The sequence below is a fragment of the Burkholderia sp. LK4 genome, from assembly GCF_001043615.1.
GTDB classification, from domain to species: Bacteria; Pseudomonadota; Gammaproteobacteria; order Burkholderiales; family Burkholderiaceae; genus Burkholderia; species Burkholderia cepacia.
Map to the genome: position 1 here is coordinate 170,442 of NZ_LDUL01000018.1, position 49,533 is coordinate 219,974.

Here is a 49,533-nt window from a genome sequence, read left to right on the forward strand (position 1 = left end):
CAGACGGTGCATGTGAATGTTTCCACTGTTGATGAGCCTGGTCACTGCGCGAAACACGTGCCCCACGGCGTCGCTTCACGAATGTCTTTCGGGCATCCCGCGCCACGCTGCGACGAAAGCGCCACCCTTCCGTTTCCGGTATCTCGTATTCGCTGATGAGCGGTATTCACGCACGGGCTTTTCCTTCATGCGGCGCGGTGCCCCCACGATTCCAGTTCGCCACGCCGCCATCCCGCTGCACGGTCGACCAGGGGATCACACTCGTCGGCGGCTCGACGCAAGTCATTAAACAGCGTCTCCAGACAGCGGTTTATCCAGAAATGGCAACTCCATACGGAACCGGGGGAATACCCTCGCGAAAGGAAACCGCCAACGGCAACGGCTCGATTGCGCCGCCACGTTTCGCATCGCCGCCTGCACCCGACCCTCGTACTTTGTGCTGATTTGGGCTACCACCTCACGGCATCGCGACTGAACACTCGAACCCGCGATTCGCGGTGCTCGTGACGACTTCAATGACGCGCCATCTCCCGTCGACAGCGCGCGCTGCGCAGGGCACACCGTGTGCAGAAAAACTCCAGCGCGCCGCACATTTCAGGACAATTCCATGTATTCCGTTATCCGAATTTTGTTTTCGGCGCTGATCGTCATCGGCACATTTCCGTCGCCTGCAAGCGCATACGAGTTCTACAACGACGGGAGCACGAACATCGACGCGAATCTGAGCGTGGGCTACGGGTTCTTCAGTGTCCAGCGCAGTTATATCGACCGTCCGGGCGCAACCCGATGGCAGGAAGGCTATCTGAAGTATGGCTTGAGCGGCGGCACGGCGATCCCCGGCGCAGGGTCGATCTACGGGGCCGTGAGTCTTCTCGGCTCCGCCACGTGGGGCGACGGCGACCCCGGCGGCTTTACGACCGGCCGCGAACGCCGCAACGCGCTCGAGGACGCCTACCTCGGCTGGAAATCCGGCGACTCGATTCCTGCATTGGGAAAGGACGGCATCGATATTTCCGCCGGCAGCCAGTACGTCAACGTGGGCTCCGGTTTCCTGATCAAAGGAGACAAAGTCAGTGCCGGCAGAGCTGTGGACGACGGCCGCTACGATCGCGGCGGCGCTTACTATCTGGCATCGCGCGTGGCTTTCTCGCGAACCGCAGTGCTGCGACTGGGCGGCGACACCGGATGGCATGGAAGCGCAATCTGGCTCAAATCGAACAATCATCTGCAAGCCGATACCGAGCTGGCCGTAGGCACCCTGGACTATACGGCCCAGCCGGGAACGCTCGGGCTCACCTTTGTCCATGGCATCAGCATCGACAAGCGATATGTCAGTACCCCAAGCCGCCTCGATCGCCCGGGGATGAACACGTACAGCATTCGAGGCGACGGTGACGCCGGGATCCCCAATACGCACTTCGCGTTCGAATATGCATACCAAACCAAACGATCCGGCAACGACAACGGGTGGTATGCCGAAGCCGGATATACGTTCCGGAATGTCCGGTGGCAGCCGTCGTTGAGCTATCGCTACACGCGTTATTCGAAGGATTTCGACTCGCTGTTCCAGGGTGGATTCGGCGATCGCTACCAGGGTGAAATCGCATCCAACTATTCGTTTTCATACAACTTCAATACGCGCATCCATGACGTCGGGCTCACAGTCCACCCGTCCGAAAAATTTACCGTGACCCTGATGTATTTCAACTTCCGGACGTTGTCCAATCGCTCGACCCTCGATCTCGACGCGTCCGAGCTGACACTCTATCTGGATTGGGCTCTGACCAAGCATCTCCAGTTTTCCCCGAACTTCGGTGTCTACAAACCGCGAAAATACGCTGCAAACGGCGGAAACCAGACCGGCAGCGCGGCCGCAAACTTCTATGCCAACCTGATGATCGTCGCGAATTTCTAGCGCAATCTTCGATCACCCCGCCGCACATCGCATCGCCGACATCGGACTTCGTAGCAGTCGCAACCGCTTACGGCGCCTCGACACGCCGAACTTGACGGAGTCATCGGACCGGCGGACGGGCTCGCGCGTCCCGGCTCGACATCCGCGGGTTTCCCCCGCTGGGATAACACACGATTTGTTCGCAGAATTTCTCCTGCCCAAAAAACGATCAGTCGCCCTACGCACGTCCTTCGCCGCCCCGTCGAGGTTTCCTGTCATGAAGAGCATCGACCGATTTGATGACGTGAATGCCCACGCCGCGTCGATCAAGCACTGGAATCAAACCTACAGCCAGATATCGGCGGGTTCGCTCGAAAGCTCGCTGATGCAACTTGCGAGCGCGCGCTGCCACCTTTTCCGGGAACGGATAAACCAGCGCGTCGTTCAACACGGCGAAGCTCCGTCGGGAAAGATTTGCTTCGCCATACCGATTTCGGCGTCCGGACCGGTCGTCATGCAAGGCCGCAAGGCAGACTGCAACAGCGTTCTCTTCCTGCGTAGCGGCGAGGAGTTCATGTTTCATATGCCAACGGGCATGGACATGCTCTCGATCAACTTCGATCGCGATATGTTCGAATCGGCACTATCGACCGTTGCGAACGCCCACGCGATCAACACGCTCCTCAAGCAACCCGTCATCACGTTGCCCAGACAGCGCCTTAACGCGTGCCGCCGTCGCCTGCTTGCGATATTTTCCGAGGCGTTCGTCGACGACGAAGGCGGCACCATCCAGCATGACGAAGGCGCGTTCGAGCAATTCGTTCTTCATGAAATGATTCGACTGATCAGCAGCCCGGATTGCAATCTACGCCAACGCAACGGCAGTTCCACCCAAAGTTTCATCGTCGAGAAATGTCATCACCTGACCATGTCCGAGAGCGTCAAGGTTCCCAGCGTGATGGAGCTGTGCCGGCAACTGCAGGTCAGCCGGCGTACCGTGCAGAACAGCTTTCGATCCGTGACCGGAACGACGCCGTTGAATTACCTTCGGTCCGTGCGGCTCAACGGCGTGCGTCGGAGCCTGATGTCGACGCATCCATCCAAACTCCTGATCGGTGACGCCGCCGCCCGATGGGGATTCTTCCACTTGAGCCATTTCGCCGAGGACTACCTGGCACTCTTCGGCGAGTTGCCTTCGCATACCAAAAGACCGGTTCGGAACGACGGATAGAAGCCGGACGAGCCGGCGCGGTCCGATCACCGAGCCCGACCGCGATGCAGGGTGCCTCGCACCCATTCCGACGGCTGCGGCCACCACCCTGCTCGTCATCTTCCGCGACCGAATCCGCTGCCGGAGCGCACGCGGATTCACGTGATGGCCGACATACGACCGGTGACTCGCGTGCGCGAGGCGCTTGGTGTACCCCGAAAATGACGGTCAATTCACCTGTCCGGCGTCGATCATGGATCTGAGATCCGCGGTCGGGTCGGCCAGCGTCGCAGCGGGAATACGCGATCGCTGGGCGATCAGCTTGCGCGCCAGCACGTGGTCCGACGGCCGGTTCACGGAATGCGCAGCCGCCATCGCACCGTCGTGCAGGTAGAACACCGTAAAGCGATCGCTGGCGGGTGCACCGCGCAACACCACCTGGTCTCCGGACGATGGCAGACCGGCCATCTGGAATCTCAGGTCGTGCTGCTCGCTCCAGAACCATGGTACGGCCGAAAGCGGTTGAGGCCGACCGACCAGCACCGATGCCGCGGCGCGCGCGCCGTCGCTGGCGGCCTGGATAGATTCAAACCGCATTCTGGCTGGACTACCCGGGAAAGGCGGCTGCGTCATGTTGGCCACGTCGCCGACGGCCAGTACGTTCCGCACCGAGGTGCGGCCCAACGCATCGACAAGGATGCCGTCGTCGCAGGCGATGCCGGCGGCATCGGCAAGCTCCGTGTTCGGTAATACGCCGATCCCTGTTACGACCAAGTCGCAATCCAACGTGCGGCCATCGTCGAACTGGACTGCCTCGACGCTACCCTGACGGCCCAGAAACGCCCGTACGCTGCGGCCCAGTTCCAGCGAGACGCCGCGCCGGCGATGCGCATGCGCGACATAGTCCGACATGAACGCCGGAAAGGCGCGCGCGAGGAGGCGAGTCTGGCTCTCGACCACGGTAACCCGCGTTCCAGCCGAGCTCAGCGCGGCCGCGACCTCCAGACCAATAAACCCGCCGCCAACGATGCACGCGCTCGAGCAACGGCCAAGCCTGCGCTGCACCGCCAGCGCATCGTCGAGCGTGCGCAGTTGATGCACGCCCTGAAGCTCAGCACCGGGAACCGGAAGCGGACGGCAGCGCGCGCCCGTCGCGAGTGCAAGCCAGCCGTATTCGAGATGCTCGCCGTCCGCCAGCCGCACGCGGCGCGCGGCCAGATCCAGCGCTGTAGCGCGCTGCCCCACGCGCAGATCGATGCATTGTTCAGTATAGAAATCCGGGCTGCGCAGTGCGAGCTGGCCGATGCCGGTCTTGCCCGTGAGCAGGCCCTTGGAAAGAGGCGGGCGCTGGTAGGGTGCGTGCGGCTCGTCTCCGATCAGGACGATAGGTCCATCGAATCCCAGTTCGCGCGCAGCCGCGGCGAGATGAGTTCCGGCATACGAGGCACCGACGATAACGAGCGGCGCTTTTTGTGAGGATGTCAAAGTTGTCTCCCGAGGAAACGCCCTGGCAATCCACGGGTTTGAACCGGATCGGCGTGCGGCGTGCGTACCGGAACCGGCTGTCGAGGACGACGTTCGCCGGCAAACCGTCGCTTCGACAATCGCGCAGCCGGAACGATGTTCGACGAGGTGGATCACTTGCCGGGCAGTACGGACTCCGAATGCGTTGAAGAGGATGACGAGCGTGTCTCGCCGACAGGCAATCGGATACGCCCACACGAGCGCGTCTCCGATCGCCGAACCGGCCGCGGCACCCGTCGATGCACAACGCGCACGAACGGGCACGAAACACGAAGATTCGCATTCGCACCCCGGTTCATCGCCGTCGTACTCCGTCGAAGTACGCGCGCCGAGCCGTCAGGAACAGGCTCGGGATAGCCGCCTAGCCTTGCTTCTCGGGCATTCTCAGCACCAGGCCGTGCAATTCTCGTGTCAACTTGATCTGACAAGCGAGCCTGCTGTTCTCCTGCGTCGCACCCAACGGCTCGAGGAGGGCAAGCTCGATCGCCGGATCGGCTTTGCCGGTCACGCCGAGCCAGGGTTCGTCGACATAGACATGGCAAGTCGCACACGAGGCCTGTCCGCCGCAAAAGCCGTCGATACCCGGCACTCCATTTTCCAGTGCGGTCTCCATTGCATTGGCGCCGTCCGGCGCGACCACGACGTGCTCGTCGCCATTCGCTTCGATATAGGTAACTTTTGGCATATTCAAGAAAGGTGATTTTTTAACGAGCACGCGCGACTCTGTTCGATATCGAGTCGTGCGTGCGGCCTGGATATCCGCCCGTCGGCGAAAACTCACTCGTGGGTCGGCGTCACGGTATCCTGGCGAGCGCCGATTTGAAGCAAACCCTGCCAGAACGAAACGAATGGCTCGAGATAGAAGCCTCGCAGGGTTTTGTGAGGATTTTTTTCCCCAAACTCCACTTCATTCAGCCCCCAGCGCCATGTTTCGTTCTTTTTCGGCAGATAAAGGGTTCCGAACATCCAGTCCCATACCGTCAAAATCACCCCGTAGTTTTTATCTCGATGCGGCAGCTCGATGCTGTGATGGAGGTTATGCATGACAGGCGCGAGCACGATACGATTCACCCAGTTTCCGTACGAAACGTGCACGTGTACGTGAGACATCGTGTCGACGACAAAAAAGGAAACGTACACCTGAATTCCGATCACGGTCACGGTTCCCGGATTGACAGCGGTTCCGGTGGCGTAAAGCAGCAAGCCCAGCATCACGCCGGCGAAAAACGACGGAATCGTGTTCAGAAAAAAGAATTCAACCGGGTGTTGACGAAAGAGCGTCCATGGCGTCAGCGTTTCGGCCGTATGGTGCGGCTTGTGCAGTGGCCACAGGACGGGAACCTCGTGACACCAGCGGTGCACCCAGTAGCCGGAAAAATCCAGAGCCAGAAAATAGATAGCGAACTGAACCGCAACCATTTTCCAGTCGGTGTGCATCAGAGGCGCTCTCGCCCCGAAATACGTCGCCAGAAAACCCGCCAGATTGTCCGCCACCGATATCGCATTGATTGCGACGAATACAGAAAGTGGAAAACCGATCGCCAGAAGAATGATGCCGTTCCATCGGTCGACGCGAGCCGACGCGTGATCGTACTGGTCCTTCGGAAATACGGACCTCACCACCGCCCGTAACGTCACCGGCTCTCGTTCTTTTCTTGCCAGGAACGCGACCCATGCAACTACCACGAAATAAATCGGAAGGCCCCATGCCCACTGCCGCAGCATTCCGATGGTCGGGTCATAAAAGTCAGCAACCGAGCTCCATATCTCATTTAGCATCTTCGTCTCCGGGATTGCATATTGTCACGAGCCAGGGCAGGGCCGCGAGTCGCGCACGCCGCGCTTGCCAGGTACCGTCTATGCCCGCGGCCTGTTCGACGCAGAAGGAAGACGCGGCCGTCGGGATAGTGCGTTCATGGTGGTCTGCCGCCCTCCCACGGGCCAGTAACGAACGGTGGACGAACGGTTAACGAACGTTTTTTTGGTGTTTTCGCTTGACCGGACATCTGCAATTCCGGGGGTAAACCCGATTTCATCGCATCGCGGATGCCTGCGTATCGCGGGCATATCGACTCCGGCGTGCATTCCGCCCGCTCATCTGCTCCGCTCGCTTGCGGCGCGCACCGGTTCGGCCCAGCCGAAATAACGACGTCTTGAAACGGGAGGAACGGGTAGAGAAACAGAAGACGGCGCGGTATCGGGCATTCAATCTCGATGCGGCATCGAGAGCACATCCGGATCGCCGTCGAAACAGGTGCGTCCCGCATGCTCACCACGATCTCGAGCCCGGACCGGCTCCATGGATCACCGTACGCAACGCAACTTTTTATTTTGGTTTTGCGGGTTCGCCGGCTCCGGCTTTCTTGGGCGCAAGCTCGCTTTCTCTTACAGGCCACATCTGGCCGACCTTCAGATGGCGAACAATGACCGGCTTATTACCGACGTTCGACGGTCCGAATGTACGGACTTCATACAGTGCCTCGAACGTGTTATCGGAGCCGAGACTCTTCTTCAGCTTGTCCAGTTCGGATTTACTCGACGCAACATGTATCGCCTCCATGAGCGCAGGATCCCTGGTGCCAGCAATAACGACGATATGATTTCCCGATGAGCCCGGAAAGCTGGCTATATATGCATAGTCGCGGCGCATAATCCCCTCGGTCGAAGGGTTGTCCCAGTCGGATTGAAACTGGTTCCCGCTCGCCCGATCGACAAGCGTATCGCCGTCGTCCGACAGAGAGAAACCCGAGATATCGCAAAGCGGTTCTTTCAGGTCCGCCAGATTCCTCAGCAAACCGACATAGACGAGATCGTGAGTCCGCAACATGTTGTTGGTGAAGCGCGACATCGCGATGGATTGCAGCGACGGCAGCTCACCGGCTCGCGCGGTCGCAATGATGGGAGTAATGGCAGCCATAGCCGGCGCCACACCTTCAGGAAGGGTGTAGGTATTCAAGTCGATATATTTTTGATTCGCGCCCGAGGTCCGCAACCGGTACTGACCCAACTCATCCGCAGAGTGAATTCGGGGGTCGAGTATCAGGCGGGAAACCTCGTTGTCGGAATCCAGCTCGCCGAAAACATAATCGCCGCCATAAACGACAAGAGTCGGAATATGGCTCCCCGCCAGCGCACTCCAGAGATTGGTCTCGAGGCGAGCGTCTCTGGCGGGATTGCCTGCGAACCAGTTCCAGCAAATCAGATTGAGCCCGACGAGAAGCACGGCGCCCCCTGCGAACCACATCCAGGCGCCGCGTCGCAGGCGGCGGCGCGGTGCGGCACGTTCGTCTGCCTCGGCCGCAGCCGGCGGAACGACGACGAGCCGATATTCCCCGCGCGGAAGGGCCAGGCGTTCACCATGCTCGTCCGGTGGCAGTTCCTCGAGTTTCTTCCGTAGCCGGTGGACATGCACCCTCACGGTCGCATCGGCGGCAAGATCCACGTCGATGGATTTGCCGAAGACCGTTTGCGCAATCTCGATTTCCTTCGGTGCGGCGTCGGCCAGCGAACGTTCGAGCAGTAATTCGAAAAGACGATTGATCTGCGACGATTTTCCGAGCACGCCACTTTTTTGAATGCGTTCCCCGTGAGCAACGAGCCGCCTTGCGTCTTTGTCCTCTAGCACGCTCGACCTCCCCGGCTTGTACGGAGACACGCCCGTTCGCTCGCCGCGCGGCGCGGCGGCAGAGTGCGCGGCACCAGGCTCGTCACCAGCACCGAACCGACCACCAGCAGCCCCGCGACCACCCCGAGCCCGGCATGCGGCGTCCCCGTACGCGCAAACAGGAGGCCGACCAGCCACGAACTGAAGGCGCCGCCGAGCGAACCCAGCATGCTGATCACCGCGATGCCCGCCGCCGCCGCGCGACCCGTCAGTTGTGCAGCCGGAATCGTCCAGAAAACGATCGGCACGGTGAACGCGCACAGCTGCGCGATCGCCAGCAAGGCCACGGTGATCCATACGTGGCCGACCGAGAAGCGCAGGAGCAGTAGACTGCACGCGGTGACGAGCATGCAGACCACCGTATGCCACCGGCGCTCACCAAATCTATCGGAACTCCATGCGATCGCCACGTTTCCGATCATCGTGAACACCGATATCAGCCCGGATAACCAGCCGATTCCGGAGACGCTCGACACCCCGGCCGACTTCAGCACCGTGGGCGACCAGAACGTCACCGTCCCCATTCCGACGTAGATGCAGAAATAGATCGCGGCAAGCCCCAGCACGCGACCGTTGCCAACGATGTCGACAACGCCGACCCGGTCATGGCCGACCACGGCCGAGGCCCGCTCGGCGTCCAGATCGCGCAAGAGCGCCTGCCGGTCCAAAGACGACAGCCATGCCGCCTGTTCCGGCCGGTCGCTCAGCATCAGCGGCGCAACCAGCCCGAGCGCGATGGCCGGCAATCCCTCGATCAGAAACAGCCATTGCCATCCGCGCAACCCCATCACGCCCTGCATGTGCGCCATGATCCAGCCGGACAGCGGTCCGCCGATCATTCCAGCAACCGGAACGGCGAGCAGCAGCATGCTGTTGACACGGGCGCGCACCGCGTCCGGAAACCAGTACGACAGGTACAGGATCAGGCCCGGAAAGAAGCCGGCCTCGGCGGCGCCGAGCAGAAACCGCACCACGTACAGCGACACGCTGCCGGTCACGAACATCTGCGCCACCGTGCAAAGGCCCCACAGCACCATGATGCGCATCAGCGTGCGGCTCGCGCCGATGCGCGCCAGCACCAGATTGCTCGGCACCTCGAAGGCGGCGTAACTGATGAAGAAAATGGCCGTCGCGGAGCCGAACACGGCTTCGCTCAAGCCGAGATCCTGCAGGAACTGCAGCTTGGCGAACCCGATGTTGACGCGATCGACGAAGTTGATGACGTAGCAGACGAACAGAAACGGAATCACGCGCAGCGCGATCCGGCGGTACAAGACGGCAGGGGGTGACTCGGACATGAACCGCTCCCGGTAGGTGGACATGCATCGGCAGTCGCGTGCGTTGCTCGCGGCTGTAATCGGCGGCGCCATGCATGCGCACGGCCAGTCGAAGCGACACGGGATAATTATACGAATCTCACAATTCGGGATTCATTGGTAGTTAACACGAGAAAATCCGCCGGGCGCCGCCTGCACCGCATCGCCAACCTTCATTCGTCAGTTTTGTAAGAAAACATCGAGATCCTGCGGATATCACGGTCATTTCGCCTACACTGCAAGGTATCGCGCCATATCGCACGTAAACCCCCATCATAAAAATAAATTAAATCTCATATAATGAGATTTACAAAAACAAACGGCCGCGAGCGTCAACGGGATTTTCGATCGCGTCACCCGTTGTTTTTTTCTGGATATGATCGTCGGCGGGACCGGCCGCATGGCACGGCATCTTCGGAAGCCATCCATCCGGGCGAATCCAGGCGAACCGCGCGCATCGCGCGCTGCCCGCGCCCGGGCAACCTGCGTCGGCCTCGGCCGGCATCGAATTTCAGACGGTATGCATCAGCCACGCCATGAATCTGCACGCTGAAACACTGTGCTTCTCGGATGTGTTCCTCCATTCCCAGGCGATCGTGAACTGGTCGCAGCACTACGACCAGATCAGTCCCGGCACCGCAACGACCACGCTGCGCCAGGTCGCCGGCCAGCGTTTCCACGTCTTTCGCGAACGCATCAATCAGCGCGTGATGCAGCACGGCCTCGCGCCGCGCGACCGGCTCTGCTTCGCGCTGCCGATCGTCAGCGCGGTCGCGCCCGTGGTCCAGGGGCGCACCGTCGAGCGCCCGAGCCTGCTGACGCTGCGCGGCGGCGAGGAGTTCGTCGCGCATCTGCCGTGCGACACCGAGGTGCTCGCCTTCACGATCGATCGCACGCTCACGGCCGATCGCGAACTGGACGAACTCGCGAACCTGCCTGCCCGCATCCTGAAGCAGCCGGTGCTGCCGATCTCGCCCGCACGCTACGGCCATGCGCTGGACGGGCTCGAGCGCGTGCTTTGCCAGGCGCTCGACAGCGGTTCGCTCACCGCACGCGATGCATTCGACGAACGCGTGCTCGCGCACAGTGTCGTCGGCATCCTGCTCGACCTCGTGCAGTCCGACGATGCCGATGCCGGCGCGCTGCCGTCGGCCTCGACGCAAAGCTACATCGTTCGCCGCAGCCAGGAAATCGCGCTCGAATGCGACGACGTGCCGACGGTGATCGATCTCTGTCACCACCTCAGAATCAGCCGCCGCACGCTGCAATACAGTTTCCAGAACGTAGTCGGCACGACGCCGACCGCCTATCTCCGCTCGATCCGGCTGAACGCCGTGCGGCGCTTCCTGATGACGACGCCCGAGACGATGCGGATCGGCGACGCGGCGGCGCAATTCGGCTTTTGCCACTTCGGGCGCTTCTCCGCGTACTACCAGCAGCATTTCCACGAGCTGCCGTCACACACGCCGCGCCTGAGCTGAGCCCGCGAACGACGCATGGTGACGGCGCATCCGGGTAATCCCCTGCCGCCCCCGCGCATGCGGATTGCCGATAACGGACAACGCGCGTGATTTAGGCACCGTAAATTTTTGTCGTCGGCCTGCTTGTGTGCGCTTCACCGCATCGAGCGGCCGTCCAAGCGCACACCTGTGTCGTCGTCGGTGGTCGGCCGTCGGCATCCCTTGCCGGCTCGTCAGGATCGGCGCGCGGCACGGGAATATCGATCAGGCATGCCGGTGTCGATTCCTGACGGACGATCCGGCCAGCGGGACTACTCATGAACGAATCGTCACCCCGGTCCGAAGCGGGGCTCAGCAAGAACGCCGTCGGACTTTCACACATCGTTTTCTTCGTCGTCGCCGCGGCCGCGCCGCTCACCGCGATGGTCGGCGCGACGCCCGCGGCATTCTCGCTCGGCAACGGCCCCGGCGTGCCCGGCGTATTCGTGCTGGCGGGCGTCATGTACCTGATCTTCAGCATCGGCTATGCCGCGATGAGCCGGCACATCTCCAATGCGGGCGCGTTCTATGCGTATATCGCGAACGGGCTCGGACGCCCCGCCGGCGTGGGCGGCGCGTTCGTCGCGATCGTCGCGTACAACGCCGTGCAGATCGCGATCTACTGCATGTTCGGCTTTTTCCTGAACGACAGCATCCAGCGGCACTACGGCGTCGACGTGCCGTGGTGGGCGTTCGCGCTCGCGTGCGTCGTCGCGGTCCACGTCTGCGGCGCGCGACGCATCGAGTTCAGCGGCCGGCTGCTCGGCATGCTGATGATCGGCGAGATCGCGATCGTGATGCTGCTCGATCTCGCGATCGTCGTGCACGGCGCGAGCACCGGCGGCTTCAGCGCGAAACCGTTCAGCCCCGCGCTGGTGTTCGCACCCGGGCTCGGCACCGCGCTCGTGTTCGTGCTCGGCTCGTACATGGGCTTCGAGGCGACGGCGATCTTCTCCGAGGAGGCGCGCGACCCGAAACGTACGATTCCGCGGGCCACCTACCTGGCCGTGATCCTCATCATGGCGTTCTACGCGCTGTCGTCGTGGGCGATCGTCGAGGCGTGGGGCGAGGGGCAGATCGCCGCACAGGCGGGCCGCGATCCGGCCAATCTGTGGTTTGCCGTCAGCGGCCGGCTGCTCGGCGGCATCGCGACGGACGCGATGAACGTGCTGCTCGTCACGAGCCTCTTCGCGGCCATCCTGTCGTTCCACAACACGATCACGCGCTATTTCTACGCGATGGGCCGCGAACGCGTACTGTGGCGCAAGCTCGGTCATACGTGCCCCGTGCATCGTTGCCCGGACGTCGCCGGCAAGGTGCAGACGCTGATCGCGCTCGCGGCCATCGTCGGGTCAGCGGTGTTCCGCCTCGATCCGTTCGCGGTCGTGTTCTCGTGGATGAGTGCGCTGGCCACGATCGGCATCATCGCGGTGCAGATCCTGGTGGCGGCCTCGGTAATCGCATTCTTCGCGCGCGATCGCCGGGACGCCAGCGTCGTGCACCGCCTGATCGCGCCGCTCGTCAGCGTGATCGCGCTCGGTGCATGCCTCGTGCTGGTCGTGCGCAACCTGTCCGTGCTGAGCGGATCGGATTCGACCTTCGTCGCGATGTTTCCGTATTTCCTCGTCGCCGTCGGCGCGCTCGGCATCCGCGCCGCGCTGCGGCTGAAGCGCAGCGATCCCGACCTGTACCGCGAACTCGGGCGCGCCGCCCAGTAGCCGCTGGCCCGTAGCCGCGGCCCGGACGGTGCCGCGCCGCCCCGTCGTCCCGTTACGCCCTCCCCGGGCATTTCCCGCTGCCGACGCGACTCGCAATGCGTCGCGCCGGCACGGGTATTCCCTATCCCGATCGCACAGCAACGATTGCCGATAGCGGACAAGGCGCGCGATTTCATCGACATACAGTGAAAGCGACGTCGCCGCAGCACGGTGGCAGCCGCCCTCGCCGCCGCCCCGTTCAGCCCGACGATTCGCCCCTGTGAAACATGGACACCATGATGAAAATTCAGAATCTGATCGGCGGCAGGCATTGCGATGCAGCGACCGGCCGCACTTTCGAAAAGCTGGCGCCGGCAACCGGCGACTACGTCGCCGCCGTGCCCGCATCGACCGCCGAGGACGTCGATCGCGCGGTGCGTGCCGCGCACGCCGCGCTGCACGACGACGCGTGGGCCCGCGCCGGCGGCTCGGCCCGCGCCCGCTGGCTCCTTCGGCTCGCGGATCTGGTCGAGCGCAACGGCAATGCGCTGACGGAATTGCTGGCCGTCGAACAGGGACGCCCGCTTGCCGAGATGCGCATGATGGACCTCCCGATGTGCATCGACACGCTGCGCTATTTCGCCGGCTGGGCGGACAAGCTCGAGGGCCGCACGATTCCGACCGACGGCTTCATGGGCCGACCGACGCTCAGCTACACGCGGCGTGCACCGGTGGGCGTCGCCGGTCTGATCATTCCGTGGAACGCGCCGTTGATGATCGCCGTGTGGAAACTCGCGCCGGCGCTCGCGGCCGGCTGCCCCGTGGTCATCAAACCGTCGGAGGACACGCCGCTGGCCGTCGCCCGGCTCGGCGAACTCGTCTGCGAAGCCGGCCTGCCCGCCGGGGTCGTCAACATCGTTCACGGCGTGGGCGCGGAAGTCGGCGCCGCGCTGGTCGCGCACCCGCTCGTGAACAAGATCAGCTTCACCGGCAGCACCGAAGTCGGCCGCGCGATCGCGACCGCGGCAGCGAAGACCTTCAAGCGCGTCACGCTCGAACTCGGCGGCAAGGCCGCGCAGATCGTGTTCGCGGATGCCGATCTCGATCGTGCGATTCCGTCGCTGATGGCCGGCATGTTCGCGAACCAGGGCCAGACGTGCGCGGCCGGCTCGCGCGTGCTCGCGCACCGCTCGATCGCGCACGCACTCGAAGAGCGGCTTGCCGAGGCGGCCCGGGCCATCCGTGTCGGTCCGCCGTCGGAGCCCGGCGTGCAGATGGGCGCGCTGATCAACCCGCGTCACCTCGCGCGCGTCCGTGCGCTCGTCGACGGCGCGCTCGCCGAAGGGGCGGTCATGCTCGTCGGCGACGAACAGGTGCCGCCGCGCGGCTGCTTCATGCGACCGACGATCCTGGGCGGTGTCCATCCAGGCATGCGAATCGCCCGCGACGAAGTGTTCGGCCCGGTCGGCATGGTCATGCCGTTCGAGACCGAGGACGAGGCCGTTCGCATCGCCAACGACACGCCGTTCGGCCTCTCCGCCTCGGTGTGGACACAGGATGTCGACACCGCGCACCGCGTCGCCGAGCGGCTCGACGTCGGCGCGGTCGCAATCAATGCATGGAGCCCGATCGACGCACGCCTGCCGTGGGGCGGCACCAAGCAAAGCGGGATCGGGCGCGACCTGTCGAAGGCCGCGCTCGATGCATACCTCGAGGAAAAGATCGTCACCGCAGCCCTGTGACCCGCGGCGCACACCACGTCGCACCCCTCTGTTCAAGCACTTCGTAAGAGAGACGAGAGACACCATGGACTATCAAAAGCGTCAAAAACGATTCTGGCATCCGATGAGCTCGGCCGCCGCCGGCCATACGACCCCCACCGTCGTCATCGCGCGCGGCGACGGCAACTACGTGTACGACGTCGACGGCCACCGCATGCTCGACGGCGTCGGCGGACTGTGGAACGTCAACGTCGGCCACAACCGGCCGGAAGTGAAAAGCGCGATCGCGCGGCAGATGGACGAGCTGTCTTACTACCAGACCTTCGACGGCGTCGCCCATCCGCGCGTCTACGACCTGGCCGACCGCCTGTGCGCCATGTTCGCGCAGGAGGACATGCAACGGGTGATGTTCGGCAGCGGCGGGTCCGACGCGATCGAGACCGCGCTCAAGATGGCGCGTCAGTACTGGGTCGCCGCAGGCGAGCCGTCGCGCACGAAATTCCTGTCGCTGCGCAACGGCTATCACGGCGTACACATGGGCGGCACGTCGATCGGCGGCAACGGCGTCTACCATTACAATCACGGCCCGCTGCTGCCCGGCTGCGTGCTGCTCGACACGCCGTGGCTCTACCGCAATCCGTGGAACTGCGACGATCCGCAACAGCTCGTCGAGCACTGCATCCGGCAGCTCGAGGAAACGATCGCGTTTCACGGCCCGCAGACCATTGCCGCGTTCGTCGCCGAACCGGTGCAGGGCGCCGGCGGCCTGATCGTCCCGCCGGCCGATTACTGGCCGCGCGTGCGGGCCGTATGCGACCGCAACGGCATCCTGCTGATCGCCGACGAGGTGGTCACCGGCTTCGGCCGCACCGGCAGCCTGCTCGGCAGCCGCGGCTGGGGCGTCGCCGCCGACATCCTGTGCGTCGCCAAGGGCATTTCCGCCGGCTACGTGCCGCTCGGCGCGACACTGTACAACGGCCGGATCGCCGACGCGATCGAACATGGTGCGGGCTTCTCGCACGTGGTCATGCACGGCTATACGTACAGCGGGCATCCGCTCGCTTGCGCGGCGTCGCTTGCCGTGCTCGACATCGTCGAGGCCGAGGATCTGCCCGGTAATGCGGCGCGGGTCGGCCAGCGCCTGCTCGAGCAATTGCTGCCGCTGAAGGCCGACTTCGAGACGGTCGGCGATGTCCGCGGCAAGGGACTGATGCTGGCGCTCGATCTGGTGACCGACAAGGCCAGCCGCACGCCGCTCGATCCGGGACAGGGGTTCGCCGCCCGCGTGGCCGATGCCGCGCGCAGGCGCGGCGTCCTGGTACGGGCGATCGCGAACAAGGTCGTGATGTCGCCGCCGTTGACGCTGCGGCAGGACGAAGCCGACTTCATCGCGGTGACGCTGCGCGAAGCACTGCAGGAATGCTGCGCGGATTCGCCGGCGATCGCCTGAGCGCGCGAAATAGCCTGGCGCACGGGCCTCTCGTCGAAGGTTCGTGCACATCGCCATCCGGCCTCGGTTCGACGAAGATCGGCGCGAGACGTTGACGATCGGCATCCCGCCTGTCGCAGTGTCGCTTCAAAGGAAGACAAATCAAATGGAACACCAGGCCATTGCATTCACCGTGGAGAAATACCCGCTCGCGCTTCGGCTGCTGCACTGGGTCAGGGCGATCCTGATCGGCGCGCAGCTCTGGACCGGCTGGACGATGGTCCGGCTCGACGACAACCTGCCGGCCAAGTTCGACTGGTACTACCCGACGCACAAGGAGTTCGGCGTGCTCACGCTGCTGGTGGTCGTCACGCAACTGGCGATTCGGTCCATGAAGCCGTTGCCGCCGCTGCCTGCCACCCTGCCGACGCTCGACCGCAAGCTCGCCAAGATCGGCCACTACCTGCTGTACGCGCTGGCGATCGTCGTGCCGTTGATGGGTTATTCGATGTCCAGTACTTTCACGCAGAGCGACGGCGTGCCGTTCTTCTTTTTCCGCGTACCCGAGCTGCTGCCGAAGAACGACCACTGGTTCGAGGCGTTTCAGTGGCTGCACCGGACGCTCGCCTACACGTTGCTCGCGCTCATCGTGCTGCATGTGCTCGGCGCGCTGAAGCACCGCTTCTTCGACCGCAACCCGGAAAACGACGTGCTGCGGCGGATGCTGTAGCTCCGCTACGCGGAACCTCGCGCCCGGCGAGGCGCCGTATTCGGTCCGCTCGATCGCGGCGGACCGATTTTCTTCCCGATTCATATTTCGTTTAACTAACGATAAACGGACCCGCTGCACGCGTCCGGTGCTGACGCACGCCGTCGGAAACCGTGTCGCCACGCGCGGGCCGCCCACACCTGGAGATCGACGATGAAGAAGATGATGGCGGCCGTATCGGCCGCGAGCGCCATGGGTTTCGGCCTGCCGGCCCACGCGCAAAGCACCGTGACGCTGTACGGCCTGATCGACGAAGGCATCAATTTCACGAGCAACGCGGGCGGCAGCACGGCTTACCAGATGATCAGCGGCGATACCGTCGGCAGCAACTGGGGCTTGAAAGGTACCGAAGACCTCGGCGGCGGCCTGAGGGCGCTGTTCCAGCTCGAAAACGGCTTCAACGCGAGTACGGGCGCGCTCGGCGTGACGTCCCGGATGTTCGGCAGGCAGGCTTATGTCGGACTCGATTCCGACCGGTTCGGCACGCTCACGCTCGGCCGCCAGTACGACCCCACGCTCGACATGTGGAGCCCGTTCACGGCCACCGGAAACTGGCTCGGCGACTTCGGCGCGCACCCGTACGACAACGACAACGCCGACTGGGACTACCGCATCCAGAACAGCGTCAAATACGTGTCGCCCGCGTATGCCGGCTTCAAGGGCGAAGTGCTCTACGGCCTCTCGAACCAGGCGGGCGGCTTCGCGCGAAACCGCGTCTACAGCGCGGCCGTGCAGTACCAGATGGGCGCGTTCTCCGCCGCCGTCGCCTACCTGAAGGCAAACAACGGCGGCGCGACCGCGGGCGGCGCGCTGTCGAGCGACGACACGGTATTCAGCGGCCGCTCGCAGCAGAACATCGATGCCGGCGCGTCATACAAGTTCAGCGACAAGTTCACGCTCTCCGCCGCGTATTCGCACGTCGACGTGACCAACCCCGAATCGAATCTCTACTTCGCGAACCCGCCTGCGGCAGGCACGCAGAACGCGTGGAAATTCGACAACTTCGAGGTCAACGGCCAGTATTTCTTCCGGCCTGACTTCTGGCTCGGTGCCGCCTATGCATTCACGCATGCGCATGTCGCCACGACGGCCGGCGACGCATCGCCGAGCTGGCACCAGCTGTCGATGATGCTCGACTACGACCTCAGCAAGCGGACCTCGACCTACCTCCAGGCTGCCTACCAGCATGCAACCGGCAACACCGGTACCGACTTCGACTATGCGCACGTGCTCGGCACGGCCGGGCAGTCGTCGGGCCGCAACCAGCTGGCGCTGCGGATCGGGATGATGCATCGGTTCTGAGCGCGGCGACCCGCGGGCCGGGTTGCCGCACGCGGCAACCCGTGCTTTCCCGTGCGGTCAGAACTGATGCCGCACCCCGACGCGCACCGCGGTCTGCGACGCGCCTGCCGCCGCTGCGCCGAGCGCGGCCTCGACCTGGGCACCGTAAGCACTGTCGTGCCCGCGCGCGAACACCGCGTACAGCCCCGTGCGCTTCGACAGCGAATAATCGGCGCTCAGCGTGATCTGGTTGGCCGAGCCGATGTCCCCGCCGCGCTGCTGGTACTGGAAACCGCCGCCGAGCTGCAACGAGGGCGTGACCGAATAGGTCAACCCGGCGTCGTAGGTAGTGGCGCGCAACGGCGCGGCAGCGCTGATCCGTACGTCCGACACCATGCCGAAGACGCGGAACGGCCCGACGTTGTAGCCGGCCCCGCCCGAGAAGTCGCGCAGATTGCCGCCGGCAGCCACGTCGTGCTGGCCGAAATAGGCGAGCGCTGCGCTGAACGCGCCTTGCGTGTAGGACAGCATCGCGCTTTGCACGCTGCTGCGCGCGACCGCGCCGGGCACGTTGCCGAACCCCCACATGCCGCCGAACGCGACACCGCCGAACGTCGGACTCACGTACTTCACCGCGTTGTTCACCTGCACACCCCACACGCGGTTGTCGAGCGCGCCGCCCGCCGACGCGTTCGCCGGCAAGCCCCACGCGAGCAGCCCGGCCGGCGTGTTCGCGCCGATCGCGAACGACGGCATGAGATCGCCGACGAAATCGAACTGCCGCCCGAGCGTCACGGTGCCCCAGTCGCCGCCGAGCCCGACGTACGCTTGCGAACTGAACGCGGAGCCCGGCACGGTCAACGTGCCGTCCGATGTCTGGAACTGGCTTTCGAGCCGGAATACCGCGAAGTTGCCGCTGCCGAGGTCTTCCCTGCCCGTCAGGCCCCACACGTCGTTGCGCGACACGCCCGCCTGGAGCGCGAGCTGGCGGCCGCCGCGCGGCGCGGAAGCGACGTCGCTCGTATAGGTGATGCCGGTGTCGAGCGAACCGTAGAGCGTCACGCTCGACTGCGCGAACACCGGCGAAACCGCACCGCAGCCGCACAGCGCCACCATCTTCAACCACGTTCCCATCTTCTTCTCCTCATCGAATATTCATGCATCGCGTCCGCGAACCGGATCGCACGCAGGCCGTGTCGGGTTGCGTTATCTGCATCGTCAACATAGGATTCCATATTGATTCGATGCGACGCGATCACAGGACGATCAGCGGCATGTGTCACGCGCCTTCCTTGATGCGGGTCCGGTTGCCGCCGCCACGACTTAAGTTAGACTACGGCCCTGCCGTCGCCGATGTGTCGCGTCACCCGCGACCGCGGCGCGAGCCGTTTCCGATTCTCCCGTTCCATTGCCGCAAGCCGCCTGATTTCCGGATCACGTCATGTCGAGCCTCACCAAAATGCTGTCCATCCTCGACGTCTTCTCTTCGTCCGCGACGTCGATGACCGCCGAGGAAATCGCCGAACACATGGGCTTTTCACGCACCACGTGTTATCGCTACGTGAAGGAACTGGCTTCCGTCGGCCTGCTCGTCGGCACCAACGGCCGCTATACGCTGGGCCCGCGCATCATCCATCTCGACTACAACATGCGGCAGTCGGACCCGACGCTCACCGCCGCGAAGCCCGTCATCCAGAAACTGGTCCAGGTCACCGGCGGCGATGCGCTCGTGTCGACGCTGTTCGACGAACAGATCATCAACGTCATGCACGAAACCGGTGCCGAGAACCTGCAGCTCGGTTTCGGCCGCGGCCGCATCATGCCGCTGTTCCAGGGCGCATCGTCGAAAGTGATCGTTGCCGCGATGTCGCGCGCGCGCCTGAAACGGCTGCACGAACGGCACAACGCCGCGTTCGGCGAGTTCGCGGCCGACTGGACACAGTTCTGGCGGCACTGCCAGCAGATCGTCGAGACCGGCTACTGGATCTCGCGCGGCGAACTCGATGCCGGTTTCGTCGGCATCGCCGCCCCGATCCGCACCGCCAGCAGCGGCGAGATCAACAGCAGCCTGTCGCTGGTGTTTCGCGCCGAGCACTTCGCGCTGTTCGACGAGCACGTGCTCGGCAAGCTGCTGATCGACGCCACCGCGCAGATCGGCGAAGCCACCTGAAGGCTGGCGCGATGTCGCGCGCGGGTGCCGGCGCGCGCACCGTCAGTTCAGTTGCGTGATGAATTTGGTGACCAGATAACCGTCGAAGGTCTCGGTGCCTCCCTCGCTGCCGAAGCCGCTGTCCTTCACGCCGCCGAACGGGATCTCCGCCGGCCCCATGCCGAAGTGATTGATGTTGACCATGCCGGCCTCGAGCGCGCTGCCAATCCGGTGCGCGTTGCGTGCCGATGTCGTGAATGCATACGACGCCAGGCCGAACGGCAATCGATTGGCTTCGGCGAGCGCATCGTCGAGTGCATCGAACGGCACGATCCCGACGATCGGGCCGAACGGCTCGTCATTCATCAGGCGCGCCTCGCGCGGCGGTGCCACGACGACCGTCGGCGCGAAGTAATGGCCGGCCCCCGGCAAACGCGTGCCGCCCGCGACGATCGCCGCGCCGTTCGCCTTCGCGTCGGCAACGAACGCGTCGATCTCCGACACGCGCCGCGCATGCGCGAGCGGCCCCATCGTGACACCCTCCTCCAGTCCGTAGCCGACGCGGATCTTGCCGACCGCTTCCAGATACGCGACAACGAAGCGATCGAACACCGCGCGTTGCACGAAGAACCGCGTCGGCGACACGCACACCTGCCCGGCATTGCGAAACTTGTACGCGGCCAGCATCGCCGCGGCGCGCTCGATCTCGGCATCCGCGCAGACGATCACCGGCGCGTGTCCGCCCAGCTCCATCGTCATGCGCTTCATGTGCGCCGCGGCGAGCGCCGCCAGCCGCTTGCCGACCGGCACCGAACCGGTGAACGAGATCTTGCGCACCTGCGGCGCCTCGATCAGTTGCGTCGACACGTCGCCCGGCACACCCCACACGATGTTCAGGCAGCCCGGCGGCAACCCCGCATCGTGGAAGAGGTGCGCGAGCGCGACGAGCGCACTCGGCGATTCCTCGGGCCCTTTCAGCACCAGCGTGCACCCCGACGCAAGCGCGGCCGCGATCTTGTGCATCGCCTGGCTGAACGGAAAATTCCACGGCGAAAACGCCGCGCACACGCCGATCGGCTCCCGCAACACCGTCTGCATCACATCCGGCGAACGCGCCGGCACGACGCGGCCGTAGGTGCGACGCCCCTCCTCCGCGTGCCATTCGAGCTGTTCCGCGGACGACATGACCTCCGCGACCGCCTCGCGAAGCGGCTTGCCCTGGTCCATCGTGATATGGCGGCCGATGGACTCGGCGCGCTCGCGCACGAGCGAGGCGGCGCGCCGCAGGATGTCCGAGCGCACGAGCGGCGACTCGCGGCGCCATGTCGCGAACGCACGATGCGCGGCATGCACGGCGGCGTCGATATCGGCCCGCGTCGCATGCGGCAGGTCGCCGAGCACGCGGCCGTTGCCCGGATCGAAGACGGGCTGCGTGCGCCGGCCGTCGGCCGGCAGGAACCGTCCGTCGACATACAGACGAAGCGGCGGGTAATCGACGCACGCATCAGGCACCATGCGCGAAGTCAGCGGCGTAAACGGAATCAAGACGGAACCCTCGGTTGAAAGTGCGCGGTTGGCGCGGACGGCGCGACGGCCGCTTCACGCCGCCTGTTGCGGCGCATGCAGCAAGCCGCCGATTTCCTGCCGGAGAATCTGGTTTTCCTGCCTGACGAGCAGATGCCGGACCTTGCCGCGAAAAATCCCGAACTCGGGATCGGCCATCAGCGCGGCACGCCGCCGCGCACGCGTGTCGAGCGAATCGAATGCCCACAGATAGACGAGCTGGTTCAGCGGCCCGACTTCCGTCGCGAAACAGCCGATCATCGTGCCGAGCACCCGCTCCTGCGCGGCGCGTCCGCATTCCGCATACAGCCGCAGATATTCGGCGACGCCGCCCGGCACCAGCGTATAGGTACGTTGTTCAACAAACATGCAATTCCTCCCGTTGTCGTGGCGCGAACGCCTGAAAGGCCGCGGTCGCGCGGGCCATCCCCACGGCGTCCGTCTGCGCCGCCACGTAGCGATCGGGGCGCACCACCACGAGCGGGCCGGCATGCCGGTCGAACCACGCCGCCAGCGCGTTGTCGACGTCCTCGACGCAGGCGCTGCCATGCACGCTGGTCACGCGCCGGGCGCGACTCGTCCCGCTGCGCGAACGGCTCACCTGCACGAACGCCGCGCCGAGCGACGTCCAGTACGCGCGATCGTCGTCGCTCAGGCACGCTTGCGGATCGCACTGCCAGCCGACGATCGAGAACCACGGCCCCAGCACATCGTCGAGTTTGCGGCGCACGCCATCGGCCGTTTCGACATCGGGCTGCACGATCATCCTGCCGACCGCATCCGATCCGCCGGGCAGCACGATGCCGCGCGTGTAGCTCGGCATCGGCTTGAACCGCATCTGCAGGATGTAGTCCTTCAGTCCCGGCGCAAAGCGGACCAGCCCGAGAACGCGATCGCGCACAAACGCGACGAGCCGGTTGGTCGGCATCAGCATCGCGCCGAAGGTGTCCGCGAGGTCGATCATCGCCTTCGCGTGATCGCGCCGCTCGGATTCGTACGTCGAGATCACGCCGGGATGCAATGCGCCACGGACGATGCCCGCCAGCTTCCACGCGAGGTTGCCCACGTCGCGCAGGCCCGCGTTCAGGCCCTGGCCGATCCACGGCGGGCTGAGGTGCGCGGCATCGCCGACGAACGCCACGCGACCGACAACGAAACGCTCGGCCACCCGCGAATGGTGCGTGTAGGTTCGCGCGCGCACGATCTCGACGCGATCGATGTCGTCGACGTACGGCGCGATCAGCGCGCGAATCGAGTCGGGCTGGGCGATCGCCGCTTCGTCCTCGTGCGGGAACACGAGAAACTCCCAGCGCCGGAAATCGAACGGCAAATAGATGCAGACGTTCGGGCGGCGCGGGTCGCAGTTCAGCGCCGTGCAAGGCTGGTCGAGGCCGGCGTTCTTCACATCGACCACGACCCACTTGATCGGATGCGTCGTGCCGGCGAGCGTGACGCCGAGCAGCTCGCGCATCGGACTGCGTCCGCCGTCGGCCGCGACCACGTAGTCGGCCTGGAGCGCATACTGCCGGCCGTCCGCGCGGCGCACCTGCAACGTGACGCCTCCATCGTCCTGTTCCACATCCACCACCTCCTCGCTGGTTCGCAGCGACACGTGCGGATAGCGGGCCAGCCCGGCACGCAGCGTTCGTTCGGCCAGTTGCTGCATGAAGATGTTGCGCCGCCACCAGCCGAATTCGCGGATCGACGGGCGGATATCGGCAAAGCATTCACCGTTCGCCTTGAACATGCGCAGCGGCACGTTCTGGATGATGTCGCGGCTCAGTTCGTCGGCGAGCCCCGCTGTCTGAAACATCCGCAACGCTTCGTCGTCGATGCCGACCGCGCGCGGAAATTCGACGACGTCCGCCGCCTTCTCGACGATCACCGTCGCGATGCCGTAGAGGCCGAGCAGATTCGCCATCGCCACGCCGTTCGGCCCGGCGCCGACGATCGCGACCGATGTCCGCTCCGGATTGTTCGCCTTCATGCGTCGGCTCCCGTCCGCCATGCCGGATCGTCGAGACGATCGAGCCAGGTGCGCAATGCGTGGTTGAACGCGGCGGGCTGATCGTCATGCACGTAGTGCGTCGCGCCCGGAATATCGAGCCAGTCGATGCCGGCGCTGGCCGCCATTTCGGCCGCCACTTCCGCGGCCAGGAAATCCGATTCGCCGCCGCGCAACAGCAGCGTCGGCACCTGCAGGTTGAGAACCAGCGGCCACAGATGGACGAGCTGCTCCGGCGTCGCGGCCAGGCGGGCCGCCGCGATCCCGGCGGCGTCGTGCCGCCACACGATCCGTCCGTGCGCGTCCTCCTTCAGCGAGTGCGCGACGCGCGAATCGAGCGCGGATTCCGCGATGTTCGGCCGCTGATGCCGCCAGAATGCGCGCGCGTCGTCCCACGACGCGAACGCGTCCGGCGTTTCCTTCAGCTCGCGCTTGATGCGCTCGGAACCTTGCGAGCCGGCCGACGCGCCCGGGCCCATGTCCTCGATCACGAGACCGGCAAGCCGGTCCGGATTCGATGCCGCGTAGACGAACGCATTGGCGCCGCCCATCGAATGCCCGGCCAGCACGAATCGTCGCAGGTCGAGCGCGCGTACCAGCGCATCGAGATCGCGCACGTAGGCCGCCGCGTAATAGTCCCGCCGCGGATCCCAGTCGCTCAGCCCGCGCCCGCGCTGATCGAGCGCGACGACCCGGTAACGGTCGGCCAGCGCGTCGGCAACGGGCTCCCACGTCCGCGCGTAGCTGCGCAAGCCGTGCAGCATCACCACGGCCGGCGCATCGTCGCGACCCCAGCTCACGTAGTGCAGCCGCAACCCGTCGCTCTCGATCCATCCATCCTTGACGGACACCGTATTCATCATTCGCTCTCCGGCAGCCCCTGCTTTCAGACCAGGCCGTCGCGGCCGACGATCTCGCTCGCCTTCAGCCCGCCGAGCCGCGCATGCAGGCGGCCGCGCGTCGCGAACGCGAAGATCACCAGCACTTCGTCGTCGTTGGGCGCGTCGGGAAACAGGCACGTCACCGTGTCGTAGTGCGAGCGCACGTAGAGCGCATCCTTGTGCGCGAGCGGTACGTCGATCACCGTGTTGATTGGGCCGCGCTTGCCGCTCGACGGCACCCACGATTTGCCGCCGCCCAATGCCGCACGGATCGGCTCCGCGAAGATCGACGTGAGGAACGCGTTGCCGTGTTCGTATTCGCCCGCCGAGCCGACCAGGCACGCCTTGCCGTAGCTCTCGATCGCGCGGCCGTCGGCGAGCGACTCGATGCGTCGCGCGAATTCCTGCCCGAGCGCCGGCGACGGGCGAACGAGATCGTCAAGATTTTCGCTGTACCGCCCCGCATACGGGTTGTGCACGGCCGCGGCGATCACGATCTTGCGCAGCGGCTCGCCGTCCGCGAGCTGCCCGGTCTCGTTCGCGAGCGAATCCTCGATCTGCGTATACCACTTGCGGATATGAAAGCCCTCGAAATTGGCGATCTTGCTCATCAGTAATCCTCTATAAAGTATCGATGGTGTCGGAATGGACGGCAGGCACGTCAGTCGAACAGCGGCTCGAGCTGAAAGGGATCGCTGGGCGCGTTGTACCGGTGCAGCACGCGCTTGCCTTCCTCGTCGTCCGTGACGGTTTCGCAAAAGAATTCGAGCCGGTTGCCGTCCGGGTCCGAAAAATACACGCCGATTCCGACCTTGTGATCGGTGATCTTCACGATCGGCACGTCGCGACGGATCAGCATCCCGTACAGCCGGCGCAGCTCGGTCAGGCCGCCCGCGATTTCGAGGCCGTAGTGCTGCAGGCCGATCGTGCCGAGTTCCGCATCGGACGCCGCGCGAATCAGCGCGATGTCATGGTGTTTCTGGCCGAACGACATGAACACCCACTGCTCGCCGCGAGCGGTTTCCGTCATGCCGAGCACGTCGGCGTACCAGATGCTCGAGCGCACCGGATCGCGCACGAACAGCGACAGGTGCGTGCGCTGCACACGCGGTACCGGCAGCGGCAGCCCGCTTTCGTTCGCGTGCTCCGCCCGTTGCTGGAGGTCAGGCTGGGTCATCGCTCGCTCCGCTCAATGCGTCGACTGCGCGTGGGCGACGAGCGGCGCTTCGAACGGCGTCCACGCCACGGCCGTGATCTCGCTGAAATCGCGCCATTCCTTGGTCCAGCTCCGGCCGCCGTCGTGCGAACGGAACAGGTGCCCGTACTTGGTCCCCGCATAGACGAGCCCGGGCCGCGCCGCATGGACGCCGAATGCCCAGAACGTCGAATTCGGCGGCGTGTGCAGATCCGTCTCGTGCCATGCACGGCCGCGATCGGGCGAGCGGTAGATACGGCTGCGCGTGCCCGGCGTGCCGTCGCCGATCGCCATCAGCAGGTCGCCGCCGGGCGCCGCCAGCGGGACGACCGTGCGCGTGTAGTACAGCCCGTCGAAGCGGTCGCGCGACAGCTTGCCGTCCCAGGTCAGGCCGTCGTCGTCGCTCACGTGCACCGCGTTCACCGTCAGCAACACCGTCGTCTTCGGCTGGTGCGGCCCGGCGGGCAGCACGGCGATCGCATGAATGTCGCTGTTGCGGATCGCCGTGCCAGGGCCGTCCACGCGCGTCCAGGTCGCACCGGCGTCGCGGCTGCGCCATGCGCCGCCTTCCTCCACGCCGTACCACACGTTGCGGCTGTCTTCCGGGTCCACGCAGATCGTCAGCAGCCGCGGACGATTGACGCCTGAACAGAACTCCGGAAACTCGGGAGCCGTTCGCGCCCAGGTCAGCCCCGCGTCGCTCGACTTGTAAAGCGCGGCACGCGACGGCGCGCCGGTGCCCGCATACAGCACGGCCGGATTCGCAGGATCGATCGCGATGGACCAGACTGTCTGCCCGTTCAGCAGGTTCTCGGGGCGAAACCAGTGCGCGCCGCCATCCTCGCTGATGCACAGCCCCGAATCGGCGCCGGCATACACGCGCGACGGCGTCGCGGGGTCCACCGCGAGCGCGCGCACGATGCCGTCGAACTCGATGGGCTCGTCCAGCCCGAGGCGATGCCAGGTCTTGCCGTCGTCGTTCGAGCGCAGGATGCCTTGTCCCGCGGTGGCGACCAGTACGGTTGCGGTCATGCGATGCTCCTTGTGTCAGAGAAAAATGCCGCGCGTAAGCCCACCGTCGCAGCCGATCGACTCGCCGGTGATCGAGCCGGACTTCGGTGATGCGAGAAACGCCACGATCCATCCCATTTCTTCCGGCTGCAGCACGCGCCGGATCGGCGTGACCTTCACGTAGTTGGCCTCGACCTCCGCGGCCGTCAGCCCCTGCTTCTGCGCTTCCTTCTCGTAGAGCTCGTGAATGTGCGGCGTCTCGACGACGCCCGGGTGAATCGTGTTGACCGTGATGCCGAACGGGCCGAGCTGGTCGGAAAGCGTCTTGGTCAGGTGCACGATCGCGACGTTGCGCATGCCGGACAACTGCTTGCTGCCGCGGCCGGTGAGCCCGCCGATATTGACGATCCGGCCGAAACCATGGCGCCGCATGTAGGGTGCGGCCGCCTTCGCGCAACGCAGGTAGCCGACGACCTTGATGTCGATGTCCTGGAGCAGCCCCTGCGGATCCGCGTGCTCCAGCTCCGCGCGCACGAGGCCGCCCGGATGCGCAGCGCCGTTCAGCAGGATGTCGAGCCGGCCGAAACGTTCGACGCTCGCCGCCATCGCTGCTTCGATGGACGCCATGTCGGTCGTGTCGAGCGTGACGGGCAGGATCGCGCCGGCCGCGTCGCCCAGCGGCGCGAGCGTCGCGCGAATCTCGGCGGCGGCGGCCTCGAGGTGTTCGAGGCGTCGCGCGGCAATGGCGACGTTGACGCCTTCGCGGGCCAGTTCGAGCGCGACCGCCTTGCCGATGCCCATGCTGCCGCCGGTGATGAATGCGGCTTTTCCGTGGAGTTGCAGGTCCATAACGATGAAAGATCAGAGTCGGGATTGAAGAAGTCAGCGGGTAGCGCGATCAGGGCAGGCACATTTCGATGAGCCTCGGCCCGTCGGAGTGCGCGAGCGCGACGTCGAGCGCCTGGGACATCGCCTGCACGGTATTCGCGCGCTCGGCCGGTACGCCGTAGCCGCGCGACAGCGCGAGCCAGTCGATCGGCGGATCGTCGAGCAGGGTCAGGCGGCTCGCGTGCGGCGTGTCGGCCGGCAGGCCGCCGCGTGCGAGCTCGGTCTGCAGGATGCCGTAGCGCCGGTTCGAGGCGATCAGCATGACGATCGGCAGACGCTCGCGCGCCATCGTCCACAATGACTGGATCGTGTACTGCGCGCTGCCGTCGGACTGCAGCGCGAACACGCGGCGCTCAGGGCACGCGACGGCGGCGCCGAGCGCCACCGGCAAGCCCTGGCCGATCGCGCCACCCGTGTTCGTGAGGATCGTGTGACGGCGCGCGCGCGCCGACGCGGTCACGAACGGATAACCGCACGTGCCGCCCTCGATCGACACGATCGCGTCATCGGGCAGCGCATTCGCCAGCACGCGCCCGACGGTCTGCGGCGTCAGCGGCCCGTCCTCCACGCGCCAGCGTTCGATAGGCACCCCATCGTCGTTCGTTGCCGCGCCGATGCGATCGGCCAGCGCCTCCAGCGCGTCGTCCGCCGCATCGCCTGGTGTTGCCAGCGTCACGATGTCCTCGGGCCGCGCGAGTTCGCCCGGAATGCCCTCGTAGCCGAAGTAAGTGACGGGCGCGAGCGCGCCGGCGAGCACCACGCGCCGACCGGCCAGCGCGGCGAGCGCCGGTTCGGGGAAATAAGGCAGGCGGTCGATGTCCGGCAGACCGCCGCCGCGCTCCGCCCGCGCAGGAAAAGTCTCGCTGAAGCAGGTCGCACCGGTGGCCGCCGCGATGCGTGCTGCCGCCCGCTGCCCACGCGCCGACAGCGCGCGGGCGCCCATCAGCAGGACAGCGCGATGACCGCTGAGCAGCAGGTCGGCCACCTGTTCGACCCGAGCGGCATCGAACGTCACCGCGGCCGGGCGCACGATGGCGGGCCACGCCGCACTGCGCACCCGGGCCGATTGGAGATCGACTGGAAGCACGAGCGTCGCGACGCCACGCCGCGTGCCCATCGCGGCGGAAATCGCGTCGGCCGTATCCGTCGCGAGATCGGCGTCGCGCGCCACGCTGCGATACCACACCGACACCGGACGGGCGAGCGATTCGATGTCCGACGTCAGCGGTGCGTCGTACTTCAGATGCTCGCGCGTGTGATCGCCGACGATGTTCAGGATCGGCGTGCGGGCGCGGCGCGCATTGTGCAGGTTGGCAATGCCGTTCGCGTGGCCGGGGCCGAGATGCAGCAGCGTCATCGCGGGCTTGCCGGTCATGCGGCCATAGCCGTCCGCGGCGCCCGTGCACACGCCCTCGAACAGCCCAAGGATCGAGCGCACGCCCGCCACGGTGTCGAGCGCACCGACGAACGGCATCTCGGTCGTGCCTGGATTGGCAAAACAGACGTCGACACCGGCGTCGCGCGCCGTGGTGAGCACGACGCTCGCCCCGCTTCTTGCTTCGGTATCGCTGCCCAACTGTGGGATGTTCATGCGGCTGCTCGACGGGTTTGGCTAAGGTGTTTTTACTGTAATCCCCAATTACGGGATTTGTCAAACACAACCGCACTCTTCCTCGTCAGAAGAAGAACGGGAAATTCCCGAAAATTTCCGGATTTTGTGGGGGTACACCCTACTGAAAAGACAGCGCAATGTTTTCCATTTACCACAATTCGGGATTTGATCAAAAATGGAGGGGGTATGCAGCAAGTCGGCGCACGTGCCGCGCACCGCGACAAACCTGCTCGAGAGCGCCGACGGTCAGGGCCAGTACGCGCTGGACTCGCTCGGGTTCGGCACGAATTCGAAAGCGCTCGGGGGCTGTCCAGGGATCGCTTTTGTCAGCCGGTCAAGAATCGCCTGAAGGGCGTGACGACGAGCCGGCTGCAGTCGGCGCTGAGCCCGCGACTCTGGATCGTGTACCGCGTGAACCGCGGCGCACTCGATTCAGACAATGGAAGCGGCTGCGAAGCCGATGTGAAATGGACCGGCACGCGGTAGATCGCGACCGTGGCGACAGATGCCACCGACCGTCGTGCCGACCAGCCGGTTGGTGCGCAGGCCGGCCGCATAACGGGAGTTCATCCGCTCCTGCAACTGCCGCGACGACCAGCGCTCCAGGCGACAGAGTTCGATGTAGAAGTCGCGCTTGAGCGGGTCGTCGACGTACATCAACATCCTCAGATGGGTCCAGCTCAATTCTCTCCGCAGGGCGGAGAGAATTGAGCCACCGGCCCGCCGAGGCCCTCGCCTGTCACCGCGCTAAATGTGCGCGCGCAATTGAGCTTCGGCACCGCCAGAGACAAAGCCGCCCCTCCAGTCGCCCCGCCCAGATCGAAGAACCTCCAGGCCCGCGTGCGACGCAATGCCCAATGAACCCGCCCACCGACACGTCGTCGCCCGCGCCAGAATTACAGGGGCGCCGAGACGGTGGCTGCAGCGTTTTTCGATCGCCACGGCGGGGGCGCTCAATGCCCTTCGGACACGATGCCTCGCACGCGGAGGCTCCGCCTAAGTCCCGAAATGAAGGAGAACCTGGCCCTTACTATGTTCCCCTTCATTCCGCCGGATCCTGCCTCGAAATGGACCACTTCGGCGGAGCGCGTCGCGCCCGTCTTTCACTGCACAACCGCACACGTCCTAACTCGCCCCCTGAAGTTTCTACGAAAAAGCTGCCAAACTTCCGCATCCACACGCGCACCACACGTCGGTCGCGCTAGCTTGCAAACTCATCCGTCTATCAACGCGCATCACACGCTCGGCGTGATGCATGACCGCAGTCAAACAACGCTCGTGTCCCTGTCCGATTCGACCGGCCAGCCAAACTCCGGATTCGCCGCGCCTCTCGACGAACACTAAAAAGACACTAAAAATCGCGGCACGAACAGGCGCCCGGTAAACATCGGCGGCTCCCCCTGTCGAAGGCCCTTGCCAGCCGGGGCTTCGACAGATTCCAGCGCCCCAACCCAACACCCCAGACTTCACGATTCATATAACTTTGAATCATGGCTGTGTCCCGAGGCAATGCCAGTAAGGCTTTACGCTCCGCCCCCAAAAATCGAACTTCCCTTACCCCAGTCGAACACTAAAAAAACACTAAAAAGCAGCCGCGACGAAGCCCCAGATCCGGCGAGCGCGGGAAGTCGGCAGCGTTCTCGGCAGCATCCGAACTACTCGTCGTGTATGAGTGATCGGTACGATTACTTGATCAACTGCATCCCCGCGACCTTCGAGGCAGACACGTCGAAAGTAGCCGTGTACTCGCACTCGGCTACATGCCCGGAACGCTCGATCAGGCAGTCCGCGAAATCCGCCTTTGAAGATGCGAAAACGCGAAGTGCCTTACGTACCGTGTCAGCACTTTCGACGACCAGTTCTTTGGTCCCGATCATTGATTCGACGATGTCCTTCATCTGCTCTCGTTCGACACCGTAGCAGCGCCCAAGTACCCAGACGACCTCGATTAATGCGACCTGCGAAACATATCCCGGCCGCTCGGGCGACAGGGACTCCATCAGTGCCGTCGCCTTCTTCGACTGAACTTCATCGTCTTGCGCGAAGTAGCGAACTAGCACGTTTGTATCCAGTCCGATCATCGCGCTGACGCCCCCTGCTCGGCGATGGCCTGATTCATGTCGTCAATCGACACCGGTTTCTCGGGCTTCTTCACAACGCCCTTGAGCTCCACGAGCGAGCGCGTCGCTGGATAGACCTCGTACCGGCCTGTCGTCTCATTGAAGCTAAATTCGATCCGGTCGCCGGCCTCCAAGCCAAGCTGATTACGCACGTCCACCGGGATCGTGACCTGCCCCTTTGAAGTAATAGTTGCTGCTGTCATAGTGACACCTCCTGATTCCTTACTTTATGGTAAGGAAAACCAAAAAGCAAGAATGACTTCCATACGTACCGGACCGCCAACCCTAAATCCTCGGCCTGGATCATTATTTCCACCTCCATGCCTAGATCGCTCACTCTCCCAGTCATACAAGATATGGATTTACATATCATATGTTTTTGCATACCATATCGATGACCAGGAGGAGGCAACGTCGACATGTCTATTGAGGGCCGTCAGGAAAGAGAGGCCAAAGTTGGCCGGATCCTTCTCTGGGAAGGTCGGGTCAGTCGCGGCAGGCTCGTCACTGAGTTTGGATTGAGTCCTATACGAGCCAGCGAGTGGCTTCGCGACTTCCGTGAGTCGTATCCGGATTGGGTGACCTGGGACAGCAAGCGCAAGGCGGACGTGGCGACCTCCATGGCATACTCGGACGCCGAACGCGCCGCGCACGCCTCGCGGTCAAGCGCCATTAGCGCCATGCTGGTCCCACATGCCCTGAACGCGCCGGGCAAGCCACTTTCAATTTCGTGGGACTTTGCCCACACCTCGCCACGTATCTTCTCCCGGTTAAGCCTGGCCATCGCGGATCACCTCAGAGTGAAGTTCCTCTATTGCTCCATGAATAACCCGGAGCCACACGAGCGAATCGTCGAGCCTCACAGCCTGTTACGAGCGGGACGACGGTGGCATGTTCGCGGCTACTGTCTGCATCGGCAAGATTTCCGTGACTTCGTATTAGGGCGAATGAGCAATATCAAACTGCTCTCAGATCCCAGCTTGATAGATGTCTCGACCGACGTCGCCTGGTCCACAGTTCTTCAGGTCAGGATTACCGCTCACCCTAGCCTAGCCCCATCGCAGCAACTGGTTGTCAGAAATGAATACTTCAATGGGGCCTCGGCGCGAATCGAAAGCTGCAGAGCAGCCCTCCTGAAATACATGGTGCAGGAACTCATGGCAGCGACGGACATCAATCGACAGATGCCCCCCGACTATCAAATGGCGGTTGAGAACACGGAGGAGTGCCAGCAATGGCTGTTCATGACCTAACCGATCAAATTCGCCAAGAGAAGGTGGCCGAACGCTATCCGCCGCTCTTCAAACGCCTGCCCGACCGCCTTTTCGCGCCGCTGGCCTCAGCCAATCGCTTCCAATATTGGACATTGCTGTGCGTGCTGCACGCCAAACGCTTCGGACCGGAGGCCCCATTGCCGCCGAGCACCGGCTTCTTGATGCGCGAAATCACTGCCGACATCGCCGAGGAACTCCAGTACCAGGATTGGACTCCGGAAGGCGATGACGTGACGCCAGCCACACCGCTGGCGATCCGAGCCATCATGGTCTTCAACCGCTTGCGCGATGCGGGGTGGATTCGCGTGGACCGAGTGGGCGTGCGCGAGATGGTGACGATGGCACCCGCCGTCGCCCAGTTCATGAACCGCCTAGTCGAGTTCGCTCACACCGGCCCGGAATTCGTCTCTGGCAAAATCCGCAGCATCGAAGCCAACCTGAAGCTGCTTCTGGACGAGAGTACAGATGGGGCCTCGCTACAGGAGGCAGCCCGCCAGTCGCGCGCCCTACTTGAACACGTCCGCATTGCAGGTACGAATGTGCGCGATCTGATGTTGGAGATCGGTCGCGTCGACGCCACCGGCGAGTTCGTGCGACGCTTCTTCGACGACTACGTCGAGCGCATGTTCATCGGCGACTACAAGGAACTGCGTACACGCGAGCATCCCCTGGCCCGGCGCCAAGAGATCCTACGCATGGTGGCCCATATCCAGCAGACGCAAGACCTGCGCGCTCGGCTAATCCAGTGGTACCTCGAGAAGCAGGCTGGCCGCGATCCTACCCGCGCTGAAGCCATGTTCGAGCGCGACATCCAGAAGGTAGAGGATCTGCGCCGGATCGACGAATACCTGGATCGGCTGGACGACGAAATCCGGCGCGCCAACAAGCTGGCGTTGGCCTACCTAGACTACCGGCTTCGGGCCGCCCGCCCCCTCGACGAATTGATCAATCAAGCCATCGACACCGTTGTCAAGCAGGGCACCAAGGCGGCGGCACTGGCACCGTTTGCTCCCGGAGACTGCATCGGTGGCGAACGGCTCGCTTCGCCCCGCGTCGAGACCAAGCGTCCGCCGCCCGGCGGACTACGCAAACAAACGATGTCCCCGGAGCAGGAGGCCAGGGCCCGCCTGGCCCTGATGGCTCGGGACCGGCGCACTATGTCGCTGCCAAAGCTCGCGGCGTTTGTGCGCCAACAGCTAGGCGAGGCTGATGCAGTGCCCAGCACCGCCCTCCAAGTGAATAACGTTGAGTCAATCCGAGCGCTACAGGTCTTGTGCACGATTGCTACAGCGAACGCGACGTCCAGCAAGGTGCTGCGCGCCAACGCACGGGCAATGAGCAGCGGATTCACCACGGTCCGGATGGAAGGCGCGGAGGTTCAGAGCCAGGGCATCTCTCACCTGCCCTTCACGATCGCAAGAACAATCAAGCCTGCCAAGGGAGGAAGCCAATGAGTTTCTGGACGGATGCGGCTACGGCCACCAAGAACGTCGTCACCGAGGATGATTTCGAGGCAGCGGCGAATCGACTAATCACCGAACAGGTCTTGTACGCCGCGGATCGCGCCAGCAAGGTGGCCTACGGGCTGATCCGCGACTTCGAGCGTGAGTTCAAGCGGGCTCTGGAACCCCTGGGCTACATCGTGCGTGTCAACAGCCAACTGCGATATGCCTGCGCTATCCCCAAACACGCCAAGGCCTCGCCGGTCACCGTGGACCAGACGCTGCTCGCACTGGTGCTACGCAAAATCTTCGACGAGGAGACTCGATCCGGGCACCATGATGAGAACGGCGAGGTGGCCTGTGATCTGGTCACGCTGGAGTTCAAGTACAAGCAAATGACCGGGGGCCGCGAGTTGGCCACTGGAGGGAAGCTCGCCACGCTGATCCAGTGGATGCGGCGCTGGGGCCTCGCCCGGGTGTCGGACGAGGACGGCAACCAGTTCGGTCACGATACGGATCAACCATACGTGGTCATCATCCGCCCCGGCATCGCCGAGGTCCTAGGAGAGGCGGCGCTGGCACGCATCGCCCTGTTCACCAGCCCCGACGCCGAGGTGGACAGCGTGACCCCTGCGGTCGCCTCCACCACGGAAGAAGGCGGTGCCGTATGAAGAAGCTGATCCGGATCCGAGTAGTCCAGTTTTTCTTGTACGAAATGCGTGATGTCGAAGTCGGCACAAACTGCGGCATCTTCGGCGCCAACGGCAGCGGCAAATCCTCGCTCCTGGACGCCGTGCAAATCGTGATGCTAGGGGCCAACGAGAGCCGCGGTAGCGCCGGCGTCGCCTTCAATGCACAAGCGGACGAGTCCAACCACAACAGCCGCAATATCCGCAGCTATTGCCTAGGCCAGTACGGCGACTCACCGGATGCGCGCGTTCGCGACAGTGCCAACACCTACATCACCCTAGTCTGGGAAGACACGACGACTCAGGAAATTGTCTCGACCGGTGTCAGCATCTACGTGAGCGCCGACCGCGAGAAGTCCGACGTGCAAGGTCGCTACATTCTTCCCGCGGACATCGCGCTTAGCGACCATCTGGAACTGGTCGATGGCGAATATCGGCCACGGCCATGGGCGAGCTTCAGACAGATGCTCTCACAACGTGCTCACGGCGAGGAAGTGCTCTTCCATGACTCCGAGCGCTTCGTCAACGCGATGCTGTTCCGGCTAAGGGGCACACGTGGTGCGCCGCGCTTGGATGCCTATCGCCAAGCGTTCCGTTTCGGCCTGCGCATGAAGTTCGACAGGAGCGTCGACGACATCGTCCGCCAGCAGGTGCTGGAGACCCGGCCGACCAACATCAAGCGATTCAAGGAAGTGCTACACACTTTCCAGGAGATGGCCGCCCTCGTGCGCAACGTGCAGGACAAGCTCGACGAGGCTGAATTGATCGAGACGGATTTCGCCGATGCACACCGACGCAACAGCCATTCGGTCTCGCTCGCTGCCTTGGCCCAAGCTGCAGAACTCGAGGTTGCCAACGAGGCGGTGACCGCCGCAGAGGAAGCCGAGGGCCGGGCATCAGCAGCACTGGAAGCCGCCAATGCGCGACGTGACGAAATCAACCGTCAGGTCGAAGCGGCCGAGCAACACGCGCGCGATAGCGCCTCTGCTCGGGACAAGCACGCGTCCCACGCGGACGCTGCGTTGCTGCGGGAAAGCCTCGCCAAGATACAAAACCGGCTCACTGAACAAAGGACCGGACTGCATCGCAGCATCAAAGCCATCGGTAGGGCTATCGACGCGCAGATCCCTGGCAAGCTCGTCGCCAACAGCGACGAGGCCACGGCACTGGCGCTCAAGGACGTCCACGCACTGCTAGACGGGGATAACATCAGCAGACGCGATGCAGTAGAGGCGACAGTCCGCAAGGCGCTGCGCGCAGCCAAGCTATTAAGCAACGAGGTGTTCGAGGAGATGCAGTCCGTTGGTCGCGTGCAGACGGCAACCGAGGCCGAGCTCGCCGCCGTCCAAGATAACCAGGAGCGTATCGCCAAGGGCAAGCCCCCTCTGGAGGGGCCGGCTGCGGCGCTCAAACGCGCGCTAGCCAACGCTGGCGTGGACGCTACTCCGGTGTGCGACCTGGTGCGTGTCGACGACCCAGACTGGCAACCTGCCATCGAGTCCTATCTGGGTACGTCAAACATGCAAGCCCTGCTAGTTGACGAGACCGACGAGCGCAAGGCATTCCGGGTGTCGCGTCAGGCTGCGATCTACGATGCGAAGGTCGTGATGCCCAGCAAATTCTCCGGTCGCAGCAGCCCCAGGCGCGGTGCCGTGGCAGAGCTAATCAGTGGTAACAGCGCCGCAGCGGTCAACTACCTGCGATCCAAGTTCGGTGACACGCAACGGGCGGAAACTGAGGACGAATGCTTCGCTCATCGCTTCGCATTGACCAAGGACGGCATGTTGCTGGCTGATGGCGAGATGGTACGCAAGAAGCCGGGGAATCCCGCCCTCTTCAAGATCGGCCCGACCTCTGCAGCGACTCGCACTTCTATCGCCGAACAAGCCCGTCAGCTCCAAGAGAAAATTGATGACCTCAAGGAAAGGTACGCCAAGCTCAAGCAGCTCTTGAATAACCTTGGCCCATTCGTGGGTGGAGAGCAGGAGAAGATTCATGAGGTTCTCGAAATCTTCGATCGGGTGATCAAAGAGGCTGCCGACGAGGAGGATCTGACGCAGCGTCTGCAAGCCCTCGATACTGACGAGTATCGCCAGTTGGTGCAGGTAGCTGAAGCAGCAGAAGCCACCCTGGCCGATGTGCGAAAACAACTTCTTGCTGCTGCCAAGGCGGTCGGTGCAGCAGAGACAGCATGTCAGCAAAAGCGCGAAGACACCAAGACGAAGCAGACCCGGGCCGTTACCCAGAACGGAATCGCTGAAGCAGCACGTGCGGTTGACGGCTACGACGCCGACTACGCATCAGACCAATGGGAAAGGCTATTGACACGCCAGGGCCTGTCTTTCAATGAGATCGTCGCCGATTGCAAACACCGCGGCAACCGCGCTGAGACTGACTCCCGTCAGAAATGGTCCAGTGCCATGCAGAAGCTGTCGGCGTTCCTTGTCAGGCATAACGAGTTCATGCCTGCCGGGACCCAGGACGACTGGCGCAGCGCCCGCGCTTGGCTGGACGCACGGGTCATAGTCCTAACCGAGACGGGCCTGCGCGAAAATAAGGCTCGGATGGAAGATGCCCTGAGCGCCGCCAAGAGCACCTTCCGCAACGACGTTGCGGTGGCTCTGCACGAGCACCTTGAGTGGTTGAGCGACACCGTCAACCGAATGAACGAGGCCCTGCGCCTGGCGCCGATGTTCACCAACAACGAACGCTACCAGTTCCGCTCACATGTGCGACCTGCTTTCGCCGTGCTGCTGAAGTTCATCAAGGACGTCGCCCAATACGGCCCGACCGAGGACTTGCTCGGCGGTGCCGGAGAGCTGCCCAAGGAGTTCGAAGAGCTGATGCGCGAAAAGACGGTCACCGGGGCGGCCGCGATGAAGTCCCCCCTGGACGACTATCGCGAGTTCTTCGACTTCGACATCGAGGTACTCCGCGAAGAGACCTCCACTGGCACGACCAAGCACATCGGCTGGCTTAGCAAACGTGTCGGGTCCGGCTCTGGTGGCGAGCATCGCGCTCCGCTGTATGTGATCGCGGGTGCCGCACTTTCGTCAGCCTATCGGCTGGAGCGCGGCGACGATACCGGTATCCGGCTGCTGGTGATTGATGAGGCCTTCATCAAGATGGACCCGAGGAACATCGTAGCCACCATGCGCTATTTCGAGGAGCTTGGCCTGCAGGTCTTCATGGCCAGCACAGGCGACGCCTTGGGTAGCCTGACCGCCTTCCTTGATCGCTACTACGACATCATGCGCGATGCCGAGAGCAATGTGGTGGTACTGGAGGGCCACGACGTATCCCCCGAGACGCGCGAGATGTTCCGCGCCGACCTGCCTGAATTCAACCGGGAACTGATCGAAGCGGAGATCAGAAGGCAATACCTACCGCAGGCCGACTCGACGGAAGATGCCGCAGCATGAGCCGCCAAGACCAGACCGAGATGGATCCGCTGGCCAGAAAGGCGTTGGAGCGACTACTAAAGTCTGCTGACAAGCACGCAGCCGGCGCAGCCGTGCGGCGGCCCGCCCTGACGGACTCCGCGCTGTCCGAGTACCACGAGTTGCGCGGTTTAAAGGCCAAAGAGGACTTCGAGGCGGTGATGGCCTACGCTCAGGCCGAGGGCGCAATCATGGTCCTGCGCCCTCGGAGGGATCCCCAGGGGCTCATTGAGCGCGTCGAACTGATTGACGTCGACAAACTGGCTTCGATCTTGGGCAAGGTGCCACATGCGGTGCGAGTCCAGTCGGCAAGACAGGCTCTCGCCTCGCACCTCGGCGAGCACCCGATCTTGAACGACGTCTTGACTAGTTGGGAGAGGCTCAAGAAGGTCCGTGGCACGGGGCCCGACGCTGCCGCCAACTGGACAATGGCTTGCGACGTCATCACATACTGCCAGGCTCAGGTGGCGCTCGGCGCCACTGAAACGCCGGTGAGGGACGCCAGCGCACGCCTGTTCAAAAATAGCAAGTGTATCGAGTCCCTCGTGCCTTGCCTCGATGCACTGCTGGCGAGCAACATCGACGACGACGCGCGCCCGGATGCTGAAGTATTGCAGGAGCTCGGCCTCTACCGCGAGCCGCAGCCAGCGCGTCTGGCCGGCAACATCGTGGTCCGCCGGGAGCGCGGTTCGTTCCCGCTGGACTGCCCCTACTGCGCCCTGCCTCCGTCCACGGTCCTGGGGCTCGGGTCAATACCCAGCAAGGTGCTGACCATCGAGAACCAGACAACGTTCCACGTGTGGGCGCGCCAGCACTGTGACTCAGATGTGCTGTGCCTCTACACGGCTGGAATGCCCTCCCCCGCATGGCGGGCAATGTACCTCCGGTTGCTCTCCAAGCTCCCGGATTCAACTCCAGTGCTGCATTGGGGCGACGTTGACGAAGGCGGTTTTCGGATCGCCGCCGTCCTGAGTCGTTGTGCAGCCGAGGCCGGCCATACCCTCCTGCCGTGGAAGATGAGTCCATTAGAAGTTCCTGAGTCGATGCGCCGGGCTGCACCGATACACACCGTCGATAGGATGGTCAAATACGCTCGGGAGACCGGGTGGGACAGTATTGCGTATGAGTTGGCGGAAGCGAAGCTTGTCGCCGAGCAAGAAGGCTGAGCTGGTACAAGCGAAGTACCTCGGCTTGGAACAAGGTCGTTTCCCGCCCTCAAGTCGCAAAAGCGTGGTTTGGGTTGCAAAGAATCGCAATCGCTTCTGATTCAGGAGTGGCTTCCGTCAATCGCGACGATCGGCGGGAAATCCGGTTTTGATGATCTAACGCTTGAGTTGTTGATACCCACTCGATTGTCAATCGGCACGCGGGATCCTTGTATAGCGGCCTTTCCGTCCGGTCTGGTAGCGACGATATGCGCCGGATGCAGGTTTGATCGTCCGTGTTGCCCTCAGATGGAATCTGCAACACAATTATTTTTGTCAAAAAAACGAAGCCATTCGACACCATCTACTGCCCGGCCTCACCGCCCGTGGTGAATCTGTTCTTCGATTTTTGGCGCACCGGCAGCGTGGAACTATGGAATCCTGCCGGCGCCGCACTGAACCCCGTAGCGCCACAGACCACCATCGATTCCCCCGTGCCGGTGACCCTGTCGCACTGGGACATCGATCATCGGGCCGATGCCGCAAGGGGTCAACTACTACATCGATCACGCGGATTGAAGATCAGTTGGGACAGTGCATTACACGAATCCGCGCTCCACGGCTCACGTGAGTCGGCGATGCCGGTCAAGACCTTTTGAAGACATGCAGAAGAAGACCGCACATGCCGAACTATAACTACGAAGCGCTCTCACCTCAGGACTTTGAGGAAGTCTCGCGGGATCTCTTGCAGGCAGAATGGAATGTCGCGTTGGAAGCCTTCAAGGAAGGTCGCGACGGTGGCATCGACCTGCGCTATGCCACGTCCCCTGGCAATACGGTGATCGTGCAGTGCAAGCACTATGCCAAGTCAGGCTTTGCTGCGCTGCTTCGTCACCTGGCAGACTCCGAGCGGCCTAAGATCGCGAACCTGAATCCAGACCGGTATGTCATCGTGACGACAGTGGGGCTTACACCCGGCAACAAGCAGTCGATCTTGCAAGCGCTCAGCCCTTATGTGAAGTCACCATCGGATGTTTTCGGTGCGAACGATCTCGACGGGCTGCTTGCGAAGCACCCAAATGTCGAGCGAGCAAATTTCAAGCTATGGCTGACAAGCGCCAGTGTCATCGGTCGGATTTTGCACAACGCGGAAGTGTGCCAAACCGAGTTCGAAGTGGAGCGGATCAGGCAGAGGCTCCCGCGCTTTGTTCAAAATCAAGCGTATCCCCGGGCGAAAGATATCCTGGAGACGGCCCGAATCCTTGTGATTTCCGGTCCACCAGGAATTGGAAAGACGACGCTAGCGGAGATGCTCCTCTACTCAAGTCTGGAGGAAGGTTACGAGCCCGTGGTTATTCAGTCGGAAATTTCTGAGGGGAAGAGGTTGTATCGACGTGAGTCCCGTCAGATCTTCTACTACGACGACTTCCTTGGCCAAACCTTCCTCGGCGACCGTCGGGAGTACTTCGGTCAGAACCAGGACAGGGCCGTGGTCGACTTCATGGAAATGGTTAAACGGTCGTCGGACTCCAAGTTCATCCTGACTACGCGCGAGCACATCCTTAGCAGCGCGATCGACCTATCTGAGCGGCTCGACAGCAGCACAGTAATCCGTAACCGAATTGTGCTTGAGCTTGCAGATTACAGCTTTGGTGACCGTGCGAGAATCCTCTACAACCACCTCTACTTCAGCGAGTTGTCTAAGGCGCACAAATGCGAGATGCTCCGCGGAGACTTTTTCCTGCGAGTCATCCGTCATCCGCATTTTAACCCCCGGCTGATCGAGTGGTTGGCGGACTTGAGTCGAGTCAGATCGGTACCGGCGGCGGACTATCAACGCTACGTTGAAGACCTGCTCGACAACCCGGAAAGGATCTGGGATCACGCCTATCGCACGCAGATTCCGGAGGCTGGGCGGTGCCTCCTGCTGGCCTTGTACACGGATGGCGGCGCCAGTCTTCACGGACTGTCATTCTGTTTCTCCGAGCTACGCGGTGCGAGGGCCAAAAGGTACAACCAGCAAACCGAGCCGAATGAATTCAAGACGCACCTCAAGATCCTTGAGGGGGGATTCGTGGCGATTGGAACCCGAGGTGTCGGCTTCTTGAATCCGTCGATCAAAGGGTATGTCGGATCGGTCATTCTGGGCGACCCGGAAACCTACGCTGACATTTTTAACTCAGCGATCCGCTTCAAACAGATTGCTACGCTTTGGCGGCTGAGCAGGGAGATCGAATCACCGTCGAAGCAACTGCTTTCGCAGCTTAACAGTGCAGCCTTCATTTCGAGGCTAGCTGCATTGGCAGATGGTCCAACTTACGTTTGGATCCCCTCTGAAGAGGGAGAGGACATTGGCCATCGGATTGACTATGGTGCGGTGGAACGACTGCGATTCCTCGCGGAATTCTGCAATGTCGAGCATGCAGAGCCGGGCCTCGATCAGCTATATGACACCATGGAGCGGCTGATTGCCGATTGGCGTCCGCAGTGGGTCACTCTTTGGGATACGCCAGCACTTGTGCAGGAGATGGCGACGCTGGACCGGTTCGTTGCGGGCCGCGGAGCGACCATTCGGATGCTCGTCCTGGAGAAGCTGCTCGATGCGCTACCACATGCCCGGTCCAGCCACTGGAGACAGCTGATCGACCTCCCCGAGGCCACCTGGGGCTGGCAGCAACGCAACGGGCAGAAGTTCTTTGAGGGCCTACGTTCGTACATGAACGGAGGCTGGCGAAATGATCTTGATAGCTGCGAAGATTTGTACGACAGGCAGAAGCTGGTTGAAAATTTGTCCGCGCTGGCGCAGCGCAAGCAGCGGTCACGATTCTTCGCGGCGCCGCTACGTGAAGCTCGCGACGAGATTGCCGCCATTGCGGATCAAGCAGAAGAACCCACACGCGGAACTGGATCGCCTAACCAGAATCTCCCCCGAAGTTCGCTAAACGAGAGTGAAGTCAAAAGCATGTTCCAGACACTGCTGTTGGACGGATCATGAGCACAACGATTGGACATGTCGTTTTCAGCCCGAACGAGTGCTCGTGCGTGAGCGCATCTCGCTGCTCTGAACTGGTTATCAAATGGATATAAAATTCATCGCGCTCGTGACCAGCATACGCCTCATAGAAAGAGGCTGGCACCCTAGTTTGCCAGTCGCAGCCCACGGAGCGGTCGCTTCGGGGCTTGATTCTGCTTCTGGTTGTGGGACTGTAGTGCCATCCGAGGATGACACGCGATTAGGCCTGCAAAAGCACAACGCAATGACGATAGCGATCAGGACGCGCCCTTCACCAGAAGCTGCATGTTCAGCGAGCGGGTGCTCAGGCCGGCCTTGTTAAAGCGGTACCGCATATAGGATGAAATGTCTTCCTCATGCGACGATACGATGAGTTGACGCGATTTAAGCTCGCAGCGAAGCAGATCAGTGAGTGAGGCTACATTGACCTCATCCAGAGACTGGGAAGGATCATCAATCAGGATCAGAGGGACACCGGCGTAGACCTTGTTGAGAGAAAGGAAGAACGCCAAACTCAGGGCCGAAATCTGCCCTGAACTCATGGCAAGGACCGCATCATGGTCCGACTTTTCGGCCGTGACGAATCTTAGCTGCTTGCCATCGCGACTTTCGATAAAGAGGCCCAGACCACGCTGGTAGTTCTGGATAAGGCGCCCACTGTAAATATGGAAGATCAGCTCAATTTCCGAGATGGTATGGTCCGCATAGGTACGCTCCACCTCTTCGAGCGTGTTACGCAGCCTGCGCACCTTTTCGCTAGCCCGGGCAGCAGCGCTATTCTCACTCTGGATTTGTTTCAACGACTCAAGAGACTTCTGCAATCTGGCATTTCTTGCTTCGTTGGCCTTGATGGAAACGTAGCGACGCTTGTCTGCCAGTGCCTGCTGCTCGACAAGGTAAAAATCCTGAACGTCACCGAAGCTACCAGTGAGGATTCGCTGCCAGTCCTCGGGCAAGGATTCGGTCTCCGCGGTTCTTTTGCTGCGCATGGACGTGAGCAAATCCTGCAGACGAGTGTCCACCTCTTCCGCATTCGCGGTGAACGCATAGCTGGCCGACGTGCCGGTACCCAGAAGTCTCTCAGCCAGTTGCTCAATGACGGGCAGGCGAACCCGCTCTCGGGTTAGGGCCGTGTGCAGCGCCTCATTGTAGCCACTAGACAATAAGGATTCCTGGGTGCTCACGTGCGTGGCGATCGACGCCAGCGCTTCGGTCATCCGGGTGGTCAACTCGACCAGGGCCTTCCCATTGACGCTCAATGTATTGGCGACCGCCTGAGACCTGCCCTCAATGGCCTGCACCATCGCGAGGTGCGCCTTCCAGTCGGCACCACACAGTGGACAAGCCTGATCTTCGGGATAGATCTTGGCATGCTCCTCGAGCAGTTCAGCTTTCAGGCGAGTCAGTTCAGCCGCGACAGCAGCATTTGCCTGATCCAGCTGGCGTAAGCTATCACGCGCGGCAATTTGCTCGTCGAACACTCTCAAGCGCTCCGCGTCCCAGCCCGGGAGTCTCTGCGCCTCTCCGCGCGTGATAACCGTCGCGCCACGCTGGAGAACAGCTTTCGCATTGGCTAACAGATCGAGTTCCTTCCGCACGTTGTCCAGCGCATCCAGCTTTTTGATATCCGTTCCGAATTGGGCAAGACTTCGCAAGGAAGTCATGTTCTGCGCCACATCCGCCTCGATCTGCTCATTTTGCACCCTCACCCGGACAGCGTTTTTGAGGGGAAGGAGCTCATGCAGCTTCCGGATGGATTCCTGATACTGGTCAAAGAGATCGGACGAATAGGCCGGAAAGGGATTCTCCGCGTCCCAGCCAGGCTGCGGGGAAGCCGTCGACAGCTTCCTGTATTCGACGTTGCCCTGATCAGCGTGATTGATGGCTTTGAGCGCTTCACATTCAGCGGTTAGCTCACGCTCCCGGTCCTGACGCGTTGAATCCTTGAGATACCTGACAAATCCGCGCTCAAATTCCTTGCAGTTCGCAATCTCCGTCTGGATATCGGTGATGTTGAATAGACTCCCCAACACATCCCTTCTTTGATCTACCCGTGTGAACAACAGCTGGTTCTGCCCTTGCTCAAGGTAGTTCAGAAAGCCAAAATTTTCCCTAAAATTTCTTCCAAAAAGTTCATCGATATATTTATCGTCACGCTGATTTTCTGAAGAAAAATCAGATGACGAAAAATCTGACAATTCGAACAAACCGAACTGGGAGAAGCTATCCGCACGGTTGAGTTCCTGATCCTTTAACGATTGGGCGGCAGCATATCTTGCCAGCACGAGCGTGCGATCATCGTTCAGGAACTCAATCTTGATGAGCAGATCGCTCTCCCCGGTCCGGACGTTCCAGAAGAGATTGTCTTCGTATTTTTTCTTGTAGGCGGTCATCAGCCTCAAGAAAAGATTGTTGATCCTTTTGATCTTCCCCGTGAGCAGCAGCTCGATCGCATCAAAAATGCTGGTCTTGCCAAACCCATTTGGACCATCGAGCGTCACGAGCGATGAGCCGTCGATGTCCAGCAAAATGTGCTTGAACGCCTTGAAGCTCGAAACTTCAATCCTTGATATTTTCCAGCTCATCGTCAATCATTCCCTTGATCAAACTTTCCAGATTATTTTTGTTCAATTTCTGGATGCTCTCGTAGGTTGCCGTCAAACCAACCTCACTCACCGCTCCCTGTGCCTGCATTCGCAACGGGACAAGTTCGCGTTTGACGAATGGCAGTTCAAGGAAAGGCAATTTGATAAAAATTTTGGCCGCCACGCTATACTGCGTCGCAGTCAGTGGTTGGTCCTTATACTGGTCGAACAGTGCCTTATCGGCAATAGTCGCCTGAATGTCCTTATAGGATTGATCGCGCAGCGTACCGTCCTCAGCATCACTGTAATAAAGCACATATTTCTTGAAGAAGTGGGGATCTTCCTCGATGGCAAATATTTTTTCTTCGTGATTTTTAAAATCAGCCAGGTGCTTCAGATGATGCACACATATCAGATCGCAATTTTTCCTGAATGAAGGATTGCTTGAAAAGACCTGGGGCACCAACTGGTTCATCGCTGCGTTAAGCCTGGACGGATCTATAAGCTCCTCCAGCTCGTGCAGTATTACGAACCGGACGGCCGAGCTTGATTCCCGACAATAAAATCGGGCGGATGGGGTTTCCAGTACGTTGATGAAGTGATGTGCGATGAGAGCCTCATGAATAAGTTCAATGATCATTGAGCCTGGCCTCCGCATCCTGCTTTGTCACAATACTGATACATAGCGTTTTGGTGATATTACTGTCGATGCGCTCCTGCGTCTCCTGTTCATCGAGGTCCGCGCTGACAGTGTATTTTGTGTCGACCAAAAATGTTCTTTGCGCCATCGCGGCTATAAGGTTGTTGTACTCATATAGCAGCTTGAGCAGATGATCATTGCTCTTCATCTCCCCGCGAATGTTCACGGCGCATTCGTCATGCTCCTCGCTTTCGTGCAGGTTCAGCGCGGTAGGGACATAGAACTTGTTTTGTTTGTCCCGGTAGTGAGGAAGCGTTTCGAGAATCGGCTCGACACCCATCTTCTGGATGAGGTCCGCGTAACGCCGGATATCTTCCTTCTGTATGTGCGAAAAGCGCTCTGATGGCTTCATCATCTGGCACAGAGTTTTCAGCTCATCGGCCCTGGTATCCCGGATGTGCTCATACAGCCGCCTTGCCCGTTGATAGGCTACGTCGGTCATATCAGGCAGGGCCTTCTCCAGCCTCGCTTCCAAATGAGCATGAAGCCGGCTCTTCAATTCGATCGCGTAGTACACGGTGTCATCGTACGGATTCCTGTTCAGGATATCCTGAAGGATGCTTTCCCCGGATATCCGGTTCGTATATGCGGCCTTTCGTTCCGAGTCGCCATCGACCTGAATTTTCTTGTGAATCTCGATGGCCTTGGAACTGATCCTCTCCGACAGCACGCAGTAATTGGAATCGAGTAGATTATCGCTTAATTCAATCGATCTGCTTGCGCAGATTTTTGAAATCAATGCCTTGGTTAATGTTTCAATACCATCCAGTGCACAATATTTGTCGTCACCGTACGAATAGAACTTGACAATTTCACCATTCGCATCCACGTGATCAGTCGTGTCTGAAATTGCGACCGAGACATGAAAATAGCGCACAATCCCCGCGATTCGATCAAGTTCGATTTTTGCCGATTTTTCGAGCGCTGTTGCGTAGCTTGACCGATAAATTCCCACCTTCGCTTTGACCTGGTGAGCGCTGGACAATGTTCCCTGCCTGTAGATTGCGAAATCATCAGTACTGTCGAGCTGAAGCTCAAAGTCAACGCATCCTTGGAGGATGAGGGTAAGACAGTGATAAAGCGCAATCTTCCCTTGATATACAAAACCGCTCCAGGATGAAATGGCACTATCTGGATAGTTTTCGTCTTTTTCGTTCATACCGGCCCCGTGCATGCCGCCATATACCCCTTTACCATATGAAAATATCACGAACCGGAAGTGTTTTTCAGCCTTGATATCCCGATCCTCGCTGGCTAGCAGATCAAGCACTGCATCGCCGTCACATCGTCCAAGTAAGCCGTGCGTGATACGACTTCGCCCAGATCGGAGAGAAGCCCTTTTTATGGACCCGGCGCCTGAAGCAGGAGGCGGAAACCGGTTGAAGTGCTTGCGCAATCGCGATCAAGGTGCGGTTATGCCAGGTTCTTCCGTGCCAGCGCTCTTCCGTCCGATCTGCGGGCAGCAGCCCGGCGCACCTAGTCCCGGGAGCAAGCACCGCAGGCAACGTACTTCCGGAGGGATCGCCGCGGCGGGCCGCCCCCGCTGCCTGGCCTGCAGTGTGCTGCCGCGCTCAACCCAGATGGCACCGCGCGACGGTATGAGACCGGAGCACGGGTCGCACTCCCGCCCGCTCAGATGACGATAGGCCCGACGAAAACTCGCTTACATCATGGCACTGTTTACTAGGGGCCGCTCAAAAGGGACTTTGCTAGAAGCCCATTGGCTCTATTGAAGGGGGCAGGTCACGCGCAGCACGGCTGTTGGCTGGTGCTCGTGCGTGCATTGCTTTAACCTCCACTTGCTGTCGCCGGTGTCTTCTCTCTGTCTTGTTCTAGGATTGGCGAGTGTAACTAGATGTTTCTGCCCATCGCAACGACAGTTTCCATTGTGCTTTCCTCGTGCCGACATGGAAGCCCGATTTGTTGACGGCTCGGGCGCAGCGCTCGTCCCCCCTTACCCAGGCTTCAGGTAAATAGGGACACTTAATGTGCATTACCTTAGCCCGTCCACCTTTCTTAGCTGTGCAGCTAAATTGGCTAATTTTGCTAAATTATAGCCTTTGCTCTATCCTATGCTGATCAGCAAAATTACCATCCCTGCTTACGCCCATGGAAAAGCCCGCTCAGAGTCAGAAGGTGACGGCCCGCCTCGCCTACGAGGCCGAGGTCGCGGACGAGCTCTGCGCCGCTCTCGCAGAGGCCACAGATGGGCAGATCGTCACCCGCCAAGCCGAACAGCCGACCGGAGACGGATTGAGGCTCGATCCCCTGATCACGCTTCTTGCCGGCGGCAAATCGGCCGATATCGCCGTGGAAACGCTTCGCCACGCCTATCCGCGGGATATCCGAGAGGCGATCTGGAGGCTCGACGAATACAAGCTCGCGTCCGAGCGCCCGCAGGACTTGCTGACCATGGTTGCTGCTGAGTCGCTGAGCCCTGGCGCAAGGGACATGCTCCGAAAGCGCGGGATTGGCTATTTCGAGCGGAATGGCAACCTGTTTCTGCGTTGGCGCAATTGGTTCATCAACATCGAGCGCCCGGAGCAGGCGTCGGCAAGGAAGGCGGTCACCGCACTGTTCACCGACGCACGTGAAATGGTCGTTCACGCGCTGCTGGAGCACCGAAACGAATGGATTACCGGGGGCGACCTCGCCTATATGACTAAGAGCTCCTCCTATACGTGCTCCGTGGTGCTGCAGGAGTTGGAGCGGCGTGAATGGTGCGAGTCCGTTGGTGCTGGCCGCACGATTCGACGACGATTGATTAGACCGAGGCAACTGCTGGACGCATGGGCCGAGCACTGGACAAAGCGCGAGGAGCAACGCACCCGCTGGTACTCTTTTGCGGATCGCCCCGAGGTGCTGCTTACGCACTTGTCGCACAAGCTCAGCAAGAGCGGGGTCTCATTCGACTACGCATTTACTGGCACGGCCGCCGCAAACCTCTACGCTCCGTTGCTTACCAGCGTAGATACCGCCGAGATCATTGTCTCGCCGGGACACGCTGAGCAGCTTGCGAAAACGCTTCAGCTCAAGCCAGCCGACAAGGGCGCAAATGTCACTCTGGTCGAGCGCACCGGCGCGAGCTTGTTGTTTCGCGACTTACGCGGCGTACGTCCCGATGAGTATCCGTCCTATTTCGCCAGTCCTTTCATCCTCTACCTCGACCTGCTCGACGGCCGCGGCAGAAACAAGGAGTTGGCCCAACACGTTCTAGAACGACTGGAGTTATAAATGGCCAATGGAGCCAAACCAGCCAACGCCATCGGCTACGATGCAGACGTGACAGCCGCATGCGAGCGCACCTTGCTCACCCTGCTCGGCGCATTCGGCAGCCTCAAGAATACGTTGCGGCTCGTGGGCGGTCTGGTGCCACGGTACCTTACGCCTGAAGCGCCGCCTGACGTGCCCGCACACGCTGGAACCTCTGACGTCGACGTCGTCCTCAACATTCAAGTGATCGCCCAGGGCGATGGCTACGCTGCGTTGGCCGACCAGTTTGCTGCGCGTCGATTCGAGCGGCACGTGAATCCTGAAAACGGTAAGCCGTCTTCGTGGCGGTGGCAGCGGCGAGTGAACGAGCATATGTTTGTGCTCGTTGAGTTCCTTCGCGACGCTGGCGACGCGCAGCCCGGGAAACCGGTAAACGTCGACGGTGAACGTGTCTCCGCGCTAGCCGTAAAGTACGCCGGCATCGTGCATGAATGGTTTCAGGAACGGGAGATCACGGGCAAATTGTTGGACGGTGGAGGTATCTCTACTGAGCTGGTTCGCTTTGCCGACGTGCCTGCCTGGGGGTGTCAGGATTTCCGTGTTC

The 49,533-nt window shown here is 62.1% G+C and carries 37 protein-coding genes and 2 pseudogenes; 18 read left to right on the top strand and 21 right to left on the bottom strand.

Going from position 1 to position 49,533, the window contains the following annotated elements; translation table 11 throughout:
* The first annotated feature begins 607 nt into the window (after positions 1-607).
* Entirely contained in the window at positions 608-1,915 is a 1,308-nt protein-coding gene (locus tag VK92_RS10645; protein WP_048027877.1) for a hypothetical protein, read from the top strand.
* 256 nt (positions 1,916-2,171) lie between these two features.
* Complete coding sequence (locus VK92_RS10650; protein ID WP_048027878.1) at positions 2,172-3,125, top strand: helix-turn-helix domain-containing protein; 954 nt, start codon at positions 2,172-2,174, stop codon at positions 3,123-3,125.
* Between the two features lie 207 nt (positions 3,126-3,332).
* On the opposite strand, the gene VK92_RS10655 is transcribed toward VK92_RS10650, so the two are convergent.
* The 5 genes from VK92_RS10655 to VK92_RS10675 form a co-directional block, all read right to left on the bottom strand.
* Positions 3,333-4,589 (bottom strand): NAD(P)/FAD-dependent oxidoreductase, encoded by a 1,257-nt coding sequence (locus tag VK92_RS10655; RefSeq protein ID WP_048027880.1) that lies wholly within the window; start codon positions 4,587-4,589, stop codon positions 3,333-3,335.
* A 400-nt stretch (positions 4,590-4,989) separates the two neighbouring features.
* Positions 4,990-5,343, bottom strand: a complete 354-nt coding sequence (locus VK92_RS10660) for a 2Fe-2S iron-sulfur cluster-binding protein (RefSeq protein ID WP_021157738.1) — start codon at positions 5,341-5,343, stop codon at positions 4,990-4,992.
* 62 nt (positions 5,344-5,405) lie between these two features.
* The gene (locus tag VK92_RS10665) at positions 5,406-6,407 is read right to left on the bottom strand and encodes a sterol desaturase family protein (RefSeq protein ID WP_051392171.1); all 1,002 of its coding nucleotides are present in this window, start codon (positions 6,405-6,407) and stop codon (positions 5,406-5,408) included.
* A gap of 547 nt (positions 6,408-6,954) precedes the next feature.
* Positions 6,955-8,253, bottom strand: coding sequence for a hypothetical protein (locus tag VK92_RS10670; protein ID WP_131723232.1), 1,299 nt, complete (start codon positions 8,251-8,253; stop codon positions 6,955-6,957).
* Positions 8,247-9,614 (bottom strand): MFS transporter, encoded by a 1,368-nt coding sequence (locus VK92_RS10675; RefSeq protein ID WP_226233783.1) that lies wholly within the window; start codon positions 9,612-9,614, stop codon positions 8,247-8,249. Before VK92_RS10675 ends, VK92_RS10670 begins: the two co-directional genes overlap by 7 nt.
* Before the next feature lie 530 nt (positions 9,615-10,144).
* On the opposite strand from VK92_RS10675, the gene VK92_RS10680 reads away from it, so the two are divergent.
* The 6 genes from VK92_RS10680 to VK92_RS10705 all read left to right on the top strand — a co-directional run bounded on the left by VK92_RS10680 (position 10,145) and on the right by VK92_RS10705 (position 18,025).
* On the top strand, positions 10,145-11,089 hold the full coding sequence (locus VK92_RS10680) for a helix-turn-helix domain-containing protein (protein WP_048027883.1): 945 nt from the start codon (positions 10,145-10,147) through the stop codon (positions 11,087-11,089).
* Between the two features lie 296 nt (positions 11,090-11,385).
* Positions 11,386-12,825: an APC family permease gene (locus VK92_RS10685; protein WP_048027885.1), complete on the top strand. Its 1,440-nt coding sequence runs from the start codon at positions 11,386-11,388 to the stop codon at positions 12,823-12,825.
* A 275-nt stretch (positions 12,826-13,100) separates the two neighbouring features.
* Entirely contained in the window at positions 13,101-14,546 is a 1,446-nt protein-coding gene (locus VK92_RS10690) for an aldehyde dehydrogenase family protein (RefSeq protein WP_048027942.1), read from the top strand.
* Between the two features lie 64 nt (positions 14,547-14,610).
* Positions 14,611-15,975 (top strand): aspartate aminotransferase family protein, encoded by a 1,365-nt coding sequence (locus VK92_RS10695; protein WP_053077844.1) that lies wholly within the window; start codon positions 14,611-14,613, stop codon positions 15,973-15,975.
* 145 nt (positions 15,976-16,120) lie between these two features.
* Positions 16,121-16,684 (top strand): cytochrome b, encoded by a 564-nt coding sequence (locus VK92_RS10700; RefSeq protein WP_048027888.1) that lies wholly within the window; start codon positions 16,121-16,123, stop codon positions 16,682-16,684.
* Positions 16,685-16,876: 192 nt separating this feature from the next.
* On the top strand, positions 16,877-18,025 hold the full coding sequence (locus VK92_RS10705; protein ID WP_048027890.1) for a porin: 1,149 nt from the start codon (positions 16,877-16,879) through the stop codon (positions 18,023-18,025).
* A 57-nt stretch (positions 18,026-18,082) separates the two neighbouring features.
* On the opposite strand, the gene VK92_RS10710 is transcribed toward VK92_RS10705, so the two are convergent.
* Complete coding sequence (locus VK92_RS10710) at positions 18,083-19,138, bottom strand: porin (protein WP_048027891.1); 1,056 nt, start codon at positions 19,136-19,138, stop codon at positions 18,083-18,085.
* A 307-nt stretch (positions 19,139-19,445) separates the two neighbouring features.
* Here VK92_RS10710 and VK92_RS10715 point away from each other — a divergent pair, with 307 nt between their 5' ends.
* The gene (locus VK92_RS10715; protein ID WP_048027892.1) at positions 19,446-20,174 is read left to right on the top strand and encodes an IclR family transcriptional regulator; all 729 of its coding nucleotides are present in this window, start codon (positions 19,446-19,448) and stop codon (positions 20,172-20,174) included.
* Between the two features lie 42 nt (positions 20,175-20,216).
* Here VK92_RS10715 and VK92_RS10720 read toward each other — a convergent pair whose 3' ends face one another.
* The 12 genes and pseudogenes from VK92_RS10720 to VK92_RS10775 all read right to left on the bottom strand — a co-directional run bounded on the left by VK92_RS10720 (position 20,217) and on the right by VK92_RS10775 (position 31,631).
* Positions 20,217-21,668, bottom strand: a complete 1,452-nt coding sequence (locus VK92_RS10720; protein WP_197094490.1) for an NAD-dependent succinate-semialdehyde dehydrogenase — start codon at positions 21,666-21,668, stop codon at positions 20,217-20,219.
* Positions 21,669-21,752: 84 nt separating this feature from the next.
* Positions 21,753-22,085 (bottom strand): NIPSNAP family protein, encoded by a 333-nt coding sequence (locus VK92_RS10725; protein ID WP_021157754.1) that lies wholly within the window; start codon positions 22,083-22,085, stop codon positions 21,753-21,755.
* A complete protein-coding gene (locus tag VK92_RS10730; protein WP_048027944.1) occupies positions 22,075-23,703 on the bottom strand; it encodes a bifunctional 3-(3-hydroxy-phenyl)propionate/3-hydroxycinnamic acid hydroxylase in 1,629 nt (542 codons plus the stop codon). The genes VK92_RS10725 and VK92_RS10730 overlap by 11 nt, the downstream gene beginning before the upstream one ends.
* Positions 23,700-24,581 (bottom strand): alpha/beta fold hydrolase, encoded by an 882-nt coding sequence (locus VK92_RS10735; protein WP_048027946.1) that lies wholly within the window; start codon positions 24,579-24,581, stop codon positions 23,700-23,702. The genes VK92_RS10730 and VK92_RS10735 overlap by 4 nt, the downstream gene beginning before the upstream one ends.
* Before the next feature lie 26 nt (positions 24,582-24,607).
* Positions 24,608-25,213: an amino acid synthesis family protein gene (locus VK92_RS10740; RefSeq protein WP_048027896.1), complete on the bottom strand. Its 606-nt coding sequence runs from the start codon at positions 25,211-25,213 to the stop codon at positions 24,608-24,610.
* Between the two features lie 50 nt (positions 25,214-25,263).
* On the bottom strand, positions 25,264-25,779 hold the full coding sequence (locus VK92_RS10745) for a VOC family protein (protein ID WP_048027897.1): 516 nt from the start codon (positions 25,777-25,779) through the stop codon (positions 25,264-25,266).
* 12 nt (positions 25,780-25,791) lie between these two features.
* Positions 25,792-26,829, bottom strand: coding sequence for a WD40/YVTN/BNR-like repeat-containing protein (locus VK92_RS10750; protein ID WP_048027898.1), 1,038 nt, complete (start codon positions 26,827-26,829; stop codon positions 25,792-25,794).
* 15 nt (positions 26,830-26,844) lie between these two features.
* Positions 26,845-27,657: an SDR family NAD(P)-dependent oxidoreductase gene (locus VK92_RS10755; RefSeq protein ID WP_021157760.1), complete on the bottom strand. Its 813-nt coding sequence runs from the start codon at positions 27,655-27,657 to the stop codon at positions 26,845-26,847.
* Positions 27,658-27,706: 49 nt separating this feature from the next.
* On the bottom strand, positions 27,707-29,287 hold the full coding sequence (locus VK92_RS10760; RefSeq protein WP_048027899.1) for an acetolactate synthase large subunit: 1,581 nt from the start codon (positions 29,285-29,287) through the stop codon (positions 27,707-27,709).
* Between the two features lie 581 nt (positions 29,288-29,868).
* Positions 29,869-30,016, bottom strand: a pseudogene (locus tag VK92_RS43470) (DUF1016 N-terminal domain-containing protein); the annotation flags it as partial.
* A gap of 977 nt (positions 30,017-30,993) precedes the next feature.
* The gene (locus VK92_RS10770) at positions 30,994-31,389 is read right to left on the bottom strand and encodes a PIN domain-containing protein (protein ID WP_044847222.1); all 396 of its coding nucleotides are present in this window, start codon (positions 31,387-31,389) and stop codon (positions 30,994-30,996) included.
* Entirely contained in the window at positions 31,386-31,631 is a 246-nt protein-coding gene (locus tag VK92_RS10775) for an AbrB/MazE/SpoVT family DNA-binding domain-containing protein (RefSeq protein ID WP_048027902.1), read from the bottom strand. Before VK92_RS10775 ends, VK92_RS10770 begins: the two co-directional genes overlap by 4 nt.
* Before the next feature lie 216 nt (positions 31,632-31,847).
* Here VK92_RS10775 and VK92_RS10780 point away from each other — a divergent pair, with 216 nt between their 5' ends.
* From VK92_RS10780 to VK92_RS38940, 7 genes are all read left to right on the top strand, one after another.
* Positions 31,848-32,681, top strand: coding sequence for a WYL domain-containing protein (locus tag VK92_RS10780; RefSeq protein ID WP_053077846.1), 834 nt, complete (start codon positions 31,848-31,850; stop codon positions 32,679-32,681).
* Entirely contained in the window at positions 32,663-34,156 is a 1,494-nt protein-coding gene (locus tag VK92_RS10785; protein WP_053077847.1) for a Wadjet anti-phage system protein JetA family protein, read from the top strand. Before VK92_RS10780 ends, VK92_RS10785 begins: the two co-directional genes overlap by 19 nt.
* Positions 34,153-34,815 (top strand): DUF4194 domain-containing protein, encoded by a 663-nt coding sequence (locus VK92_RS10790; RefSeq protein WP_052664784.1) that lies wholly within the window; start codon positions 34,153-34,155, stop codon positions 34,813-34,815. Before VK92_RS10785 ends, VK92_RS10790 begins: the two co-directional genes overlap by 4 nt.
* Entirely contained in the window at positions 34,812-38,255 is a 3,444-nt protein-coding gene (locus VK92_RS39790) for an SbcC/MukB-like Walker B domain-containing protein (RefSeq protein WP_052664782.1), read from the top strand. Before VK92_RS10790 ends, VK92_RS39790 begins: the two co-directional genes overlap by 4 nt.
* Positions 38,252-39,439: a Wadjet anti-phage system protein JetD domain-containing protein gene (locus VK92_RS10800; protein ID WP_053077848.1), complete on the top strand. Its 1,188-nt coding sequence runs from the start codon at positions 38,252-38,254 to the stop codon at positions 39,437-39,439. The genes VK92_RS39790 and VK92_RS10800 overlap by 4 nt, the downstream gene beginning before the upstream one ends.
* A gap of 275 nt (positions 39,440-39,714) precedes the next feature.
* Entirely contained in the window at positions 39,715-40,077 is a 363-nt protein-coding gene (locus VK92_RS41665; protein WP_131723233.1) for a hypothetical protein, read from the top strand.
* Between the two features lie 23 nt (positions 40,078-40,100).
* Entirely contained in the window at positions 40,101-42,413 is a 2,313-nt protein-coding gene (locus VK92_RS38940; protein ID WP_053077849.1) for a restriction endonuclease, read from the top strand.
* A 275-nt stretch (positions 42,414-42,688) separates the two neighbouring features.
* Here VK92_RS38940 and VK92_RS10810 read toward each other — a convergent pair whose 3' ends face one another.
* Genes VK92_RS10810 through VK92_RS10820 form a run of 3 tightly spaced genes read right to left on the bottom strand, consistent with a single transcriptional unit; the run spans position 42,689 to position 46,986 of the window.
* Complete coding sequence (locus VK92_RS10810; protein ID WP_048027904.1) at positions 42,689-45,016, bottom strand: AAA family ATPase; 2,328 nt, start codon at positions 45,014-45,016, stop codon at positions 42,689-42,691.
* Positions 44,991-45,656, bottom strand: coding sequence for an ABC-three component system middle component 1 (locus VK92_RS10815; protein ID WP_048027906.1), 666 nt, complete (start codon positions 45,654-45,656; stop codon positions 44,991-44,993). Before VK92_RS10815 ends, VK92_RS10810 begins: the two co-directional genes overlap by 26 nt.
* Positions 45,646-46,986 (bottom strand): ABC-three component system protein, encoded by a 1,341-nt coding sequence (locus VK92_RS10820; protein WP_197094491.1) that lies wholly within the window; start codon positions 46,984-46,986, stop codon positions 45,646-45,648. Before VK92_RS10820 ends, VK92_RS10815 begins: the two co-directional genes overlap by 11 nt.
* Positions 46,987-47,825: 839 nt before the next feature.
* Between VK92_RS10820 and VK92_RS10825 the strand changes: the two genes are divergently transcribed.
* The gene (locus VK92_RS10825; RefSeq protein WP_044847218.1) at positions 47,826-48,950 is read left to right on the top strand and encodes a type IV toxin-antitoxin system AbiEi family antitoxin; all 1,125 of its coding nucleotides are present in this window, start codon (positions 47,826-47,828) and stop codon (positions 48,948-48,950) included.
* Positions 48,951-49,533, top strand: a pseudogene (locus VK92_RS10830) (hypothetical protein); the annotation flags it as partial.

What these genes read in the sequence shown, in the direction of transcription:
- VK92_RS10645 (WP_048027877.1), top strand. Translation starts at nt 608, where the DNA reads ATGTATTCCGTTATCCGAATTTTGTTTTCGGCGCTGATCGTCATCGGC.
- VK92_RS10650 (WP_048027878.1), top strand. Translation starts at nt 2,172, where the DNA reads ATGAAGAGCATCGACCGATTTGATGACGTGAATGCCCACGCCGCGTCG.
- VK92_RS10665 (WP_051392171.1), bottom strand. Translation starts at nt 6,407, where the DNA reads ATGCTAAATGAGATATGGAGCTCGGTTGCTGACTTTTATGACCCGACC.
- VK92_RS10675 (WP_226233783.1), bottom strand. Translation starts at nt 9,614, where the DNA reads ATGTCCACCTACCGGGAGCGGTTCATGTCCGAGTCACCCCCTGCCGTC.
- VK92_RS10680 (WP_048027883.1), top strand. Translation starts at nt 10,145, where the DNA reads ATGAATCTGCACGCTGAAACACTGTGCTTCTCGGATGTGTTCCTCCAT.
- VK92_RS10685 (WP_048027885.1), top strand. Translation starts at nt 11,386, where the DNA reads ATGAACGAATCGTCACCCCGGTCCGAAGCGGGGCTCAGCAAGAACGCC.
- VK92_RS10690 (WP_048027942.1), top strand. Translation starts at nt 13,101, where the DNA reads ATGATGAAAATTCAGAATCTGATCGGCGGCAGGCATTGCGATGCAGCG.
- VK92_RS10695 (WP_053077844.1), top strand. Translation starts at nt 14,611, where the DNA reads ATGGACTATCAAAAGCGTCAAAAACGATTCTGGCATCCGATGAGCTCG.
- VK92_RS10700 (WP_048027888.1), top strand. Translation starts at nt 16,121, where the DNA reads ATGGAACACCAGGCCATTGCATTCACCGTGGAGAAATACCCGCTCGCG.
- VK92_RS10705 (WP_048027890.1), top strand. Translation starts at nt 16,877, where the DNA reads ATGAAGAAGATGATGGCGGCCGTATCGGCCGCGAGCGCCATGGGTTTC.
- VK92_RS10710 (WP_048027891.1), bottom strand. Translation starts at nt 19,138, where the DNA reads ATGGGAACGTGGTTGAAGATGGTGGCGCTGTGCGGCTGCGGTGCGGTT.
- VK92_RS10715 (WP_048027892.1), top strand. Translation starts at nt 19,446, where the DNA reads ATGTCGAGCCTCACCAAAATGCTGTCCATCCTCGACGTCTTCTCTTCG.
- VK92_RS10720 (WP_197094490.1), bottom strand. Translation starts at nt 21,668, where the DNA reads ATGGTGCCTGATGCGTGCGTCGATTACCCGCCGCTTCGTCTGTATGTC.
- VK92_RS10725 (WP_021157754.1), bottom strand. Translation starts at nt 22,085, where the DNA reads ATGTTTGTTGAACAACGTACCTATACGCTGGTGCCGGGCGGCGTCGCC.
- VK92_RS10730 (WP_048027944.1), bottom strand. Translation starts at nt 23,703, where the DNA reads ATGAAGGCGAACAATCCGGAGCGGACATCGGTCGCGATCGTCGGCGCC.
- VK92_RS10735 (WP_048027946.1), bottom strand. Translation starts at nt 24,581, where the DNA reads ATGAATACGGTGTCCGTCAAGGATGGATGGATCGAGAGCGACGGGTTG.
- VK92_RS10740 (WP_048027896.1), bottom strand. Translation starts at nt 25,213, where the DNA reads ATGAGCAAGATCGCCAATTTCGAGGGCTTTCATATCCGCAAGTGGTAT.
- VK92_RS10745 (WP_048027897.1), bottom strand. Translation starts at nt 25,779, where the DNA reads ATGACCCAGCCTGACCTCCAGCAACGGGCGGAGCACGCGAACGAAAGC.
- VK92_RS10750 (WP_048027898.1), bottom strand. Translation starts at nt 26,829, where the DNA reads ATGACCGCAACCGTACTGGTCGCCACCGCGGGACAAGGCATCCTGCGC.
- VK92_RS10755 (WP_021157760.1), bottom strand. Translation starts at nt 27,657, where the DNA reads ATGGACCTGCAACTCCACGGAAAAGCCGCATTCATCACCGGCGGCAGC.
- VK92_RS10760 (WP_048027899.1), bottom strand. Translation starts at nt 29,287, where the DNA reads ATGAACATCCCACAGTTGGGCAGCGATACCGAAGCAAGAAGCGGGGCG.
- VK92_RS10770 (WP_044847222.1), bottom strand. Translation starts at nt 31,389, where the DNA reads ATGATCGGACTGGATACAAACGTGCTAGTTCGCTACTTCGCGCAAGAC.
- VK92_RS10775 (WP_048027902.1), bottom strand. Translation starts at nt 31,631, where the DNA reads ATGACAGCAGCAACTATTACTTCAAAGGGGCAGGTCACGATCCCGGTG.
- VK92_RS10780 (WP_053077846.1), top strand. Translation starts at nt 31,848, where the DNA reads ATGTCTATTGAGGGCCGTCAGGAAAGAGAGGCCAAAGTTGGCCGGATC.
- VK92_RS10785 (WP_053077847.1), top strand. Translation starts at nt 32,663, where the DNA reads ATGGCTGTTCATGACCTAACCGATCAAATTCGCCAAGAGAAGGTGGCC.
- VK92_RS10790 (WP_052664784.1), top strand. Translation starts at nt 34,153, where the DNA reads ATGAGTTTCTGGACGGATGCGGCTACGGCCACCAAGAACGTCGTCACC.
- VK92_RS39790 (WP_052664782.1), top strand. Translation starts at nt 34,812, where the DNA reads ATGAAGAAGCTGATCCGGATCCGAGTAGTCCAGTTTTTCTTGTACGAA.
- VK92_RS10800 (WP_053077848.1), top strand. Translation starts at nt 38,252, where the DNA reads ATGAGCCGCCAAGACCAGACCGAGATGGATCCGCTGGCCAGAAAGGCG.
- VK92_RS38940 (WP_053077849.1), top strand. Translation starts at nt 40,101, where the DNA reads ATGCCGAACTATAACTACGAAGCGCTCTCACCTCAGGACTTTGAGGAA.
- VK92_RS10810 (WP_048027904.1), bottom strand. Translation starts at nt 45,016, where the DNA reads ATGAGCTGGAAAATATCAAGGATTGAAGTTTCGAGCTTCAAGGCGTTC.
- VK92_RS10815 (WP_048027906.1), bottom strand. Translation starts at nt 45,656, where the DNA reads ATGATCATTGAACTTATTCATGAGGCTCTCATCGCACATCACTTCATC.
- VK92_RS10825 (WP_044847218.1), top strand. Translation starts at nt 47,826, where the DNA reads ATGGAAAAGCCCGCTCAGAGTCAGAAGGTGACGGCCCGCCTCGCCTAC.